The organism is Ignavibacteriota bacterium (assembly GCA_016707525.1).
Lineage (GTDB): Bacteria > Bacteroidota > Ignavibacteria > UBA10030 > UBA6906 > JAGDMK01.
In genome coordinates, this window is record JADJHP010000009.1 from 57,672 (window position 1) to 115,342 (window position 57,671).

At 60.9% G+C, this 57,671-nt stretch carries 55 protein-coding genes (2 of these 55 cut by a window edge); 24 read left to right on the plus strand and 31 right to left on the minus strand.

What is annotated here, in order from left to right; all coding sequences use genetic code 11:
- From IPI01_14790 to IPI01_14885, 20 genes are all read right to left on the minus strand, one after another.
- Window positions 1-188, minus strand: partial view of a 3-methyl-2-oxobutanoate dehydrogenase subunit VorB gene (locus tag IPI01_14790; protein MBK7259033.1) — the 5' end (the start) only. The gene continues 883 nt to the left of window position 1, outside the view; only the first 188 of its 1,071 coding nucleotides appear in the window; the start codon lies at window positions 186-188; the stop codon falls past the left edge of the window.
- Window positions 189-208: 20 nt separating this feature from the next.
- Window positions 209-499, minus strand: a complete 291-nt coding sequence (locus tag IPI01_14795) for a ferredoxin family protein (protein ID MBK7259034.1) — start codon at window positions 497-499, stop codon at window positions 209-211.
- 50 nt (window positions 500-549) lie between these two features.
- The gene (locus IPI01_14800) at window positions 550-1,878 is read right to left on the minus strand and encodes an aminotransferase class I/II-fold pyridoxal phosphate-dependent enzyme (protein ID MBK7259035.1); all 1,329 of its coding nucleotides are present in this window, start codon (window positions 1,876-1,878) and stop codon (window positions 550-552) included.
- Window positions 1,879-1,938: 60 nt separating this feature from the next.
- Window positions 1,939-2,196, minus strand: coding sequence for a ferredoxin (locus IPI01_14805; GenBank protein MBK7259036.1), 258 nt, complete (start codon window positions 2,194-2,196; stop codon window positions 1,939-1,941).
- A gap of 2 nt (window positions 2,197-2,198) precedes the next feature.
- The gene (gene ccsA, locus IPI01_14810) at window positions 2,199-4,424 is read right to left on the minus strand and encodes a cytochrome c biogenesis protein CcsA (GenBank protein ID MBK7259037.1); all 2,226 of its coding nucleotides are present in this window, start codon (window positions 4,422-4,424) and stop codon (window positions 2,199-2,201) included.
- A gap of 285 nt (window positions 4,425-4,709) precedes the next feature.
- The gene (locus tag IPI01_14815) at window positions 4,710-6,131 is read right to left on the minus strand and encodes a hypothetical protein (GenBank protein ID MBK7259038.1); all 1,422 of its coding nucleotides are present in this window, start codon (window positions 6,129-6,131) and stop codon (window positions 4,710-4,712) included.
- Window positions 6,124-7,326: a cytochrome c3 family protein gene (locus IPI01_14820; protein MBK7259039.1), complete on the minus strand. Its 1,203-nt coding sequence runs from the start codon at window positions 7,324-7,326 to the stop codon at window positions 6,124-6,126. The genes IPI01_14815 and IPI01_14820 overlap by 8 nt, the downstream gene beginning before the upstream one ends.
- Window positions 7,323-8,630: a hypothetical protein gene (locus IPI01_14825; GenBank protein MBK7259040.1), complete on the minus strand. Its 1,308-nt coding sequence runs from the start codon at window positions 8,628-8,630 to the stop codon at window positions 7,323-7,325. The genes IPI01_14820 and IPI01_14825 overlap by 4 nt, the downstream gene beginning before the upstream one ends.
- Window positions 8,631-8,672: 42 nt before the next feature.
- On the minus strand, window positions 8,673-10,172 hold the full coding sequence (locus tag IPI01_14830; GenBank protein MBK7259041.1) for a NapC/NirT family cytochrome c: 1,500 nt from the start codon (window positions 10,170-10,172) through the stop codon (window positions 8,673-8,675).
- Window positions 10,173-10,244: 72 nt separating this feature from the next.
- On the minus strand, window positions 10,245-10,763 hold the full coding sequence (locus IPI01_14835) for a cytochrome c family protein (protein MBK7259042.1): 519 nt from the start codon (window positions 10,761-10,763) through the stop codon (window positions 10,245-10,247).
- Between the two features lie 71 nt (window positions 10,764-10,834).
- Complete coding sequence (locus IPI01_14840) at window positions 10,835-11,686, minus strand: cytochrome b/b6 domain-containing protein (GenBank protein MBK7259043.1); 852 nt, start codon at window positions 11,684-11,686, stop codon at window positions 10,835-10,837.
- Window positions 11,667-13,709 carry a hypothetical protein gene (locus IPI01_14845; GenBank protein MBK7259044.1) on the minus strand — a complete coding sequence of 681 codons (2,043 nt, stop codon included), beginning with the start codon at window positions 13,707-13,709 and terminating at the stop codon, window positions 11,667-11,669. Before IPI01_14845 ends, IPI01_14840 begins: the two co-directional genes overlap by 20 nt.
- On the minus strand, window positions 13,702-15,834 hold the full coding sequence (locus tag IPI01_14850) for a cytochrome c3 family protein (protein MBK7259045.1): 2,133 nt from the start codon (window positions 15,832-15,834) through the stop codon (window positions 13,702-13,704). Before IPI01_14850 ends, IPI01_14845 begins: the two co-directional genes overlap by 8 nt.
- 190 nt (window positions 15,835-16,024) lie before the next feature.
- Window positions 16,025-16,450: a hypothetical protein gene (locus IPI01_14855; GenBank protein MBK7259046.1), complete on the minus strand. Its 426-nt coding sequence runs from the start codon at window positions 16,448-16,450 to the stop codon at window positions 16,025-16,027.
- Window positions 16,451-16,462: 12 nt separating this feature from the next.
- Window positions 16,463-16,942 (minus strand): universal stress protein, encoded by a 480-nt coding sequence (locus tag IPI01_14860; protein ID MBK7259047.1) that lies wholly within the window; start codon window positions 16,940-16,942, stop codon window positions 16,463-16,465.
- A gap of 159 nt (window positions 16,943-17,101) precedes the next feature.
- Entirely contained in the window at window positions 17,102-18,466 is a 1,365-nt protein-coding gene (locus IPI01_14865; GenBank protein ID MBK7259048.1) for a sigma-54-dependent Fis family transcriptional regulator, read from the minus strand.
- Window positions 18,459-19,898: a PAS domain S-box protein gene (locus IPI01_14870; protein MBK7259049.1), complete on the minus strand. Its 1,440-nt coding sequence runs from the start codon at window positions 19,896-19,898 to the stop codon at window positions 18,459-18,461. The genes IPI01_14865 and IPI01_14870 overlap by 8 nt, the downstream gene beginning before the upstream one ends.
- Before the next feature lie 142 nt (window positions 19,899-20,040).
- Window positions 20,041-21,321 carry an adenosylhomocysteinase gene (locus IPI01_14875; protein MBK7259050.1) on the minus strand — a complete coding sequence of 427 codons (1,281 nt, stop codon included), beginning with the start codon at window positions 21,319-21,321 and terminating at the stop codon, window positions 20,041-20,043.
- Between the two features lie 45 nt (window positions 21,322-21,366).
- On the minus strand, window positions 21,367-22,509 hold the full coding sequence (locus IPI01_14880) for a methionine adenosyltransferase (protein ID MBK7259051.1): 1,143 nt from the start codon (window positions 22,507-22,509) through the stop codon (window positions 21,367-21,369).
- Between the two features lie 36 nt (window positions 22,510-22,545).
- Entirely contained in the window at window positions 22,546-23,523 is a 978-nt protein-coding gene (locus tag IPI01_14885; GenBank protein MBK7259052.1) for an NTP transferase domain-containing protein, read from the minus strand.
- A gap of 155 nt (window positions 23,524-23,678) precedes the next feature.
- On the opposite strand from IPI01_14885, the gene IPI01_14890 reads away from it, so the two are divergent.
- The 24 genes from IPI01_14890 (at window position 23,679) to IPI01_15005 (ending at window position 48,120) form a co-directional block, all read left to right on the plus strand.
- Window positions 23,679-24,734, plus strand: a complete 1,056-nt coding sequence (locus IPI01_14890; protein MBK7259053.1) for a type 2 isopentenyl-diphosphate Delta-isomerase — start codon at window positions 23,679-23,681, stop codon at window positions 24,732-24,734.
- A complete protein-coding gene (locus IPI01_14895; GenBank protein MBK7259054.1) occupies window positions 24,731-25,747 on the plus strand; it encodes a polyprenyl synthetase family protein in 1,017 nt (338 codons plus the stop codon). Before IPI01_14890 ends, IPI01_14895 begins: the two co-directional genes overlap by 4 nt.
- 7 nt (window positions 25,748-25,754) lie before the next feature.
- Complete coding sequence (locus IPI01_14900; GenBank protein ID MBK7259055.1) at window positions 25,755-26,021, plus strand: HPr family phosphocarrier protein; 267 nt, start codon at window positions 25,755-25,757, stop codon at window positions 26,019-26,021.
- Window position 26,022: 1 nt separating this feature from the next.
- Window positions 26,023-27,789: a phosphoenolpyruvate--protein phosphotransferase gene (gene ptsP, locus IPI01_14905; GenBank protein ID MBK7259056.1), complete on the plus strand. Its 1,767-nt coding sequence runs from the start codon at window positions 26,023-26,025 to the stop codon at window positions 27,787-27,789.
- A 51-nt stretch (window positions 27,790-27,840) separates the two neighbouring features.
- On the plus strand, window positions 27,841-28,893 hold the full coding sequence (locus IPI01_14910) for a bifunctional phosphoglucose/phosphomannose isomerase (GenBank protein MBK7259057.1): 1,053 nt from the start codon (window positions 27,841-27,843) through the stop codon (window positions 28,891-28,893).
- A gap of 325 nt (window positions 28,894-29,218) precedes the next feature.
- Window positions 29,219-32,047 (plus strand): PD40 domain-containing protein, encoded by a 2,829-nt coding sequence (locus tag IPI01_14915; protein MBK7259058.1) that lies wholly within the window; start codon window positions 29,219-29,221, stop codon window positions 32,045-32,047.
- On the plus strand, window positions 32,047-33,186 hold the full coding sequence (locus IPI01_14920) for a PQQ-binding-like beta-propeller repeat protein (GenBank protein MBK7259059.1): 1,140 nt from the start codon (window positions 32,047-32,049) through the stop codon (window positions 33,184-33,186). Before IPI01_14915 ends, IPI01_14920 begins: the two co-directional genes overlap by 1 nt.
- On the plus strand, window positions 33,183-33,989 hold the full coding sequence (locus IPI01_14925) for a PEGA domain-containing protein (GenBank protein MBK7259060.1): 807 nt from the start codon (window positions 33,183-33,185) through the stop codon (window positions 33,987-33,989). Before IPI01_14920 ends, IPI01_14925 begins: the two co-directional genes overlap by 4 nt.
- 111 nt (window positions 33,990-34,100) lie before the next feature.
- Window positions 34,101-34,784: a Crp/Fnr family transcriptional regulator gene (locus IPI01_14930; GenBank protein MBK7259061.1), complete on the plus strand. Its 684-nt coding sequence runs from the start codon at window positions 34,101-34,103 to the stop codon at window positions 34,782-34,784.
- 265 nt (window positions 34,785-35,049) lie between these two features.
- The gene (locus tag IPI01_14935) at window positions 35,050-35,529 is read left to right on the plus strand and encodes a 6,7-dimethyl-8-ribityllumazine synthase (GenBank protein MBK7259062.1); all 480 of its coding nucleotides are present in this window, start codon (window positions 35,050-35,052) and stop codon (window positions 35,527-35,529) included.
- Window positions 35,530-35,548: 19 nt separating this feature from the next.
- Complete coding sequence (locus tag IPI01_14940; GenBank protein ID MBK7259063.1) at window positions 35,549-37,816, plus strand: hypothetical protein; 2,268 nt, start codon at window positions 35,549-35,551, stop codon at window positions 37,814-37,816.
- Window positions 37,817-37,885: 69 nt separating this feature from the next.
- The gene (locus IPI01_14945) at window positions 37,886-38,152 is read left to right on the plus strand and encodes a DUF3276 family protein (GenBank protein MBK7259064.1); all 267 of its coding nucleotides are present in this window, start codon (window positions 37,886-37,888) and stop codon (window positions 38,150-38,152) included.
- Window positions 38,153-38,514: 362 nt separating this feature from the next.
- A complete protein-coding gene (locus IPI01_14950; protein ID MBK7259065.1) occupies window positions 38,515-39,018 on the plus strand; it encodes a DUF177 domain-containing protein in 504 nt (167 codons plus the stop codon).
- Between the two features lie 33 nt (window positions 39,019-39,051).
- A complete protein-coding gene (rpmF, locus tag IPI01_14955) occupies window positions 39,052-39,234 on the plus strand; it encodes a 50S ribosomal protein L32 (GenBank protein MBK7259066.1) in 183 nt (60 codons plus the stop codon).
- An 85-nt stretch (window positions 39,235-39,319) separates the two neighbouring features.
- The gene (gene plsX / locus IPI01_14960) at window positions 39,320-40,327 is read left to right on the plus strand and encodes a phosphate acyltransferase PlsX (protein ID MBK7259067.1); all 1,008 of its coding nucleotides are present in this window, start codon (window positions 39,320-39,322) and stop codon (window positions 40,325-40,327) included.
- Window positions 40,314-41,318, plus strand: coding sequence for a ketoacyl-ACP synthase III (locus IPI01_14965; GenBank protein ID MBK7259068.1), 1,005 nt, complete (start codon window positions 40,314-40,316; stop codon window positions 41,316-41,318). The genes plsX and IPI01_14965 overlap by 14 nt, the downstream gene beginning before the upstream one ends.
- Window positions 41,319-41,332: 14 nt before the next feature.
- A complete protein-coding gene (gene fabD, locus IPI01_14970) occupies window positions 41,333-42,256 on the plus strand; it encodes an ACP S-malonyltransferase (protein ID MBK7259069.1) in 924 nt (307 codons plus the stop codon).
- Window positions 42,256-42,861: a DUF3109 family protein gene (locus tag IPI01_14975; GenBank protein MBK7259070.1), complete on the plus strand. Its 606-nt coding sequence runs from the start codon at window positions 42,256-42,258 to the stop codon at window positions 42,859-42,861. The genes fabD and IPI01_14975 overlap by 1 nt, the downstream gene beginning before the upstream one ends.
- 33 nt (window positions 42,862-42,894) lie before the next feature.
- Window positions 42,895-43,641 (plus strand): 3-oxoacyl-[acyl-carrier-protein] reductase, encoded by a 747-nt coding sequence (gene fabG, locus IPI01_14980; protein ID MBK7259071.1) that lies wholly within the window; start codon window positions 42,895-42,897, stop codon window positions 43,639-43,641.
- A 64-nt stretch (window positions 43,642-43,705) separates the two neighbouring features.
- Window positions 43,706-43,942 (plus strand): acyl carrier protein, encoded by a 237-nt coding sequence (locus tag IPI01_14985; GenBank protein ID MBK7259072.1) that lies wholly within the window; start codon window positions 43,706-43,708, stop codon window positions 43,940-43,942.
- A gap of 66 nt (window positions 43,943-44,008) precedes the next feature.
- A complete protein-coding gene (gene fabF / locus IPI01_14990; protein MBK7259073.1) occupies window positions 44,009-45,250 on the plus strand; it encodes a beta-ketoacyl-ACP synthase II in 1,242 nt (413 codons plus the stop codon).
- Window positions 45,251-45,331: 81 nt separating this feature from the next.
- Window positions 45,332-46,042 carry a ribonuclease III gene (gene rnc / locus IPI01_14995; protein ID MBK7259074.1) on the plus strand — a complete coding sequence of 237 codons (711 nt, stop codon included), beginning with the start codon at window positions 45,332-45,334 and terminating at the stop codon, window positions 46,040-46,042.
- Window positions 46,026-47,402, plus strand: coding sequence for a BamA/TamA family outer membrane protein (locus tag IPI01_15000; GenBank protein ID MBK7259075.1), 1,377 nt, complete (start codon window positions 46,026-46,028; stop codon window positions 47,400-47,402). The genes rnc and IPI01_15000 overlap by 17 nt, the downstream gene beginning before the upstream one ends.
- Window positions 47,380-48,120 carry a 16S rRNA (uracil(1498)-N(3))-methyltransferase gene (locus IPI01_15005; GenBank protein MBK7259076.1) on the plus strand — a complete coding sequence of 247 codons (741 nt, stop codon included), beginning with the start codon at window positions 47,380-47,382 and terminating at the stop codon, window positions 48,118-48,120. Before IPI01_15000 ends, IPI01_15005 begins: the two co-directional genes overlap by 23 nt.
- Here IPI01_15005 and IPI01_15010 read toward each other — a convergent pair whose 3' ends face one another.
- The 11 genes from IPI01_15010 to sixA all read right to left on the minus strand — a co-directional run.
- Window positions 48,121-48,753: a cyclodeaminase/cyclohydrolase family protein gene (locus tag IPI01_15010; GenBank protein ID MBK7259077.1), complete on the minus strand. Its 633-nt coding sequence runs from the start codon at window positions 48,751-48,753 to the stop codon at window positions 48,121-48,123.
- 14 nt (window positions 48,754-48,767) lie between these two features.
- Entirely contained in the window at window positions 48,768-49,790 is a 1,023-nt protein-coding gene (ftcD, locus tag IPI01_15015; protein MBK7259078.1) for a glutamate formimidoyltransferase, read from the minus strand.
- Between the two features lie 11 nt (window positions 49,791-49,801).
- Window positions 49,802-51,049 carry an imidazolonepropionase gene (locus tag IPI01_15020; GenBank protein ID MBK7259079.1) on the minus strand — a complete coding sequence of 416 codons (1,248 nt, stop codon included), beginning with the start codon at window positions 51,047-51,049 and terminating at the stop codon, window positions 49,802-49,804.
- Between the two features lie 52 nt (window positions 51,050-51,101).
- On the minus strand, window positions 51,102-52,223 hold the full coding sequence (locus IPI01_15025; GenBank protein ID MBK7259080.1) for a hypothetical protein: 1,122 nt from the start codon (window positions 52,221-52,223) through the stop codon (window positions 51,102-51,104).
- A 13-nt stretch (window positions 52,224-52,236) separates the two neighbouring features.
- Window positions 52,237-53,445 (minus strand): serine/threonine-protein phosphatase, encoded by a 1,209-nt coding sequence (locus IPI01_15030; GenBank protein MBK7259081.1) that lies wholly within the window; start codon window positions 53,443-53,445, stop codon window positions 52,237-52,239.
- Between the two features lie 256 nt (window positions 53,446-53,701).
- A complete protein-coding gene (locus tag IPI01_15035) occupies window positions 53,702-54,067 on the minus strand; it encodes a hypothetical protein (GenBank protein MBK7259082.1) in 366 nt (121 codons plus the stop codon).
- Between the two features lie 59 nt (window positions 54,068-54,126).
- Complete coding sequence (hutU, locus tag IPI01_15040; GenBank protein ID MBK7259083.1) at window positions 54,127-55,776, minus strand: urocanate hydratase; 1,650 nt, start codon at window positions 55,774-55,776, stop codon at window positions 54,127-54,129.
- Between the two features lie 89 nt (window positions 55,777-55,865).
- A complete protein-coding gene (locus tag IPI01_15045; GenBank protein ID MBK7259084.1) occupies window positions 55,866-56,363 on the minus strand; it encodes a hypothetical protein in 498 nt (165 codons plus the stop codon).
- The gene (locus IPI01_15050; protein MBK7259085.1) at window positions 56,360-56,734 is read right to left on the minus strand and encodes a hypothetical protein; all 375 of its coding nucleotides are present in this window, start codon (window positions 56,732-56,734) and stop codon (window positions 56,360-56,362) included. The genes IPI01_15045 and IPI01_15050 overlap by 4 nt, the downstream gene beginning before the upstream one ends.
- Before the next feature lie 43 nt (window positions 56,735-56,777).
- On the minus strand, window positions 56,778-57,260 hold the full coding sequence (locus IPI01_15055; GenBank protein ID MBK7259086.1) for an adenosine-specific kinase: 483 nt from the start codon (window positions 57,258-57,260) through the stop codon (window positions 56,778-56,780).
- A gap of 11 nt (window positions 57,261-57,271) precedes the next feature.
- A protein-coding gene (gene sixA / locus IPI01_15060) for a phosphohistidine phosphatase SixA (protein ID MBK7259087.1) crosses the window boundary here: on the minus strand, window positions 57,272-57,671 show its 3' portion. It continues 104 nt past the right edge of the window; only the last 400 of its 504 coding nucleotides appear in the window; the start codon falls outside the window, past its right edge; the stop codon is at window positions 57,272-57,274.

A 57,671-nucleotide genomic window follows, 5' to 3' on the forward strand; every position in this document is an offset into this window, starting at 1 on the left:
CCGGCTGCGCCGTACACCATATTGATGGACGCAACTTCACTCTCCGCCTGGAGCACGATCATGCCGCGCGTCCGTCCTTCACCGGCGAGATACTCGAGGACCTCAGACTGGGGAGTGATGGGATAGCCGAAGTACGCCTGGCATCCGGCGCGGATCGCGGCTTCTGCCAGCGCTTCGTTTCCTTTCATCAACCGTACGTCGCCCACGGCTATTTCCTTTCGTCGGTCAGGGTCACGGTGATATTCTCCGTCACGTTCGTGATCTTTGCCACGGGCACCCGCGTCTTCTTCGTCTCGCGGTACACGGTGATGACGGCATCAGGGCATACCAGCGCGCAATTCGTGCACCCGGTGCAGTTGTCCTGCACCAGCACCGCGTAGTGATATCCCTGGGAATTGATGTTATCGGAGAGTTTGACGCTGCCCTGCGGGCACGCCTCGATACAGAGCTCGCACCCTTTGCAGGTCTCGATGTCGAACTTCACGCTGCCCTTTGCCATCGCTCCACTCCTTGCGTTCTGTGTTCAGTCCATACGGGCTTCCGGCCCGCTCACGACATGGCGTCCAGGGACGCCGCAAGATCTCTGATGACGTCGTCAGGCTTCTCCAGCCCCAACGCGAGCCGCACGCCCCCGGGATCGAGGCCTTTTGCGACCTGCTCGTCCGCAGGGAAGGCCGAGTGGGTCATGGATCCCGGATGCTCGATGAGCGTACGGATGTTCCCGAGGCTCACGGCGAGGGTGATGCAATAGGCCGACTGGGCGACATGGTTGATGAAACGTTCCGCGCGCTTGAGTGATTCGTGTGCGTTGGCACCCTTCATCACGAAATACACCATGGACCCGGGAGCGAAGTTGCCGTCGAAGTCCACCATCTGCCGCCGCGCCAACTCCAACTGGGGAAACGAGGCCAGACCGGGATACAGGACACGTTCGATCTCAGGCCGCGTCTCCAGAAACTCCGCTACCTTCTGCGCCGTCGCCTGCATCTGGCGCATGCGCACCGAAAGCGACGGCAGACCCACCACCAGGACAGGCCATGCGGCCTTGGACGACAGGACGCCGCCGAAATCCTTGCGGTACAGCATGAGCATGTCGTGGCTCCACCGCGGACCGACCACCACGCCACCGATATCGGTGCCGAATCCGCCGATCGCCTTGGTCAACGAGTGTACCACGAAATCGATACCATGCGCGATCGGGCGCTGGCAGAACGGCGACGCGAATGTACTATCGACGACCGTGCATACCCTGTCCTCCACTACCCGCCCGATATTCGCTTCCCGCGCGATCTTCGCGATCGCCTGCAGGTCAACGAGCCGCATCGTGGGGTTCACCGGAGATTCCATATACAGCACACGCGTGTGCTTGGTGATCGCTGCCGCGACTTCGGCGGGGTTGCTGAAGTCGACGAACTTCACGCCGATCTTGAGGCGTGGATACCAGTTCGTCAGAAGCGAATAGGTACACCCGTACAGGACCTTGTGCGCCACGATCTCGCTGCCGGAGCCCGTCAGCATCCCGAGCACGCCGGCGATCGCTGCCATGCCGCTGGCGAACGTTATCGCCATATCCCCGCCCTCGGCGTATGCGAGGTTCTGCTCGAGCATGTCCTTGTTCGGTTCACCCAGACGGTCATAGATGTAGATCGGGGCTTTGCTCTTGACCTGCACCTCATCCGTGGTGTGCGCGAATTCCATGAAGCCCTGCGCACCGCGCTGGGCGCTATCCAGCCGGAAGGTAGCGGAGGACGTGATCGGAGGCAGAAGATGATGGCTGTAATCCCACAACGGGTCGTCCATCCGGCCGTAGATCAGATGGGCCTCCACGGAATGCGGCCTGTCACCCTGAGTAGGAACCTTGTCGGTCGTGTTCTCCATAGCATTCATCCTTGCATCGCAAACCGTGAATGATGGTGTGGTCACCCCCCCGAAACGTGTTCAGGCAACCCCGCGCAATGCCTGATCGTCAATGATGCAGATGGCGTCCACCGGGCAGTCCTCCGCCGCCTCTCTCATATATTCCTCTTCTTCCGAGGAACGGGGCTGGCGGGCCACAAAATAGGTGTTGCTCTCTTTTTCGAAATCGAAGTTCTCGGGAGCAATGGAAGCGCAGTACGCGCACCCATCACACTCTTCCGTCGTGTAGAATTTCCCCGAAACATTGTTCGGCAGCCGACGCGTCGTCGCTGTGTCCATCCCTAGTCCCTCCATCGTTTCACTATGGCCAATGCAAATCCGATCATCATCAGGACGGTCCCCGTCCACACAAGGCTGATGAACGGCTTGATGCTCGCTTCACCGATCAGCACTTCGGGCTTCGACGCGTGCTCTCCGGCACGGGCGACACCGATCGTGATCGTGGATGGGCCTTCGCCCATGCTGATATTCATCGCCAGAAGCTGCACATCGCCTCCCAGCAATCTGGACGGGACCCCGGGATGGTGCGGCCCCTCTGCTGCCGGGATCAACCGCGGACTGATCGCCTCCGTCTGGTCGCCCTTCTGAATGAGCAGGCTGGCTCCCACACCGGCTTCCGCCTCCTTCTGCGACATCCCCTCGCCCATATGTCCGCCCATCACGAAACCGGCAAAGGTCACCGCAACACCATCCACCTCACGCATCTGTCCCTTCTGAAGATCGAACTCGAGCGGCGCAGCACCTTCCTCGGGCGGCTCAAGGCTCATCGGCGAAAGATAGAAATCCGACGTCAGGTGAGAGACGATATCCGGATTGCGCATGATGCCCTGCTGGCCGGCATCGAACATGACGGGGTGCAGCATGAACGATGTGCCGGCGCGTTCCGCGCGGACATCGAGAACATATTTCTGGTCCGGTGTCACATTGAAACCGGTGTAGGTCAACGTGTGGCCGAGTGCTTGCACGGGCGTGCCGCGCGGCATGACGACCTGTTCCTTCGAGCTGTACGTGCCGCTGCCGACGACGCCGAGGAAGAAGACCGCCAGCCCGATGTGAGCGATCTTGCCGCCAAGGAACAGCGGGTCACCGGTGATGATCTTCGCTCCATGCTCGATGTTCACGAACAGCGCGAAGAAGGAGGTGAGGACAAGGGCCCCGGTAGCGACATCATCCATCCCCATGCCCACACAAACGGCCGACGCGAGCACCGCGGCCAGGAGCGCGAGCCACATCCGGCGCACCGTGAACCCGATGCTCTGTTCTTCCCACTGGGTGGAAAGGCTGATACCGATGAGCAGTGCCATGAGGATCGCGACCGGCAGGTTCGTGCTGTCATAGAACGCGGGCTCGACACGGGTGGTCGAGAAGATCGGCAGGCTTGTCCCGAACAGAACGACCGCCGCACTGAGCACCAGAGCGATAGCCCCGGCGGCCAGCATTGCTTCACGCGTAAGCCACCCCGGATGCCCCGGTTCGCCTTTCAGGTCGCCCAGACGCCACACGACGAAGAACACGCCGGCACCGGCAACGAGGACCAGAATGGACAGGAGAAGCCAGTAGACGGTCGCCCCGGGATCCGTGAACGCATGCACCGAAGCATCGCCGAGGATGCCGCTGCGGGTCAGGAAAGTGCTGTAGATGACAAAAAGGAACGAGGCGATCGCCAGGGCAAGATTGGTCTTGAGATACTTGCCGGTGCGGCGCTGCGCAACAAGCGTGTGGATCATCGCGGTCGCGGTGAGCCACGGCACGAGCGAAGAATTCTCGACAGGATCCCATCCCCAGTACCCGCCCCAACCGAGCACGCCGTAGGCCCAGTAGGCACCAAGCATGATCCCGAGGCCGAGCACACTCACCGCAAGAATTGTCCAACTCAACCCCTGTTCACTCAACAACAACGGCCTGCGCTTCCACAGTCCGCCAATAGCCTGGCTGAACGGCACACCCATGAGCGCAAACCCGATGAAGAGGATCGGGGGATGAATGGCCATCCAGAAGTTCTGCAGGAGCGGGTTCAATCCGTGGCCATCTTCCGGCAGCTGTCCGATCGGAAGCTCCGGATGCATGGACCAGATGGTGTAGAATGGCGATTTGAAGATCGCGAGGATGATGAGCAAAGCCTGCACGAGCAGGAAGACGGACATCACTTCGGCTTCCGTCTCCCGCTTGCGGCTGTACGACGACAACGTCACGGCGATCAATGACGAGCACAGGATCCAGAAGAGGAAACTCCCTTCCTGCCCCGCGTAGAATGTGGACAGAAGGAAATGCAATGGCAGAGAACGGTCGCTGTAACCGTACACATAGCCATTGGAGAAATCGTGTGAGAGGATGAGTGCTGTGAGGATCGCTGATGCGAGGACCACGAAGGTGGTGCTGACCGCCATCAACATGCGGGGGAGGGTGAGAGAACCGGGACGGTCGGGTGAGACGCGTGCGTACCCGATGGCGGCCCCCAGCGACATCACTCCGGCGCTGATCAGTGCAACTTGTCCAAGAACGGTCATTCCAACTCCAATAGTACGTGGTGACCCCTTTTATAGGTCAACATGCGTGCCATCGGGAAGCGGTTCCGGACCCCCGTTTAAATGATTTAAACCCAAATTCAGGTGAACGGGGCCTGAAAACGGCGGTTTGGATTCCAATTCGTGGGAATGCGTTTGCAGAAGAAAGAAAAAGGAAGGGGAAGGAGATGGTGGAAAAGAGGTGCAATGGCGGACAGGGCACGCACAGGACCATACATAGAAAGAGCGAGGGATCGCCTCGCTCTTTCCTTCATCCCTCTTCCCCGGTTAGAAGGGGCGCTGCGTGCCGAAGACGTCGATCTTCCCGTTGATGTGCTTCGTCTTGTCGATGATCACGCCGGAACCGTTGACCACACCGGTATGGCAGTTCGCGCAGATCTGCAGCGTGGCGGCCAAATGCCCCTTCGGGGGGAGGCCATGGCATGTGCCACAGGCCGCCTCGGCCGAACCACCACTCCAGACCGGAGCGTAGTTCGCACCTTCGATGACACTGTCAGCATAGGCGAACAGATACTCCGTCGGAGCGGTCGATTTCACCGCTTTCCAGTTGCCGTGGCAGTAGGTGTTGTTGCACTTGTACGTCGCTGCGACGTACGCAGGCAACGGGTGATGCCCACCGTTGGCCGTCGTGAGCTTCGCAAGAGTATCGTTGAACACCACTTCCGCCGGCAGCTGCGTGTCGATGTGGCCGGACGCGAATGCCGTCGCGGGCACGGTGTGGCATTCAACACATTTCACGTCTCTGCCAAGGGCACCGGATACCAGATGCTTCTGATGTGCACCAACGCTGTGTTGCGAGGAAAGCGAATCACCCAGCACACTCTTCGGCGGCGCAGCGGTCGGAATGTCCGACGCCAGCGCACGGAACTGTCCGTGGCACGTGTTGCATGCTTCAGGCGCCTTCTTCACACCACCGGCATCCACGTGGCAGCCGGACGTCATGCAGGACCTCGAAACGACCGCGCCACCATCATAGGTAGCACCGTGACAGGTCTTGCATTGTGCAACAGGATAGCCGGCGGTGTAGAGCCATGCCGCGTGGCCACCGGCACCGGTGAAGGCCGAGTGTGGATAGGACGAGTGGCAGGTGAAGCACGACTTCCCGCTGCTCCCGCCTTTGAAATCAGCACCATGGCATCCTGCACACTCCGTCAGGTTCCAGTTCTTCCCCTGCAGATAGCCGCCGTGCGATGTCGCCGGCACGGTGCCCGTCCAACCGACCTTGTGCGGATACGACCCGTGACACGTGAAGCAGGATCTCCCGCTTGTCCCACCGGAGAAGTTCGCTCCGTGGCACGTCGCACAGTCCGTCAGCGTCCCCATGCCCAGGCGGAGGAACTTGCCATGGAACTGGGTGGCAGACGTGTCGGTCCATCCGATCTTGTGCGGATAGGATGTGTGGCAGGTATAGCAGGAGGTCTTGCTGGTGCCTCCGTTCAACGCCTTTGCATGACACGTGACGCAGGCATCGAAGTCGTAGGAGCCGGCCTTCAGGACCTTTCCATGGAACGCACTGGCCGCGGGGTCGTCCCAACCGACCTCATGCACGCCCTTCTCCGCGCCGGGAGCCGGAAGATCCGTTTTCAGTTCACTGCAGGCGCCTAGCAATAACGCAGAGCCCGCAAGTGTCACGGCCGCAACGGTGCGGCGGAGCAGAGTGTTCATCATCGCATCGTCCTTCTTAGCCATGGCAGTACCCGCAGAAATTCCGTCCCTTTGTGCCGTCCGGCCTGGCGTTCAGATCAGTATGACAGTTGAAGCAGGTCGATCCCGCGTTCTCATGCCACGGGCCGTGTTCGCCCTTCATATATCCCGCGGTGTGCGTACGTGGATCGGTGCCGCGGATGCCGTCGGCGTCCACATGGCATGTGATGCACACCGGATCGCCTCCCTGCGCATCATGGCAGGCCACACAGCTCTCGATGTCGCGGCGCGCAAGCTGAGCATGCCGCCCGCCACCCGAACCCACACCGAGCGTCGTAAAGCCGGCACCCAGATGCCAGGCCGGCTTCGCGCCGTGCGCCGTGATGTTATCGCCCGTTTCGTGGCATTCCGAACAGAACTCCTGTGCAGAATGGCAGGTATAGCATTCCGAGCTCTTGCTCTTCGCATCGATGCCGTGCGTGAAGCGATAGTTCAGATCGTGCACCATCTGGATCGTCTGGGTCCCCGATCTGTTGCCCGGGAACACCCGCGGCGTGGGATCGGCCATCCATGCGCCCTTGCCGAACCGCATCAGCGCCGCACCGTCATGGCACTCCGCACAGAACGATTGCGTGTGGCATGTGGAGCAATTCGTTTCGAGAGCACCAAGGCGTGTCAGCTCGCGATGGCTCTTCTTGAAGCCTGCTTCGAGATGGTCGGGGGGAACGAGCGCGTGCAGATTCGTGTGGCATGCTTCGCACTGGTTCGTTGCCTGACGTTCGTTGTGACACGTTGCGCAGGTCTCCATGGACGGCATATTGGCCGCCGAAGCGAACTCCACGCCATCCAGCCCCTTGTGACACGTCGTGCATTCGACGTTCTTCATGGCCAGATGGGCTTTGTGCGAGAACACCAGTTCACGCTCCACGACCGGTGCTGCCTGGATGTTCTCCGGATCCACGTGGCAGAACCCGCACTCGCCGCCGAGCTGTTCCTCATGACACGAGGTGCAGTTGTCGTGCGTCGGACGCAGCGCATCGGATGTCTTGGTGCTGTTCGCGGCGGGATGGCAGTTCTCGCATGCCACCGATGCACCCTCGATATGAAGCTTGTGAGAGAATTTCAGATGCTTGCTGTCATTGTTCTCGGGCCATTCCGTCCGCTCCAGCGGACGATAGGCAACTGCGGTCACCAGGGCCGCCACGACGACGGCAAAGAAGATGAGATATCTGCGGATCATTGCCGTCCCTCCACATTCGTCCGTGAGAACCGATGGGCAAACCAGTAACTGAATCGCGCCTGAACACGGAGGTCACGCTGCATCAGCTTGTTGGTCAACCACTGCCCCTGCACATCAAAAGAGATCGCGCTCGTGGGGCGGACCGCCGCACCGAGGATCACGCCGATGGCGTTGTCCTTGGTGCTTTCTTTGCTCAACCGGTACGACGCATAGGAGAAACCGGCTGTGGGAATGATCACTTTACCAAAGAGAGGATATGAGGCCTGGGCACTGAGCGAGGTCAGCTCCCCGGCATACCCGTCGCTCCCGGCATACGCAATGGTGGCATAGCCGGTATTCAGCCCGACCGTCCACCGCGTGCTCTTTTCGTCCGTATACGAAACCGCTGCAACGCGGCCGAAGGCGCGCACCATCGGGGTGAAGCCATACTCCACGCCGCCTTCCAGCTCGTCCACCGCGTTGGAGACGAAGGCAGAGAAGATCGAATTGTACATCACGCGGGGCAGGCGGTGAATGTAGTCCGCGCTCACAGCGATCCGCTCGGTGATCTGCACACGGGCACCGCCCTGGGCACGCGCCGTGCGCTCGTTGAGCATGTCATGGTCGTACCGACCGTACACCGAAAGCCGCTCTCCGTAGTTGTAACGTGCATCCGCGCTCGCGAGCTCTTCTGCATCCGCCGAAGGCTCGATATAGAGCGGCACCGGGCTGAAGGAGGTGTCCCGTGCCCGGATCGTCCAGTAGGGATCGCGTTCTTCCTGACGCTTCATGTAGCTCAGGCCGATGCGCGCACCGGGGAGCGCCGTGGTGACCACCTGGCCGCCATACATGGCGTTATCGGCGAACTTGGAAGGCATCGTGAATTCGGGGCCGACGACCGCGCCACCGTACCCGGTAATGGTCAGCGTGTTGTTGAGGAGCCGCGCACGTGCCACAAGGCCATCAAGGGAGCCAACGCCGACGCCGGCATAGACGCTCTGGCGGCCAAGATGGACCTCTGCCACCTTACCGATATTCAGCCAGCTGAGGTAGAGATTATAGAAACGCACCCGGCCCGCATCCCCGAACGAACCCGCGAGGTTCGTCGATCCCTGCAGGAAGGTCGTGAGCGAAAAATCCCCTTGCGACACCGTCAGCTGGGCCGTTTGGTAGGCCCGGACGCGTTGCTGTGACACTCCTACCGTATCGAATTGCTCCCATCCATAGACCGCGGTGGAGACACGTCCCGAGACATATTGCGCCCCGGACGTCGCCACACACGCTGTCAGCAACACGACAAGCGGGAGAAGACGTGATCCGTTCATGCGATGTTCCTTTCGTTGCCGCCTACCAAGACGCGCCATCCGTTACCGGCCGGAATGGCATTCCACACAGTTCATTTCGTTCCACCCGTCGCCGATATCTTCCGGGTGCTGGAACGGAAGTCCGCCGACCGCCAACGTCTGCGGTACAATATCCGTTCCCTGGTACAGAATGGTATGACAGGTATTGCAATCCTTGGAGATCACGCGGCCGTCGGCGCTTGCATGGTTCCCATCGTGGCAACGGAAACAGCCGAGGTCGGTCATGTGACCGATATTATTGGGATACGCACTCCAGCGCACCCGCATCTTCGGAAAGAAATTCATTTTGTACTGCCGCTGGGTCTCCTGCACCGCCGCATCGATGGACGCCCGCTGATCCGCACCCAACGACGGGTATTCTGTCGCGTAGAATTCCTTGAGCTGAAGCGCGATACTGTCCATCGCCACCTCGGTCGAGGTGTATTCCTGCTTCAAGGCCTCAATGGCCTTTTCGCGGATATGGGGAAGCGCCAGACTGATCCGGCCGCGCGCAAGGCTCTGGTCCACGATCCGTGCCGGCGGACGATAGATATGCGACGGCCGGTTGTGGCAATCGATGCAGCTCATCGGGGCAGCGAGCTTCTCGCGGAACTCGGCCATCCGGGAGGCCTCTTCGGGAACGACATACTCGGTCACGCTCCCGGTCTTCAGATCCTTCACGCGGACATACGGGATGACCTGCCGCTGGGAGTCGGAGGTCGCGAACTGGATCTCATTCGTGGGACTGATATGCCAGTGAATGCCGCCGGCAGGACCGTGCTCGTCGCTGCCGCCGCCGATCTTCATCAACAACCCGATGGTCCAGCGTGTATTGGCGGAATCCGACTTGAAATACGTGTTCACATACTTCTTTTCCGCGGAGAAGTGCGACGGCCAGTGGCACTGCTCACACGTCTCCCGGGCCGGGCGGAGGTTCGCGATCGGGGTCGGGATCGGCGTCGGATAGACGTTCGCGATGACCGCATACACTTGATAGGCACCAGAAAGTTTCGACCGCATATACCAGCCGGCTCCGGAACCCACATGGCACTCCACACACTTGACGCGCGCGTGGGGTGAATTCTGATAGGCGGTGAATTCCGGCTCCATCACCGAGTGACACGTCTCGCCGCAGAACGGCACCGATTCCGTCCACTCGAACACACGATAGCTGCCATAGGCAGTGAACAACAGGACGATGAACGTCACACCGGAGAACAATGTCAGCGCAGCACGCTGACGGGGGACGGCAAGATCGACGGTGAACGAGAGCCGGCTTGCCGGCTGCCCTCTTCTCAGTCGCCGGCGCTCACGCCAGGCACCCAGGGGGATCAGAAGGAGCCCCAGGATGAGCGGCAGAGGGAGAACGATGTACGAAATGATGCCAATGTACGCGGGGGCGTTCGGCTGCAACAGCTCCACGGCGGTGAGGAAAACGATCGTAAGCAATGTCACACTGGCGATCGCTGCGCCACCGATCGAGATCGGGTTATAGAAGATGTCGGGAAGACGCCGTCTGGTCATTGCCGCCGCGGGTTTGGGTGTAACACAACAGCGGGGTCCGCGTACGCGGTCCCCGCTGTCAGGATCTCAGAGTTACTTCTTGGGGGTCTTGTGAACGATCTTCGCCCACATCTCGGCCGGCTTGAAACCCTTGAACGTCGGGCTCTCGCTATTGTGGCAGGTCACGCACGTCTTCATCGCTGCATCACCCGTGATCAGGCCTGCTTCCACAGCCTTTGCCTTGTTCTCCGCCTTCGTGTGAAGGGTCTTGTACCCGGATGCTGCACCGTGACACGATTCGCACGTCACGCCTTCCTTCACATCCGCGGCAGCTCCGCCCGTCACATGGCACTTCAGGCACTCAGGAGCCTGATCCGGGGCAACCGTGAGTCCCTTGTCCTTCGCGACCTTCTTCGCCGCATCGGTCTGCAGGGTCTTGAACGCACCCGCATGGGCGCTCTTCTGCCAGATCGGGAATGCTTCGCCCTTGTCCTTTGCCTTGTGGCACATGGCGCAGGTCTTGGTACCGATATTCTTGTTCTCCGCGGCAACCGTGCCTGCAACGAACACGAGCGCGACGACGATTGCGATGGCGGTGATGGCGATCCTCATGGAACCCTCCTTAAGAAAGTTGGTATTGATGCCTGAATGTACGGCAAAGAAAATCAATTTTCCACCTGTGATTACCGGTACGCAAAGACCATGGCATAGATGATCCAGACCACGATACTGAACCCGATCCCCAACGCTATCCAGGCAAAGACACGGATCGCCCTGATGACGATCGGCGGGTAGGGCTCCGCCAATCGCGATTCCAACGTCCCCGCGGCCACTTCCTTCTCATACTCCCCGGGCTTGTCTTCCTTCAACTCGTCCACGTCCATCCGACCGGTGAAGATCACCATATCCATCGGGAATTTCTCCGGACGGAGATGGGTATTGAAGAAATGGACGGTAAAGATGAACCCGGTCGCAAGCAACGCCTCATCACTATGAATGATGGTGGCAACGTTGAGCGCCCACCCCGGAAGCACCAGCGTGAACAGCTCCGGGAACCAGAGCGTCAATCCGGTCGACCCGATCACCACCATGCCCCAGAAGACCGCGAAATAATCGAATTTCTCCCAGTACGTCCACCGGCCATACTGCGGACGGGGACCCATACCCAGGAACCATTTGAACGAGTCGCGGATGTCGTGCAGATCTTTCTTGTTCATCAACATCGTGTCCGGACCGAACAAGAGGGCTTTCCAGCTCCCGTACTCACGCTTCTTCCGCCGGAAGAGATCCACAATATGCGTGATGAAGACCGCGATCATGACCACCGCGGCCAGACGGTGGATGAAGCCGGCGGACTGATAGCCGCCGAACACGCGCGACAGGAATGCCGCCCATCCGGTATAGGAGAACTTCAACGTCATGCCGGTCAGGGCAAGACTGATGAACGACACGATCATACTGGCATGCAGCAGCCGGTTCAACCGCGAGAACCGCACATACTGGCGTTCGTTCCGATCACTCGTTTGCGGGTCCATGCTCACTGTCTGCCGTTGTCGTTGATGCATCATGCTCGTGTGCCTCACGCTCCTGCTCGCGCTTACGGCGCGCCCGCCGCATCTGCAGTGCCCGCGGCAACCAGAGAAGCGTATGAATGCCGCTGACCACGAAGGTCACCACAAGCAGGCCCGTCATTCCCCAGAATGTCCAGAACAACCACGGATACTTGGCCGGGTCGTGATGCGTGGCGTGCGTCAGATACCCCGCAAACCGCCGGTTCGCGCCCGGATGACACTTCTGGCACGTCGCCACGACATTCTCGCGGCTCAGATGCGAACGCGGATCCGCGAGCGCCTGGATGTCGTGAGCACCGTGACAATCATAGCACTTCGCCGTACCGGTATACCCCAACTGCGACACCTTGCCGTGATACGTATCGAAGTAGGTGCGCGCGATGTCCTCGTGACACCGGCCGCACTGCGTCATGATCGTCAACTTGAAACCCGTTTCGTCCGCACGCTGGATCGCGTGCGCACTATGACAATCATCGCACACCGGAAGCTTCTTCCCGCCCGCCTTCGATGAGTCGGCATGAATGCTCTGACGGAACTGCTCTTCAATGCCATGATGGCACTTCCCGCACGTCCCCGGAACATTCGCGGGATTGATGCTCGACGCAGGGTCCTTGCGCGGCAACACACCATGCGCCGTGTGGCAGTTCGTGCACATGGCCGTCACCGTCAGACCGCTCTTCGTCAGGCCCCGGCCATGAATGCTCTCGTTGTAATGCTGGACGATGTTGGTCTGATCGCCGGTGTACCGCATCGCCGCTTTCTCGCCTTCCCGATGGCAGCGCGCACACAGGCCCGGGACGTTCGTGGGAAAGGTCGGCGACTGCGGCTGATACTTGCCGAAGATCCGGTGCGTACCGTGGCATTCTTTGCAGCTCGGCCCATTGGGATCCTGACGCGCGATCAACTGCCCGTGCGTGCTCTTGACGTACTGCTGCGCAACCTCGGCATGGCACGATGCACAATCCACGGGCTGGGTGATGGTCTCACATGGACGCACCTTCGCGACGTTCACGCCGGCGTGACACTGGCTGCACGCCACACGCACATGGCGCGATTCGCCGAGATGCTCCTGAGCGACATATAGCGACCGGCCGTTCTTCGACGACACAAGGTCCTGGCGGCTGTGGCAACGCAGACAGTCCTTGTCGGACATCCCCTGATCGTAGAATACCTTCCGCGCTTTGTGCGGCTGATGGCAGTCCACACACGCAGGAAGCACATGCGCCTCTCGCTCCCACAGTTCACCCTTGATCACCTTCCGGTGGACCGTCTCGATCTGGGCGTGGCATTTGGTGCAGGTCGCCGCAATGTTCTTCCGCGCAATGGACGAGTTGGGGTCCGTGTGCGGCAACTGCATGTGGGCCGTATGGCACGAAGCACACGTGGCGGAAACGATCAGGCCCTTCTTCAGCAGCCCTTCGCCGTGGATGCTCTCCGTGTAATTCTCGATGATGTGGTCCTGGTGGATCGCCCGTTCGCGCTGAACCGGCGAACCTTCTGAATGGCATTTGCCGCACGTAAAAGGGACCTGCAGCGGAGAGGCCGGGGACTTCGGGTCCTTGACCGGCAGGATCGCGTGGGTGCCGTGGCACGTGGGGCAACGGGGGGCAAGGGCATCGCCGCGGGCGGATGCCTGGCCGTGGAGCGATCGCGCCTGCTGCTTCGCAACCTCATCATGGCAGTCGGCGCAGACCGCCGGCTTCACATCCTCCTCATGCGGCAGTTCCTTGCCGGCGAGATCGGCATGGCACGTGACACATGCCAGCGACCCATGCACCGACGTGCCAAATCTCTTTTGGTCGACGAAGACACTGATCGTCTTCCCTTTGCGTGTCCCCGTCAGGTCGCGATCGGAGTGACAGGCCAGACATTCTTCGGCCTCCTGCGCGCGGGCAACGCCGGCGAAAGCGGACATACCAGCAAGAACGAAGACCATCAGCCGGAGCGTCCGTCCGGTCCATCTCCGTATGTCGGTACGCTTATGCATGGTCCGATCCTGCTGCGGATGAATCCATCTCCGCCCGGAGCTTCTCGAGCTCCAACGGATGCTCCTCTTCCATCTCCTCCTCGGTCAGCGTACCCTTCCAGAATGCGAGATTGATCGGATACGTGTCGGGATTAAAGATCACGAAATAGAAGTGCCACACAATGATGGACAGCGTGGCCAGCCACGCCTCATAATAGTGCACGGTGCGCGCGACATCCCACCACAACTTCGTCAGAATGCCGAGGAACACGTTGTCGGCCCACAGGATCACACCCGTAACACCCATGACGAACGTGCCCCAGATCAATGCCCAGTACTCGCTCTTCTCGATGTAGCTGAACCGGCCGAAGCGCGGCTTCTCCGTGGCAAAGCCCAGATTGTAACGCATCACGGCGATCGCATCATCGATGTCCTTGCGCACCGGGAGAAGGTCGCGCAGCAGTTCCTTGCCGCGGGGGACGAAGAACAGGTAGTAGACATGATAGAGGCTCGCGCATACCATCACGACCGCAGCGACACGGTGCAGGATCCCGCGCAGCTCAAAGGCCCACGGGATGTAATTCCGGAATGGCAGCACCCACCACGCATCGGGATACCGCAACGCAAAGCCGGTCAGGACCAGCGTGATGAAACTCACGAGCAGCGACGCGTGCTGGATGCGTTCGGCCAACGTCATGCGCACATACAGCCGGTGCGGCGCATGCTTGCGCGGCAGGTCGCCACGACGGTACATGAGCTGGCGCTTCGATTTCTTGATGAAGTCCAGCAGGTTGTGCACGAGCATACCGCCGATGATCAGGATGATCAGGCTCACATAACCGTTCGCCACAACGTACAGCACGCTGTCCGTGCTCTCGGTCGCGATGACGTGGACAGAACCCTTGGTGAAATTCGCGTTGGCCCCTTTGTGACATTCGCCGCAGGTGCGGGCCAGGTTCACCGGCGCGATACGCGAGGTGGAATCGGTGGACGGCTTGATGTCGTGCACGCCATGGCAGCTCGCACAGTTCGCCACCTCCACATCGCCGGCCCTGTTGGCGAGCCCATGGAAGCTGTCTTCAAAGCTCCGGAACCTGTCCGCGGCAAGCCCGTACTTCTGGGTCAAACGGACAGAGGCATGACAGGGTGAACAGACCTGCGACGAGACATTCGCGGCTGCTACCGGCGACCGTGCGTCCTTCGGCGAAAGGATGTTGTGCTCGCCGTGGCAGTCGGTGCAGGTGGGCGACGCCGAGACGCCGTTCATCAGCGCCATGCCATGGATGCTGACGTCGTACTCTTCCTTCTTGTCGCCATGGCATTGCGCACAGGTCGACGCGATGTTCCTCTTCGCGACGGTGGAACCGGGGTTCGACCCCTTCTTCATGTCGTGCGCCGTGTGACAGTCGGTACAGACGGCAGCGGCATCATTGCCGTGCTTGATCGCCTGTCCGTGCACACTCTCTTCGTAGCTGCGGATGAATCCGGCCGACGGGCCGACACGGGAACGGACCTCCGCTCTGTCGAGATGGCAGCTCTCGCACATGCGCGCCTGGTGCAGTCGGCTCGTGACGGACGTGCTATCCGTGGACGAGTGGACGCCGTGTTCGCCGTGACAATCGATGCAGGTCGGAGCGCCCTTCACACCATTCGCGAGGGCAATGCCATGATCGGACTGCACGTAGCGGACGCTCACCTGTCCATGGCAGCGCGAGCACATCGATTCCGCGAAGGCCTTTTTCTGGAGGGGTTCGAGCGAGGAGACCGGGCGGATCGCGTGGGTCGTGTGACAGTCCACGCACCGCGCGGCATGCGCCCCCTCTTTGTCCGGCGTGCCATGAATGCTGTGCGAATAACTCTTCACGGCATCGCTTTCATGGCAGGAGAAGCAGTTGACGGGCTTGATACGCCTGGCGTGGGGGAGTTCGGTCGGATCGAAACCCTCGTGGCAGGAGACACATCCGATGCCGGCATGGGCCGAAGCCGCGAAGGCTTTCCCGTTCACCGCAAGGGAAACCGTCTTCCCTTTGCGCTCCATGCTCAAGGAAGCATCAGCATGACACCCGAGGCAATCCGCGTCCGACTGCGCCCTGAGAGCAGGAGCCCACATCAGCGCCACACCAAGAACGACGATGAAACGTCTCACGTAACTCATCTCCGGAATCAGGTAGTTTCTACCTGTAATGAGGTCAATGAATATGCCAAATCCGGGCGCCGGGAATGTTGAAAAATGCCACAGATTCGCCCCCCCAGTCCGAAAACATTCCTAAAAATGCGAGAATTTGGGGTCCGATTTGCACAGTTGGGAAACTCCGGGTCCCCCGGGTGGGTACAGTTCAGGGCTGTTCCGCAAGGAGTTCTTCGATGCGCCGGGACACCGGAGCGATCTCGAACGGCTTGTAGAATACGGCATCCACATGTGCCCTGATCGCCTTGTCCAACTCAACGTCCCGCGCGTTGTAGACATAGAGCAGGATCGTGGGGAGCCTCTTGACGAGCTTGCGGAGCGCCCCGAGGCGCTCGATCAGTTTCTCCGACGGAACGGCGTCGACGAGGACAAGGTCCGCCGAATAGTCGGCAACCAGCTTGTCCAACATCCCCGGGTTCGTCGTCGTGATCACATTGTAGCGATCCTGAAACAGCATCGACAGGCTGAAGCAGAAGTTCAGGTCAGGGCTGTACAGCAGGATGGTCTTCTTGGTCTCACCACCCTCGCTCTGGGCCGACTTTGCCGGCGTCGTATGTTCGGTGTGTTGTTGCACGTCGTTCTGTTCTTACCGCAGGTGAAGGTCGCGCTCCACATCTTCGTTCTGGATCATGATCTCACGGAAGGGATGCGGCTTCACGGTCAGCACCGGAACGCTGCACAACCGCACAACGCGCTCGGCAACACTGCCCATGACCATATGCCGTAAACCGGTCCGCCCATGAGAAGCCATCACGATGAGGTCGATGCCTTCCTCCTGAGCGAAGCGTTTGATCTCTTCCACCGGATTCCCCTTCCGCACGACCGCGAAAAGCCGGATCTGCGCTGGAACGTTCATCCGGACGAACTCGTCCAGAGCCGCGCGGGTGTCATCATCATTCTGACCCCCACCGGTGTCCTTCCCGTGGTGACCTTCCTTCCCCTCATGCACATGCAGCAGATAGATCTTTGAAGTGTACAGCATCCCGAAAGATGCCGCGTACTCCAACGCCGCAAGAGAGAATGGGGAAAGATCGGTTGTGACCAGGATCTTCTTCAGGAAGATCATTCGGGACCCTCTCTGTTCCATGGGTGTTTTTCAAGAGTTGTGCCAAGACCTGAGGGGTGGCCGGAGATGGAATCTGCCGAAAACACCCCTCTTTTTGAGTGTTTTCGGCAGGGCCGTGGAAAACGTTTCCGATTTGTGGGAATGCAGGGGAGGAAATTCTTAACCCTGCGAAGGGATATTCAATTCTTCGATCTTCCTGTACAACGACGACAGACTGATCTTGAGGGCCTTTGCGGTCACTTCCTTGTTGTACTGGTTCGTCCGGAGCACGTGCGCGATGTACTGCCGCTCGAAATCATCCACCGCCTCTTTCATCGACCTCCGCGCATCAAACGAGTACACGGCATCGGTGCGCTGGTCAAAGAACGCCGGCAACTCCTTCTTCGAGATCACGCTCCCCTCGGCGAAGATCACCGCACGCTCGATGATGTTCTCCAGCTCACGGATCTCCCCCTTCCACGAATGCCCCACGAGACACTTCATCACTTCATTGTCCACGCCGCGGACATCCTTGTTCATCTCGCGGGCATACTTGGCCACGAAATGCTGCACAAGGAGCGGAATGTCGTCCACACGCTCGGTGAGCGACGGCAGCGTGAGTTCCACGATATTGAGGCGGTAGAACAGGTCCTCACGATACCTCCCCGCCTCCACTTCCTTCGTCAGGTTCTTGTTGGTCGATGCGATGATCCGCACATCCACCGTGATGCTCTGCGAGGTGCCGACCGCGGTGATCTCCTTCAATTCGATCGCGCGCAGGAGCTTCACCTGAAGGTGCAGCGGGATCTCACTCACTTCATCCAGGAACAACGTCCCCCCATCCGCCGCCTTGAAGAACCCCTCCTTGTCCATGGTGGCACCGGTGAACGCTCCGCGCTTATGCCCGAACAGCTCGCTCTCGAACAGGTTCTCCACGATCGCACCGCAATTCACCGAAATGATCGGGCCCGTAGAACGCTTGCTGTTGAAATGGATCGCACGCGCCACCAGCTCTTTGCCTGTTCCGCTCTTCCCGTTGATCAGCACCGTGCCGTCGGTCGTCGCCACCTTCTTGATCGTCTCGAACACCCGCTGCATCGCAGGGCTCTGTCCGATGATCTGATCGAACGTGTATTGCCGGTGCAATTCCCCGCGGAGGAGCTTGTTCTCCATGCTCACCCGCCGGGTCTGCAGCAGCCTGTTCAACTTCACCAGGAGCTCATCGAACTCCACGGGCTTCAGCACGTAGTCCACCGCCCCCTTGCGCAACGCGGCGATGGCCGTGTCGATCGAGCCATAGGCCGTGATGATCACGACGAAGGTCTCCGGACTGAGCAGCGTGATGTGCTCCAGCAGCTCGATGCCCTTCATCTCCGGCATCTCAAGGTCGGTGATGACAAGATCGAAGGAGGACTCACGGATCATGTCCAGCGCGATCCGGCCGTTCGCGGCATCGCGCACGCGATACCCTTCCTTGGCCAGCACGAACGACAATGATTCGCGGATGATCTCTTCGTCATCGACAATGAGGATGGATTCAGCCATGTGCATAGTCCTTTGGATTCAACGGGAGCGAGACACAGAAGGATGTTCCCTTGCCGCGCTCGCTCCACACGGAGACGTCCCCGCGGAAACTCTTGACGATACCGTAACTCACCCACAGGCCAAGGCCGGTCCCCTCTCCCACGCGCTTGGTCGTGAAGAAGGGCTCAAAGATCTTGGGCAGATGTTCGGGTGCGATCCCGGCACCGGTGTCCTCGATGGTCACCCGCACCATGTCGTCGTCCCGCTCGAAGGTCGTCGTGATCGTGCCCCGCTTTCCCTGCAGCGCATCCACGGCGTTCAGCAGGATATTGATGAACACCTGCGCGATCTGGTCCGGCACGAGCGAGAGCAGCGGGACCTGCTGGCGCACATGCGTGTAGAACGTGACCTCCTTGGCCTTCTTCCCCATCTTCACGATCTCGACCGAGTCCGTGAGCACCTTCACCAGGTCCGTGGGCTGCACCTGGTAGTTCGAAGGACGGGAGAAGTCCACCAGATCGCGGATGATCTTCGTGATGCGGTGGACCTGCGACTGCACAAGCCCCAGCTTGTCGCGCGCGAACTCGTCGCTCATCGTCCGCTGCAGGACCTGCACGATGGAGGAGATCGACGCGAGCGGGTTGCCCACTTCGTGCGCGATCCCGGCCGCCAGGGTGCCGATGCTCTCCATCTTCTGGGAGTGCATGAGCTGCTGCTCGAGCGCACGCTGCTCGGTCACGTCGCGGTGCGAACCGAGATATCCCACCACCTTGCCATCGATGTCGATGATCGGGGAGATGAGGAGCTGGGTGTACAGCGGGGCGCCATCCTTCCGCCTGTTCTCGACCTCGCCATTCCAGATCTTCCCGGCGCTGATGGTGATCCAGACCCGTTCCCAGAACTCTGTACTGTACTTCTTGCTGGAGATCAGGGAGGGATTCCGTCCGATCAATTCCTCCTTCGTGAAGCCGGTCGTCCGCTCGAACGCCGGATTCACATAGATCATGCGCCCCGCCGCATCGGTGATCTGGATCGGGTTCACGGTGTAGTGAACGACATTCGCAAAACGCAGAAGGTCCAGCTCACGCTGCTTCGACCCGGAGATGTCGCGCCCGAAGACCATATACCGGTGCGTCCCTCCATCAGACACCCGGTGCACGTAGACCAGAGCATCCATGGCGCGGCGGCCGTCCTGCCGGAACCGCACCTCGGTCTCCGACGAACGGTTGGTGTCATCCAATGCGTCGAACGGCGGACGGGGCGAATCAGGGGTGAGTAACGATCCGAACGGAATGGAGCCGTCCAGCTGCACCGGAAGGCCGGTGACCGCCCGTGCACGCTGGTTGCACTCCTCGATCTTCAACTCCGCGGACATGATGAAACACATGTCCGGGATGATATCGAGAAAGCCGCGGAGTGGTTCTATCGAAGAGGGGAAAGAGCCGTTCATCATTGAAAAATACCAAGAAATGCAGTGAGGTTCAAGCGGGCCAACGACCGGAGACCGCGGCGAGGATCACAACCCCGGGAAATAACGAACGGCGGGCCGCTTACGCAACCCGCCGTTCCTTGTCTCACAGCATATCCCGCAACCGTTAGGTCCCGGCGCTGTAGTCCTCATTGTACTTGATCTGCTCCGGCGTGAGGGTATCGATCTTGATCCCCATCGTGCTGAGCTTCACACGTGCGATCTGCTGATCCTGCTCCACGGGGATATCGTGCACCGTATTCTCGAGGCGCACCCCCTTCTTGTGCAGTTCGGCGATGCGGAGCTGCGACATGAACTGGTTCGCAAAGGACATATCCATCACTTCCGACGGATGGCCTTCTGCCGCAGCCAGGTTCACCAGGCGTCCCTGCGCCAGCAGATACACCCGCTGACCATCCTTCTTCAGGTATTCCTCGTTGTTGTCGCGGATCTCGCGCTTGGTCTTGCTCACCGCAGCGAGGTCGGGGATATTGATCTCGCAATCGTAGTGACCCGTGTTCGAGACGATCGCCCCATCCTTCATCGACTGGAAGTGACGTTTCACGATCACATCCTTCACACCCGTGGCCGTCACGAAGATGTCGCCCACCTTCGCCGCTTCGTCCATTTTCATCACGCGGAACCCTTCCAGCGTCGCCTTCAATGCCGCCGTCGGCTTCACTTCCGTCACGATCACGTTCGCACCGAGGCCCTTGGCCCGCTGGGCAACGCCCTTGCCGCAATGACCGAAACCCGCCACGACGAAGTTCTTGCCCGCGAGCAGGACGCTTGTCGCACGCAGGATGCCGTCCAGCGTCGACTGGCCCGTGCCATACACGTTGTCAAAGTCCCACTTGGTCTCGGCATCGTTCACCGCGATCACCGGGTATTTGAGCGCACCATCGGCCGCCATCGCGCGAAGGCGGTGCACGCCGGTCGTGGTCTCTTCCGTGCCGCCGATGACGAACTTCTCGGCGAATTCCGGATGGTCCTTGTGGATCGTGAAGATGAGGTCGGCACCGTCATCCAGCGTGAGGTTCGGATGGAACTTCAACGTCTGGTCGATGCACCAGTAGAACTCCTTCACATTCATCCCGTGCCATGCGAAGATCGACACGCCCTCGGCAGCGAGCGCTGCCGCGACCGCATCATTGGTGGAGAGCGGGTTGCATCCGCTCCAACTCACCTCGGCGCCAGCGGCCACAAGGGCCTTGATCAGCACCGCCGTCTCCTTCGTTACGTGCAGACAGCCCGCGATCTTGTACCCCTTGAAGGGCTTCGTCTTCTTGTATTTTTCCTGCAGCGCCATCATCACCGGCATGCGCGATTCGGCCCACTCGATGAGCCGTTTCCCTTCCGCCGCCAGCTTGATGTTCTTGACCTTGTATTTGCCTGGTTTCTGATCCATACTCTTCTGTGCCTGGTTGTGATAAGATCGTTACGGGAGGTCCCGTTATTTAATCGCCTTGAGGATCGTGTTGACGAGATCGAGCTTCTCCCACCCGAAATCCTTGTCGTTCCGGCCGAAATGGCCGTACGCCGCGGTCTTGCGGTAGATAGGACGGAGCAGGTTGAGACGCTTGATGATCCCGCGGGGCGTCATATCCACTTCCTTCGTGATCACTTTCTCGAGCTCGATATCCGGAATGCGCCCGGTACCGTACGTGTTCACATGGATCGACACGGGTTCCGCCACACCGATGGCATAGGCCACCTGGATCAGACACTCGTCCGCGAGGCCCGATGCAACGAGGTTCTTCGCAAGATGGCGCGTCGCATATGCTGCGCTGCGGTCCACCTTGGACGGATCCTTGCCGGAGAACGCTCCGCCGCCGTGCGGGGCGCGGCCACCGTAGGTATCCACGATGATCTTGCGCCCGGTCAACCCGGCATCACCATGCGGGCCACCGATCTCGAACCGTCCGGTGGGGTTCACATGGACGATCGTATTCTTATCCAGCATGTCCTGCGGCAGGACCTTGTTGATGACGTGTTTGATCACGTCCTCGCGGATCTTCTTCTGCGACACATCCGGGTCGTGCTGCGTGGAGATCACGACGGTGTGCACGCGTACCGGCTTGCGGCCATGATACTCGATGGTCACCTGCGACTTCGCATCCGGGCGCAGGTACGGCATCAACTTCGCTTCTTTCTTCCGGACGTCCGCGAGCCGTTTCACCAGCTTGTGTGCGAACATGATCGGCATCGGCATGTATTCGGGCGTCTCGTTCGACGCATACCCGAACATCATTCCCTGGTCTCCCGCACCGCCGGTATCGACACCGCGTGCGATATCCGGGGACTGCGAGTGGATCGCCGAGATCACCGAGCAGGACTCCGCATCGAAGCGGTAATCGGCCTTCGTATACCCGATCTCCCGGATGACCTTGCGCACGACATCCTGCACCTCGATGTAGCCGTTGGTCGTGATCTCACCACCCACGAACGCCAGTCCGGTCGTGACAAAACTTTCACACCCTACGCGTGAATGTTTGTCTTGTGCCAGAAGCGCGTCCAGCACTGCATCCGAAATCTGATCACACACCTTGTCGGGGTGCCCTTCGGAAACGGACTCGGACGTGAACAGGTAGGACATAGGATACCTCAATTGTGAACGATACGTGAATGACGATTAGTAAAATTCCAGTTCTGAAGCGTCGCCGACATTGAAGCGCTTGTAACTGCCGCGTACAAATGCGCCGCTGCCGATGATCGAGTTCTCCAGCAACACCTTGCTCACCCGCGAATCCGCCCCGATGATGGAGTTACGGATGATCGACTCGCTGACCTCGGCACCGTCGCCGACGGTGGTATTCGGACCGACGACACAATTGCAGAGCACGGCCGTCGGCGCGATATAGACCGGCTCGGCGATGATCACGCCCTCCATCGGGCGGTAGGTCGACCCCTTTTCCAGCAGGGCCTTGTTCGTGGACAGCAACGTCTCCGGCTTGCCACAGTCGTACCACCCTTCCACGGGGAACGTCTCCATATGCTCCCCACGGTCGATCATCATCTGCAGCACATCCGTAAGCTGGTACTCCCCCTTGGTGCGGATATCCTTCTGGACGACCTCGTCGAGGCATGCCCGGAGGAGAGGGGTGGTGTGTATATGATAGAGACCCACCACCGCCAGGTTGCCCGTGGCGTGCTCGGGCTTCTCAATAAGCCTCGTGATCACGCTGCCGTTCATCTCGGCCACACCGAACCGGCGGGGGTCCTCGACCATTTTTACGCCCAGCGCGGTGACGGGCTTCTTCAACACCGGTCGGAGGTCCACATCAAAGATGGTGTCCCCGAGTATGATCAGGACCGGCTCTTCCTTGAGCGCGTGCCGCGACATATAGATCGCATGCCCCAGGCCCAGCGGCATGTCCTGCTCCACAAAGTCGACCGGAAAGCCAGCGTACACCTTGCGGACGTACGCAATGATCTGCTCGCTCAGGTGCCCGACGATGATGCTTGCTGATGTGACCCCTTCATCGATCAACTTGTCGATGATATGACCCAGGATCGGTTTGCCGGCGACGTTCAACAAGACCTTCGGGTGCGTGAACGTGTGCGGACGGAGACGCGTCCCGATCCCGGCAACAGGTATGAGTGCATGCATAATGGGCCATTCCAGTCGAAAAATCAGTACATGGTACATAACTCTTGCGCCAGAAGCAACATACGGCGATGGACGTGTGATGCGCATCACGAAGAGCACGGGATTGAAATTCGCATGCGAATCATGTATCTTGAAAAAAGCGACAGACCGACCGCATGCCCAGACGATCCCCGCCCCGTGGTACCATAGCGCGCAAGGCCCAGCATGTCGACCTTGTCGTGCGGAAGAACGTCACATTCCGCACGAAGGCGACAGGCCTCGACGAATGGGAGTTCGTCCATAACGCGTTACCGGAGGCCGATCTGGCAGACATCCGGACGTCGGTCACCTTTCTGAACCATGCGTTGACCGCGCCGTTGATGGTCTCCTGCATGACGGGAGGCTACCCGGGAGCACTGAAGATCAACCGCGACCTCGCCATCGCCTGTCAGCACGCAGGCATCGCGCTCGGCGTCGGCAGCCAGCGGCAGGCACTCGAAGACTCGTCATATCATCACACGTTCGCCGTGGCACGGGAAGTGGCGCCGGATATCCCGATCGTCGGCAACATCGGTGCAGCCGAACTCGCGACCATGCGCGACACTTCGGCGGTGCTGCGATTGATCGACCTGATCCGCGCCGATGCGTTCACCGTTCATCTGAATCCCCTGCAGGAACTCCTGCAGCCCGAAGGTACCCCGCGATTCCGCGGCGTTCTCGCAGGGATCGCATTGCTCGTCCGCGAACTTCCCATCCCGGTCATCGTGAAAGAGATCGGCACCGGACTTTCCGCGGACGTCGTGGCACGCCTGCTCGATGCCGGCGTGCGCATCATCGATGTCGCCGGTGCCGGAGGGACGAGCTGGGCCGGGGTGGAACTGCTCCGGGGAGCGGACGGTTATTCCGGCGAGACATTCTGGGATTGGGGCATCCCCACCGCAACCGCGGTGCGCGATGCCGCGGCACTGAGAACACCCGATCGACCGTTCACACTCATTGCATCCGGCGGCATCGCATCGGCCCTGGATGCCGCACGCGCCATAGCGCTCGGCGCCGACCTTGCAGCGTCGGCGAGGCCGATGATCAGAGAACTCACGAAGGGCGGACGGCCGGCACTGGAAAAGATGCTCGCGCGCTGGCAACGGGAACTGCAGGGCATCATGTTCCTGACCGGATCACGGACCATCACCGCATTACAACACGCACCACTCGTAAGGAGATGCCGGGAGTGAAGCAGAACCCGCACGAACGACGCTACGATCTGCTGCGCCAGCGGGTGGACCGTCACCTGGCATCGCTCATCACCCCCGGTTCGCCGCACTCGCTGCGCGATGCATGCGCTTATGTGCTGTCCGGCGGCGGGAAACGCCTCCGCGCCATTCTTGTGCTGCTCGGCGCCGAAGCGGTGGGGGGAACCGCATCACGTGCACTGCATGCCGCAGCGGCGGTGGAGATCATGCATAATTTCACGCTGGTCCACGACGATATCATGGACCACGCGATGACGCGCCGCGGACGGCCGACGGTCCATGTCCGCTGGGACCTCAACACGGCGCTCCTTGCGGGCGACACCCTGCTCGCGATCGCGTACAGAAACCTCATGCGCACGCGCCATACGGACCCGGCCATGCTCGCACAATTGTTCACCGCAAGCGTCATCGGTGTCTGCGAAGGCCAATCCCTCGACCTCGAGTACGAACAGCGGAACAATGTCCGCGTGGCGGATTACTTCGCGATGATCGAGCAGAAGACCGGACGCCTCGTCACCGTTGCCGCGGAATTGGGAGGGAACATCGGCGGTGGGACGCCGCGGCAGATCACCGCGCTCCGGCGGTTCGGGCATCATCTCGGGCGTGCCTTCCAGTTGCAGGATGACCTGCTCGACGTCATCGGAGATGAACGCGAATTCGGCAAGGCGATCGGCGGCGACATCATCGAGGGAAAGCGGACCTATCTGCTGCTGCGCGCACGCGAGCGTGCACGCGGGGCCGACAGAACACTGCTCGACCGGGTGATGCGCAGGAAGACCGCCCCGCCATCGCGGCCGGAAAGCATCGCACACCGGCGCACACTCGTCGCACGCACCCGCGCGGTCTATGAGCGCTATGGCGTCATCGAAGAGACACGGCGGGAGGTCATGGAGAACACGGTCCGCGCGGTCAACGCGCTGCGCATCCTCCCCGCGTCATCCGCACGCTCCACGCTCCACTGGCTTGCCGGAGCTCTCGTCCACAGGTCATCCTGAGCACGGCATGATCGAGCGTACTGTCACTATCGTCAACAAGGCCGGACTCCATACCCGTCCGGCCGCAGCGATCGTCAAGACCGCCTCGCGCTTTCACGCGGAGTTCACGATCCGGAAAGGCATGTTCGAGATCAACGGCAAGAGCATCATCGGCGTCATGACCCTCGCGGCCGAGCAGGGCTCCACCCTGGACCTGATCTTCACCGGCGCAGACGAGGAGGCCGCGGCGCAGGCCGTGGTCGAACTCTTTGAGCAGGGATTCGGGGAGAATTGACATGACCGACACCCCGCAGCACACGGACGAGATCATCCTGAAAGGGGTCGCCGCCGCACCCGGCATCGCCTGCGGCAGCGCCTACCACTATTCCAAACTCATCCCGGAGGTCCGCGCGCGTGCGATCACGGCGGACGAGGTCCCCGCGGAACTCGAACGCCTCCGGACCGCCAACGCCCGCTCCGAAAAGGAACTGCGGAAGGTCCTCGCCTTCGCCGAACAGAAACTCGGCTCCGAAAGTGCGGTCATCTTCGAAGCACAGATCATGATCCTCTCCGATACGATCCTCATGGGCACCATCGAACAACGGATCGCCGGGGAATTGAAGAACGCCGAGCACATCGTCTCCGATGAGATCAGCAAGTACAAGCACCTGATGCTCGCCTCCACCGACGAGTACATGCATGAACGCGCGCATGACGTCGACGATGTGATGAACAGGATCATCCGCAACATCCAGGACCAGAAACTCTTCTCGCGCCTGGAAGGGGCATCGATCATCGTCTCCGAGACCCTCGCACCGGCAGACACGGTCATCTTCAGCAGGAACCAGATCCTCGGGTATGCCACCGACCTCGGCGGCGTCACGTCGCATGCCGCGATCCTCTCACGGTCGCTCAAGATCCCCGCAGTGGTCGGACTCCGGAACGCGACCAGGCTGATCAAGACCGGCGATGCCGTCGCGATCGACGGATACGCCGGACACCTGATCATCAATCCGTCGCCCGCCACCATCGAGCACCTCGAGGCGAAAGCCGCGAAGTTCCGCGCATTCGAAGAACAGCTCACCGACATCGCCGGACTGCCGGCCGTGACCATCGACAAGGCGAAGGTGGAGCTCTCCTCGAACATCGAATTCGCCGAGGAGGTCGAGTTCGCCAGGGTGCAGGGATCGGAAGGGATCGGACTGTTCCGTACCGAAAGCCAGCTCATCGGCCGCGCGGACTATCCGAGCGAAGAGGAGCAGACGGCACTCTACACCCGCGTGGCGGAAGCAATGTACCCCCATCCGGTCCTCTTCCGCACGTTCGACATCGGCGGCGACAAACTCGCACCCGATGCGCACCATGAAGAGAACCCGTTCCTCGGCTGGCGCGGCATCCGCGTCCTCCTGGACCGTCCGGACATCTTCACAGCCCAGCTGCGGGCCCTCCTCCGTGCCAGCGCCCGGAAGAATGTGCGCATCATGTTCCCGATGATCAGTACGATCGAGGAAGTGCACCGCGCCAGGGAGTTCGTGCATCAGGCACAGGCCGAACTGAAAGCGGCCGGCGTCCCCTTCGATCCTAAAATGAAGATCGGGGTGATGATCGAGGTCCCCAGCGCCGCGCTGATGGCAGAACAGATCGCCGAAGAGGTCGACTTCCTGAGCATCGGCACCAACGATCTCACGCAGTACATGATGGCCGTCGACCGCGGAAATGATTCCGTGGCAACGCTCTATCAGCCGTTCAATCCGGCCGTCGTACGGATGATCCACTTTGTGGTCGAGGCCGCACACCGGAAACACAAGTGGGTCGGCATCTGCGGGGAGATGGCCGGCGACCCGGTGGCCACGGTCCTGTTCGTCGGCCTCGGCGTGGACGAGCTCAGCGTCATCCCGCCCGTCCTCCCCGAGATCAAGAAGATCATCCGCTCCATCCGCCAGCGCGACGCGCACCGCGTCGCCGAAAAGGTGCTGATGATGACCGGGGAGCGGGAGATCAGGGAATACCTGTCGTCGATCACCAGGACCCGCGTGCCGGAGATCCCGCTGGAAGAGCAGTGAAGAAGTGAACGTAACGAGAACAGACCACAGCGAAACAGAGAGAAGAAGCGTATGATCAATGAAGCGATTGCACGGATCGACCGGGCGAACATGTTCAAACTCGTCCGCGAGTTCCCCGCCCAGGTGGCGGAAGCACTGGAGATCGGCGCGAAGGCCACCGTCAAGATGAAGGTGACCGGCGTGAAGAACATCGTGGTGTGCGGACTCGGCGGGTCCGCCATCGGCGGTGACCTGCTGCGGTCGTACCTCGGCGGCGAGATCGGCGTACCCATCATCGTCAACCGGCACTACACCCTGCCCGCCTTCGTCGGACCCGATACCCTCGTGATCATCTCGAGCTATTCGGGGAACACCGAAGAGACGAACACGGCGCACCGCGAAGCCATCAAGCGGAAGGCGCGTATCCTGGTCATCTCGTCGAACGGCATCGCCGAGAAACTCGCGCTCAAAATGAAGTCGCCCTTCATCAAGGTCCCCGGCGGCCTCCCGCCCCGCGCCGCCGTCGGCTACTCGTTCTTCCCGCTGCTCCTCGCCCTGATCAAACTCGGCTTCATCAAGAACCGCCCGAAGGATATCAAAGAAACGGTCACCCTTCTCCAGTCGAAGGCGGCGGTCTATACCCTCCCCGATCCCGCGCAGAACCCCGCCCTCGCCCTGGCCCAGGAACTCAAGAACCGCCTCGTGATCACGTACTCCTCCACGGAACGGTTCGACGCGATCAACACCCGCTGGCGCGGACAGATCGCCGAGAACGCGAAATCCCTCGCCTTCGGCCATGTCCTCCCGGAGATGAACCACAATGAGCTCGTCGGCTGGAAGGTGCTGACGGAACCTATGGCGGACATGCACGTGTTGTTCCTGAGAGACAAGCAGGACCACCCCCGCGTGCAGATCCGCATGGGTATCACCAAAGAGATCATCGCACGCCAGACCGAACACTGCACGGACGTGTGGAGCGAAGGAACGAGCCTGCTTGCCCGCATGTTCTCGCTGCTGTACCTGGGCGATTGGGTGAGCTACTATATGGCGATCCTCCACGAGGAAGACCCGACGCCGGTGGCGGTGATCAATCATCTCAAAAATGAGCTGGGGAAGGTGAAATGAGGAAGCAACACTATATCGCTCTGGGCGTGGCCGTATTCACCGTGGCACTCATCTTTGTGGCGACGGTCTTCCGGAGTGGAACCTCTTGGTAGAGGACTTGATTATCCATTATCCATGGATAATGGATAATCGATAATGACGCAAAGCGAAGCCCGGGTTGTTCCCGGGCTTTGCTGTTTCATGAGCGCGTGGCACGGATGCCACAGCGTGGTCCATTTCGTCGCATTCCCACCGACCACTTCGCTCCACGCCTTGCAAGTTCTTCGGAAACTCTCTACAATGGTCACGGTACCCTGAGGAGCCTACGGAAACTGTCGGGCCGGCCATGACGCGTACGTCTGTCAATCTGATCATTCTCCTCGCTCTCCTGATCCTCCCTTCCACCCTCTCCGCCCAGTTCTTCTACTTCGGGCGGAACAAGGTGCAGTACACCGATTTTGCCTGGCATGTGCTCAAGACCGAGCACTTCGATATCTACTACTATCCCGAAATGAAGGACCTCGCGGAACGCGGAGCGTTCTTTGCCGAGGAGGCGTACCGTGATCTGGAAGTGAAGTTCAACCACTCCCTCAACATGCGCGTCCCCCTCATCCTCTACAGCTCACACCTCCACTTTCAGCAAACGAACACCACGGGCGGCTTCATCCCCGAAGGCGTCGGCGGGTTCTTCGAGTTCCTCAAAGGGCGCGTCGTCATACCTTCCGATGGCTCGGTCTACCAGTTCCGGCATGTGATACGCCACGAACTCGTCCATGTCTTCATGCACAGCAAGGTCAGCCGCGTCCTTGTGGACCACCGGAAGACACAGGACCGCTACCCGCCCCTGTGGTTCATCGAAGGCCTTGCAGAGTACTGGTCGACCGCATGGGATGCCCAGGCAGAGATGGTCATGCGCGATGCCGTGCTCAATGATATCGCGGTCGGACTCGAGGATATGGGCCGCATCTATGGCTCGTTCCTGATGTACAAAGAGGGACAGAAGGCGCTGACCTACATTGGCCGGAAGTACGGCGAGGAGAAGATCCTCCTGCTCATGGAGAACTTCTGGAAGGAACCCTCCTTCAGCGACGTCCTGCGCATCACGATCGGCAAGACGTTCAAGGAGTTCGACGAGGAGTGGCTCTATAGCCTCAAGAAGGAATACTATCCGCTCCTCGCATCACACGACCAGCCAAGCCAGGTCACCCACCGCATCGCACGCGATGGATTCAATGCCAAACCCGTGGTGTTCGAACACGACTCGACACGCGACGTCTACTTCATCGGCAACCGCACCGGGTACACAGGGATCTTCCGGAAGAACCTGGACGACCCCAACCCCGAAGCGGATGCCGTCAATGTGATCGAAGGGGAACGATCGGATGAATTCGAGGCATTCCATCCGTTCAAGAGCGGGATCGATGTCTCGGCCCGCGGACTCCTGGCCTTTGCAACGAAGAGCGGCGAGCGCGATGCCCTCCACCTCTACGACGTCCGCGCCAACGAACTCGTCACAAGCTTCCGGTTCGCCGGCCTCGTCAGCATCGGTTCAACCTCATGGTCGGCGGACGGACGGCGCGTCGCCTTTTCGGCCATCGACAAGGGCGGCCAGAACGATCTGTATGTCCTGGATACGGAGTCGCGCTCACTGCGCCGCCTGACCAACGACTACTATGACGACCGCGACCCGGCGTGGTCGCCGCGCGGCGACACCCTCGTGTTCAGTTCCGATCGTACCACGTACGGCGACAGGGGGCGGTACAATCTGTTCCTGTACGATCTCACCAACGGGAACATCTCGTACCTCACATGCGGCCCGTGGAGCGACAGCTCGCCGGCCTGGTCGCGCGACGGTTCCCTTCTGGCATTCACGTCCGACATCGAGGGGACGAGCAATATCTGGATGATGGACATGACGAGACGGTTCTCCGGGGGGATCCGCAGCATGACGCGCGTGTCCGCATTCGTCACCTCGGCATTCGACCCGACCTGGACATCGAATGGCGAGCTGGTATTCACGACGTTCGAGAAATTCAGCTTCCGCATCGCGTCGTTGAAGAATGCCCGGGCGGTCTTCGACACATCCACCACCGTGCGGACCCTTGACCTCATGGACCGCACCCGGCCGTGGGAAGCAACGATGCTCTCGGCCCACTCCGAGGTGCAGCGCCTCAAATACCGCGGCGACTACAGTCTGGATGTGGCGCAGAGCGCGATCTCCACCGACCCGGTCTTCGGGACCGCCGGCGGGGCCTTCGTGGCCCTGAGCGATGTCCTGGGGAACGACCAGTACTACTTCCTTCTCTATAATACTGCACAATCCCAGGACGAACTGCTGTCCAGCTTCAATATTGCGATCTCCCGCGTCTCCCTCAGCCAGCGCACCAGCTTCGCATACGGGATCTACCGGTTCACAGGCCGCCGGTACGATCTCTCGGCCAGGGAAGAGTTCTATTACGAGCGTGTCTTCGGCGGCTATTTCGCGACAAGCTATCCGCTGACGAAGTTCGAGCGGCTCGAGACCGGCCTCAGCCTGAGCAATTCCAACCGCGAGATCGACGGCACGTTCGAAGAACGGAAGGCGTTGCTCCTTTCGAATTCGATCGCCTTCACGCACGACAACTCGCTCTGGGGCCCGAGCGGGCCGCTCGATGGGACCCGCTTCAATCTCACCCTCGCCTATACGTCGGACATCCAGTATTCCAATGTCAACTACTTCTCCGTCATCGCGGACTACAGGCACTATGCACGCCTCTCGCAGCGGAGCGCGTTCGCCTCGCGCTTCTGGCTCTTCTACAACCACGGCAAGGAATCGCGCAGATTCGTGATGGGCGGCAGCTGGGACCTCCGCGGATGGGAACGATGGAGCATACGAGGCGAGAAACTCTGGCTCACCAGCCACGAGCTGCGCTTCCCGTTCATCGATGAACTCTCCGTCCGGTTCCCTTTCTTCGGCCTGAGCTTCTTCTCCTTCCGCGGTGCGCTGTTCTTCGATGCGGGCGGAGCCTGGGACCGGGAGTACGGTCAGACCCTGGGCAGCGCCGGCGGCGGCATCAGGGTGAATCTCGGGGGTGTGCTCGTACTGCGGTATGACATCGGAAAGCGTATCGAGGACAACTTCACGCATTTCCAGGATGGGATATTCCACCAGTTCTTCTTTGGATGGGACTTCTGATGCGCAGGGCACTGGTCATAGGGATCGCGGTCGCGCTGGCAGGATGCGGCGGGCTGAAACTTGCCGGACCGCCACGCCACCCCGAGTCGGGCATCCTCATGCTCGGCGGAAGCCCGTCGCGCAACAACAACCTGAACGATGTTCCTCCTCCTCCTCTTTCACCCGAATGGGATGAGGACGTCACCGCCGGCATTGGCGACGGCGCGCCGTGTCTCGTGGACAGTATCCTGTTCATCGGGAATCTGCGCGGGGAGCTCTACGCCCTCCATGCCGCCACCGGCAAACGTCTCGGCTGGGTCGCCCTCGGCGGCGCGATACAGGGAACGCCGGTGATCGCCGGCTCGAGAGCCATCGTGGCACTTGCCGGAGGACGCGAATCCGTCGTCGCATACGATCTTGTCGAGGGGAGGATCCGCTGGCGGTTCTCCGGGGGCGACGTCCACGGATCTCCCCTCCTGCTGGGAACATCCATCTATGCCGCGAACGTCTACGGGGTCCTCACGTGCCTTTCCCTGGGGACCGGCGAAAAGATGTGGAGCTTTGCTCTTCCGTCGAATACCACGCTGAAGGGGATCCGGTCCTCACCTGCAGGCCAGGACAGTTCCATTGTCTTCGGAGCTGACGACGGATCCCTGTACTGCTGCAATGCGCTGACCGGCACGATGCGCTGGCGCGTCACATCGGGTGGGCCCATCCAGGCGACACCGGTCATTCATGACGGCACCGTCTATGTTGGCACATTGAACGGCGATCTCGTGGCCGTCGACCTGAGGTCCGGCTCTCTCCGATGGTCGGGTAAGCCCGGGTCGTCGATCTATGGTGCCGCGGTCGCCGACTCCGCTGCCGTGATCGTCGGCACCACCGGCGGACATATCGTCGCGATGGACCCTGCCACAGGGGCCACACGCTGGAACACCGACCTCCGGTCCCCCGTTGATGCAGGACTCCTTGGGGCCGGCGATGTCATCTATGCCGGTACACTGAAGAAGGAGCTCATCGCCCTCAAGCGATCGACCGGCGAGATCATCTGGCGCACAACGACCGATGGCCGGATCAAGACGACACCCATCGGAGGGCTCGGCCGCGTCTTCATCGCACAGGACACACGCATCATACGATCGTTCCGGGGTGCACGATGAGATCCGGAAGAAGCACTGCCCTCGCCCTGACAGCTTGTGTCCTCACGCTCGCGTCGAACATTGCGGTGGGGGCTTCCCCCGCCGACTCGGTGCTGACGGCGCGGCTCGCAGTGACTTCTGACCTTGACAGCGCGGCGGTATACCTCGACACGGTGCACGTGGGGAACACGCCCCTCGTTCTCAACGCAGTGCTCCCCGGGATCCACGTCCTCAGGGTCCTGCCTCCACGACCTGAGGAGTGGTCCGTCCAGGCCGCGACCGATACGGTGCACGTGCTGCCGGGCCAGACCCGCACGGTTTCGTACCGGCTCCGGGCCTTCATCCCGCTCCACAGTGATCCTGCAGGAGCGGAGTTCTTCATCAATGATTCGCTGGCAGGTATCACCCCCTTGTTGCTCAAGCCCTCCGATATTCGGGAAGACGCCCGTCTGGAGCTGCGACTGAAGGGATTCGAACCCATGCCGGTTCTGCCTTCCGCCCTGACCGGGGAGACGGCCCTCACCCTGGCGTTGAAGGGAAGTTGGCAGGGGGAGCCCGGCGAAGCCCCCACCGTTCTTCTGCCTGTCCATCCCTGGGATGCGCGCAAAGTTGGTCTCTTCGTGAGCGGCGGGGTCTCGATCCTGGCCGGGATCGGGGCCGCCTATTTCAAGATCTCTGCCGATGAAAAGCAGGAAGCCTATCTGGCAAGCGGAGATCCTGGTCTGGCCTCCGAGCGGAAGCGTTTGGACACCCTGGCGGGGGTATCCCTTGCTTTCGCCCAGGCAGGGATCATCGTTCTCTCCTATCTCCTGATCACGGAATAGTACCCTCCCGTAACCCATTATCATTCTTGACTTTCACTCGTGCACGTTCTATATTGAGGCAATGCGAGCGGTCGTACGCCCGGACATGCAATCACCAATGCCCAGCCCTGAATGAAGGACGACCTGGAATTTCTTAAGAACGTCCCGATCCTAAGCGATCTGCAGCCGATGGATCTCGACACGATCTCTAAGGTCGGCGTTCGGAAGAAGTACAAGAAGGGAAGCATCATCCTTCTTGAGGAAGAAGCCGGCGCGGCGCTCTTCGTGATCGTCTCGGGCAAAGTGAAGATCGTCCGGATGGACGATGACGGGCGCGAGGTCATTCTTTCGATCCTCGGTGAGAGCGATTTCTTCGGCGAGATGGCGATCCTGGACGGTTTGGCCCGCAGCGCCAGCGTTGTGGCCACCACCAAGGCCGAACTCTTCATGATCCACCGCAGAGATTTTCTCAAGTTGCTTCACGATTTCCCTTCCGTTGCCATTGCCCTCCTGAAAGAACTGACGATGCGTCTGCGCAAAGCGGACGCTATGATAAAGAGCTTGTCGTTGAAGGATGCCGCGGGCCGCGTTGCGAACGTGGTACTGCAGCTTGCAGATGATATCGGAAAGATCCGTAAGGGTCGCGTAGAGATCGATGAGCTACCGTTGCAGCAGGACCTTGCCAACATGGCCGGGACATCGCGCGAGACCATTTCACGCATGATCCACTCCTTCATCCGCGAAGGCCATATCGAGATCGAGCGCGGGAAGCTCATCATCAACGACTACGAGAAGTTCAAGAGCAGGTATTTGTAGTCCATTCCTTGTTCTTTCTTGCCCGGACACCGTGATGGGAGGATCGTTTCCCGCCGGAATGTGTTCGGCACTCAGACACAGCACACCGTGACGTCGTGGCAGGGTGGCCCGCACCGGACAACTCTGCTGTGCACGCCCTCTGGTTCCGATTGCTGCTGCCGGACCCGACACCCGCACCCACCACCCGGGTTGACACTTCCCTGTTGCCACAGCCGAGCAGACGGAGGAAGCATGTGATGAAGGCTCACGCTGGAGAAGACACACCATGAAGACGATCGAAGGTCAGATCACTGCTCACGGATGCAGATTCGCACTCGTGGTCAGCAGATTCAATAGCATCATCACCGATCAACTGGTACGCGGCGCCGTCGACTGTCTCGTCCGCCACGGCGGCACCGACGATGCCATCACCGTGATCTACGTACCCGGTGCATTCGAGATCCCGCAGACGGCGGCACAGGTCGCGCGGAGCGGAGCAGCGGACGCCATCATCTGTCTCGGATGCGTGATCCGCGGTGCCACGCCCCATTTCGATTATATCGCCGGTGAGGTGACGCGCGATGCCGGCGCGGTCGCCATGCAATCCGGCGTTCCGCTCACCTTCGGCGTCCTGACCACCGATTCGCTGGAGCAGGCATTGGAACGCGCGGGCGCCAAGGCGGGCAACAAGGGATGGGATGCAGCATTGAGTGCGATGGAACTCCTGCAGGTCCATAAACAACTGCACGGTATCACGAAGAAGTAGGGGAGCTGATCAAAGCCATATGAAGAGCGGGTGGAGCGTCTGTGCGGTTGTTCTCCTGGGCACCATGACTGCATTCGGTGCATCCGGGACCTGGCGAAACTATACATCGATGATGGAGGTCCGGGCTGTTGTCCGCGATGGCGGCGACTACTGGGCCGCGACATCCGGCGGCCTGTTCCGGTGGACACCCGGGAGCAATGACTTCCTGCGGTTGACCAATGCAGAAGGCCTCCGCACCATCGATCTCACTGCCGTCAGCGTGGATACGGCCGGCGATGTCTGGTCCGGCGCCGCCAACGGCACCATCCACTTCTATTCTCCCTCCACCGGCACGTTCCGCCCGGTCCTCGACATAGCCACGGCGAATCAGACCAACAAACGCATCAACGCGATCACCGTGGCAGGCGATACCGTGCTCTTCGCCACGGAATTCGGCCTCAGCCTCTTCCGTATCGGTCGCTTTGAGTTCGGCGATACCTATTCCCGGTTCGGCTCCATCCCCGTCGGTACACGCACATCCGTGACCGCCGCGGTGATCCATGACGGCAAGATCTGGGCATGTATCTCCGATGGCCAGACCGTGAACCGCATCGCGGCAGCTTCGCTCTCCAACCCGAACCTTCTTCCCCCCGAATCCTGGACGCTGCATACCGTCGGGAACGCCTCGATCGTCCCCCGGACCCTCGCGGTCTTTGACGGACGACTGTACACCGGAACGTCGTCGGGACTCTTTTCTTATGCGAGCAATGCCTGGACGGAGGTCCCGGGACTTGCCGGGAGGAATATCGTCGGACTCGCTTCGTCAGCAACTGCCCTGCTCGTGGTCGCTGCCGACCGCACGGTCTTTTCGGTTTCCTCCGCCAACACCGCCACGCCGGTCGGAACCGCCATCAGCGCCACGCCATCGTCCGTCACCGCGACATCCGATGGGAAGCCGGTCGTGGGCACAACGACCCTCGGCCTCCTCACCTACGAGACCGCATGGGCCTCGCACATGCCGAATGGCCCCAATGCGAACCAGTTCCTGAATGTGGTCGTGGATCCCGACGGCATCGTGTGGTGCGGTTCGGGAGACGTGTCGGGTTCGGGGCTGTTCCGGTTCGATGGGACGACATGGACGAGTTTCACCATGGCGAACAGCAAGATCCCCTCCAACGACATTTATCGGATGTCCGTCGGTTGCGACGGGACGGTCTATGCTTCCAGTTACGGGCGCGGTTTGATCGCGATGCCGAAAGGCGCGACGACCATCGACAGCACGCAGATCTATTATAAGAATGTCGGGATCCCCGGCCTGGCGGGCGACCCCAACTATGTCGTGGTCAGCAACGCCGTGTGCGACAGCCGCGGCAACGTGTGGACCAGCATCGTGCTTGCCGGCGACAAGAACCTGTTCGCGGTCCGTTCTTCAGCAGGAAAATGGACATTCTTCCCTGCCATTGTCGGCGGCATCAAGATGTCCACCTTGCAGGACCGCCCCGTGGACCGCTGCCTGGGCGTGGACGCGTTCGACAACGTCTGGGCGATCGTCAGGGATGCGGCGTACCGCGGGGTGATATCGCTTGGCAATGCGGGTTCCATCGACAGCACCGCGGCATTCCATGTCACGACATCCCATGGCCTTCCCAGCAGCGAAGTGAAGACCCTGGTCGTGGACAAGGACAATGACATCTGGATAGGCACGGACCGCGGCATCGCGATCATCCTCGAACCCTCCAATCCGCTCCGCTCCGGTGCCATCGCGGCCTATAAACCTCTGAACGGGCTCGTCATCAATACGATCACCATCGATCCGCTGAACCAGAAATGGGTCGGGACCACCGAAGGGGTGTTCCTCCTTTCCCCCGACGGGACACAGACGCTCGCATCGTACACCGTGGAGAACACGGCCGGCAAGTTGATGGACAACGACGTGAAGTCGATAGCGGTGGACCCCAGGACGGGGATGGTCTATTTCGGGACCATGTCGGGACTGGCGAGTCTCACGACGCCTGCAGCGGCGCCGCGGGAATCATTTGACGGCCTCACGGTCTATCCCAATCCCTTCATTGTACCGGCAACAAGCCAGTTGACCGTGAGTGGACTGGTGGCAAACTCGGAACTGAAGATCGTTGCGATCGACGGAACGCTCGTGCGGACACTGAAGACCCCCGGTGGCCTCGTCGGCACCTGGGACGGACTCGATAGCAACGGCGATCCGGTGGCATCCGGCATCTACATCATCGTTGCCTACGGAGAGAACGGGGGAGCAGTAGCGACAGGCAAAGTGGCAGTGATCCACAAGTAATGCCCTTCCTCCCCCCCACACGGGGAGAACGGGGAATAGGAAACCATATTCTGTAGAAGGAGGGATACATTGGAGAACGATGGCTACAAGGATGAGATCTTCACCAAGCGTGTACGGGCAGGCAAGCGCACCTATTTCTTCGACGTGAAGTCCACCAAATCGGAGAAAGACTATTATATCACCATCACCGAGAGCAAACGGGTCGGTGACGATGAGTACGAAAAGCACAAGATCTTCCTGTACAAGGAGGATTTTGAGAAATTCCGCGAAGCCTTGGCCGAGACGGTCGAGCATGTGCAGACGCAGCTCCTCGAACAGGGCGTCGAAGTCCACTAGTGCCACTCCAACCGATCTTGCCGAACGCAGTGAAGGCAACATTGCGGTTGGCGTGAGTTCCGCTCTTCGAATCCCGCGCGAAGGGGGATCCTGAAAGCGGGACATCCCGCCACGTGGTGTGTGGCGGGATGAAGGAAGTGACCGTTGACGAGCGTTACATCCTCCTAAATTCGCTGTTTTTGCCCCCTTTTCCCCCGGTAACGGACAGAGTTTCCGGGGGTAGAGCACATCCGGAAGCCCTTTCCGCCGCCTGAGAGTCCGTATCTTGACTCTCAGGGGACTTCTCCATATATTGTCATACTTTTTCTGTTCGTATTGCGAATGGGGCTCTGCGGCCCCATTCGAGCGTCTGGCGGAGAGCGATGAAGATCCAGGTCGGCGGTCTTTCTGAGGGTGCCCACGAGTACCGGTTCCGGACGGATGCCGGGGAGATCGTATTGGGCGAGGAGTTTTCCGGCGAAGTGACCGTGGAAGCGGTCATTGACAAGACCGGCCATCGGCTCGCGCTGAAGGCCAGGATCTCGGCCGGGGGGTCGTTCATCTGTGACCGTTGTACCGCACCATTCACCGTGCGGCTGACGCCTGAATACCGGATGGTCTACGTGTCGAATGAGACCGATGCAGAGAGCCTGGATCCTTCCGAGGTACAGGTGCTCCCGATCGGCCTCCCGGTCATCGATCTGACCGATGATGTACGGCAGACCATTCTTTTGTCAGTCCCTTTGAAGCTGCTCTGCAGGCAGGATTGCAGGGGGCTTTGTCCGGACTGTGGCATCGATCTGAACACTGGGACGTGCGATTGCACGTCGGAATCCGCTGACACGCGCTGGGAGCAATTGCGCGGTTTCACGCCCGACAGCAACTGACCGTTCCGCAGCACTTTAACAGGAGCCTGTACCATGCCGAATCCAAAACGACGCCATTCGAAGACCCGCGGACGCAAGCGCCGGACCCACTACAAGGCCACCGCTCCTGCAGCGTCGGAATGCCCGAACTGCCACACGGCGAAGCTTCCGCACCGCGTGTGCCCGAATTGCGGCTTCTACAACGGCCGCTCGATCATCGTTCCGAAGAACGCCTGATCCTGCTCCTCGGACAGGTCTGACAACCGATCGTGTGCCTGTGACTTCCCGGGATACGCATATCATTACTATCGCCGTGGATGCAATGGGTGGAGACTTCGCCCCCGCGAATGTTGTTGCGGGCGCGTGTCTGGCACTGCGCGGAGCGGGTGGCCGCTTCCGCGTGGCACTCGTCGGCCCGGAAGATACGATCCGTGCCTCGCTCGCCGACTTTGCGCGGCAGCCCGGGGGGTTCACGCCTCCTGAAGACCACTACACGATCATTCACGCGCCCGATGTCATCGACATGCATGACTCCGCCACAGCGGCGGTCAAAACGAAGCGGCGCTCCTCCATCAGTGTCGGGTTGTACGAACACAAAGCCGGTACCGTTCACGGGTTCGTGAGCGCCGGCAATACCGGTGCGGTCATGTCGGCCGCAACCCTGATCCTCGGACGTATCCAGGGGATCGGGCGCCCGACCATCGGCGCACTCGTGCCGACACCGAAGACGCCCTGCCTGATGGTGGATGCGGGCGCGAACGTGGACTGCAGGCCCCGGCACCTGCTCGAATTCGGCATCATGGGCTCCATCTATATGTCGGCCATGCTGAACATCCCGAAACCACGGGTGGGATTGCTCAGTATCGGCGAAGAGGATAGCAAAGGGAACGAGACCAGCCTTGCGGCCCTCCAGCTCTTCCGCACGAGCAACCTCAACTTCGTCGGCAACGTCGAAGGGCGCGATATCCTGAGCGGCGATCTCGATGTGGTCGTCTGCGACGGTTTCGTCGGCAACATTATTCTGAAATTCGGTGAGAGCGTTCCGAAATTCTTCAAAGCCAAATTCCAGGGCTTCGCAAAGGCGAACCTCTGGAACACCGCCATCGCACTGGTCGCACGCAAAGGCCTGCGCAGTGTCATGAAAGAACTGGATTACCAGGAACACGGAGGGGTCCCCCTCCTTGGCGTGAACGGTGTCTGTATCATCGGCCACGGCAAATCCACCCCCCGCGCCATCATGAACATGATCTATCGCGCGGAGGACGTGATCCAGAAGTCCGTCAACAGCCATATTCAGGATTCCATTGCACACACCGATGCCCAAGCGTAGAGCAGCGATCACCGCAGTAGGCCATTTCGTTCCGGAAACGATCCTCAGCAACGCCGACCTCGAGAAGATGGTCGACACAACGGACGAGTGGATCCGCACCCGTACCGGGATCAGCGAACGACGCATTCTCAAGGACGGCGCAACATCGGACCTCGGCGCAGCCGCGGTCCGCGACCTCCTGAGCAAACGCGGGATCGGCCCGGATGAGATCGATATGATCATCGTCGCAACCGTCACCCCCGACATGTTCTTCCCCTCCACCGCATGCCTCATTCAGGAGAAGGTCGGAGCGAAGAAAGCCTGGGGATTCGATGTGTCCGCCGCCTGCTCCGGGTTCCTGTTCGCGCTCATGACCGGCGCACAGTTCATCGAGAACGGCTCGTACAAACGTGTGGTCGTGGTCGGCGCGGATAAGATGAGCTCGATCACCGATTATACCGACCGGAACAACTGCATCCTCTTCGGCGATGCCTCTGCCGCGGTGCTGCTGGAGGCGTCGGACGATGAGAACGGCGGGATCATCGATCATATCCTGCGATGCGACGGCTCGGGCGAACGGTATCTGAACATGCGCGGCGGCGGCAGCCTCAATCCGCCCACGCACGAGACCGTCGACAAGCGGATGCATTACCTCTATCAGGACGGCAAATCCGTGTTCAAGGTTGCTGTCAAGGGCATGGCGGACGTCTCCGCCGAGATCGTGGAGCGCAACGGACTGACGGGCGCGCAGGTGGACTGGCTCGTGCCGCATCAGGCGAACCTCCGCATCATCGATGCGACCGCAGAGCGCATGGGCCTCGAACCCTCCAAGGTCATGATCAATATCAATAGGTACGGCAATACCACCGCCGCAACCATTCCCCTCTGCCTGTCGGAATGGTGGATGGATGGGAAACTCCGCAAGGGACAGACCATCGTGCTCGCCGCCTTTGGCGCGGGATACACCTGGGGCTCGGTCCTGATGCGCTGGACGGCCGGGAACAGAGGATAAGGGCCGACCACCACATGGCAACAACGGCATTCGTATTCCCGGGTCAGGGCTCGCAGTACGTCGGCATGGCGAAAGATCTTTTCGAGAACGATCCCGCAAGCCGGGCCCTGATCGAAGAGGCTGACAGCGTCCTCGGCACGTCGCTGAGCAACATTTTGTTCGAAGGCCCGGAAGAGACCCTCCGGCAGACGCAGAACACGCAGCCCGCGATCTTTCTGCACAGCATTGCGGTCGCCCGCTCGCTCGCCCACCTGCAACCCGCTATGGTCGCAGGCCATTCGCTCGGCGAGTACTCCGCGCTCGTGATGGCCGGCGCTCTGAGCTTCGCCGATGGCCTCCGGCTCGTCCGCCTGCGCGGCGAACTGATGCAGCAGGCAGGTATCGCCCGGAAAGGGACCATGGCCGCGGTCGTGGGTCTTGCGCCCGACCTGACCGAGGAACTCTGCCGTGAAGCATCGGCGGCAGGGGTCGTGCAGCCGGCGAACTTCAACTCGCCCGGACAGATCGTCATCTCCGGCTCGGTCGAGGGGGTGCACAAAGCGATGGAACTCGCCCGCACGAAGGGCGCCAAGATGGTCAAGGAACTCGTGGTCAGCGGCGCCTTCCACTCTCCACTCATGGAAAGCGCACGCGAAGGACTCAAGAAAGCACTCGATACAACGACATTCAACGACGCCCGCATTCCGGTCTACGCAAACGTCACGGCGGAACCGGTCACGCATGCCGCAACGATCCGCGACCTTCTCTACCAACAGCTTACCATGCCGGTACGCTGGGAGCAATCCGTGCGCAGCATGACACGCGACGGCGCAACAGACTTCATCGAGGTCGGCCCCGGTAAGGTGCTGCAGGGCCTCATCAAACGTACCGAGGCCGGCGTGCAGACGCGCGGTTTCGACAAATGGCAGGATGTCCAGGCCGCAGGGAGCACCCGGTAATGGAAAAGAAATTGTTCACCGTCGGCGCGCTCTCCATCGCTGATGACCTGTTCCACACCGGTTTCCCCGCCGGGCACAGCCCATGTTCCTGCGTCACGCGGTGCTGCAAAGGCGGCGTGTATGCGGACGTCAAGGAGCGCGATCTCATCCTCGAGCATCGCGAGGCCATCGCGGCGCAGATGGATGAGACGCAGAACCGTGACGTGAATGGCTGGTTCGATCCCGACGAAGTGGAAGACGGCGATTTCCCGTCGGGCCGCTGCATCGGCACGCAGGTGTTCAATGACAAATGCGTGATGCTCGACAAGCACGGCCGCTGCGCGATCCAGCTTGCCGCTGTCCATGCCGGACTCGACCGCTGGGCATGGAAGCCGATGTATTGCATCCTGTTCCCGATCGAGATCTCGGATAGCGTGGTGGGCTTCGACCCGATGCTGCAGGGGGAACAACCCTGTTGCTCCACCTCAACAGCCTTCGAGGTCCCGCTGTTCCGCGCATGCAAGTCGGAATTGGTCCATTTGCTCGGTTCTGAGGGATATGACACCCTCGAACGGCACTACGAAGGACTTGAAAAAGAAAAGGCTTCTCGCAATATTGGTGCGTAATTCCTCTCCACTTCTTTCAGGGCGATCGGACGCATGGATCAACTCAAAGACCAGGTAGCGGTAGTCACGGGCGGCGGCCGGGGCATCGGCCGTGCCATTGCAACGGCACTCGTGGCCGAGGGCGCTCATGTCGCGATCTTCGACCGCGCATTCCCCGATGATTTCGCGGCCTTCACGGCATCGCTGACGGCAGGCGGACGCAAGGTCATTGCGAAGGCCGTGGACATCACGAACACCGCTGCGACAGACAAGGCCTGCGATGAAGTCGCCACGGAACTGGGGCGTCTGGACATCCTCGTGAACAACGCCGGCATCACGCGCGACAAGCTGATGATGCGGATGTCCGACGAGGACTGGGACATCGTCATGGCCGTGAACCTGAAGGGTTCCTTCATCTGCACGCGCGCAGCGAGCCGGATCATGATGCGGCAGCGCCGGGGCAAGATCATCAACGTCAGCTCGGTCGTCGGCCTCATGGGCAACGCCGGACAGGCGAACTATTCGGCATCCAAGGCGGGGCTCATCGGCCTCACAAAGTCCTCGGCCAAGGAATTTGCAAGCCGGAACATCACGGTCAATGCCATCGCACCCGGCTTCGTCGAGACCGAGATGACCGCCGTCCTCAGCGATGAGGTACGGGCGGCATTCCTGAGCGTCATCCCCATGAAGCGGGGATGCAAACCGGAAGAAGTGGCCAGCGTGGTCACCTTCCTGGCGTCGCCTGCGGCCGATTATGTGACCGGCCAGGTGATCGCCATCGATGGCGGCATGACGATGTAAGGCGCCGTCGCACAACGAAATCGTCGTATATTTACAATCCCACAATCACACAGGAGGTTGCATCATGGCTGACGTCGCGGCAAAAGTGAAAGAGATCATCGTCAACAAACTGGGCGTCGATGACGCACAGGTGACCCCGGAAGCGTCCTTCACGAACGATCTGGGTGCAGATTCCCTCGACACGGTCGAACTCGTCATGGAATTCGAGAAGGCCTTCAACCTCCAGATCCCCGACGAAGATGCCGAGAAGATCGGCACCGTCGGCGATGCCATCAAGTACATCTCGGGCAAACAGGCCTGAGCAGCTCGTACCCCGCCCCGGAGCGGCCGGGATGCGTCGGATCGCGAAGAAGCATAGAGAAGACTTATGAACGGTAAACGAAGAGTCGTTGTCACGGGAATTGGTACCCTGACCCCCATCGGGCTCACTGTCGAGGATTTCTGGAAGAACATGATGGCCGGCACCAGCGGTGCCGGACTCATCACGTATTTCGACACCGCCCTCTATGGCACACGCATCGGGTGTGAGCTGAAAGGGTTCAAGGCCACCGACTTCCTGGACCGGAAGGCGTCGCAGCGGATGGATCCGTTCGCGCAATATGCGATCATCGCCTCCGACATGGCCGTTCGCGATTCGGGCCTCACAGCCCAAACGACGGATCCTGACCGCATCGGGGTGGTCTTTGGCTCGGGTATCGGCGGGATGACGACGTACGACGCACAGTTCACCAACTATATGCAGGGTGGGCCGCGCCGTATCAGTCCGTTCTTCATCCCCATGCTGATCCCGGACATCGCCGCGGGGAACATCTCCATCAAACACGGCTTCAAAGGCCCCAACTACGCCACCGTGTCGGCCTGCGCCACGGCTTCCCATGCCATCGGCGATGCCTACCGCATCATCCAGTACGGTGATGCGGATGCCATGGTGTGCGGCGGCTCGGAGGCCCCCATCACGCCGATGGGCCTCGGTGGATTCGACAATATGAAGGCCACCTCCACCCGCAATGACGATCCCCAGCACGCCAGCCGTCCGTTCGACGCGCAGCGCGATGGGTTCGTGATGGGCGAAGGCGGCGGCGCGATCGTACTCGAAGAACTCGAGTTCGCCCTCGCCCGCGGCGCGAAGATCTACGGCGAAATGGTCGGCCTCGGATTCACCGGCGATGCCCACCACATCACCGCCCCCTCGGAGGGCGGCGAAGGTGCGGTCCGCTCCATGCGCCGCGCTATCAAGGATGCCGGCATCACGCCGGAGCAGGTGGACTACGTCAATGCCCATGGCACCTCGACCCCGCTGAACGATGCCAGCGAGACCAATGCCCTCAAGGTGACCTTCGGCGAGCACGCCTATAAGCTCGCGGTCAGCTCCACGAAGTCCATGACCGGCCATCTGCTCGGCGCAGCCGGTGCGATCGAAGCGATCGCCACGATCCTCGCACTGAAGAACGACATGGTGCCGCCGACGATCAATTACGAGAACCCCGATCCGGCCTGCGATCTGAACTACACGCCGAACAAGCCGGTGGCGCGAAAGCTCACCTACGCGCTGAGCAACACCTTCGGATTCGGCGGACACAACGCAACCTTGCTGTTCAAGAAATACTAATGGCGCGATGACCATATGCCGGGGGTAGGACATTTTCTGCGATCAATGTTTTCCCGCTCCCGGCGTCCCGCCCCGGAGCCGGTGGCGGAGCTGCCCGCAGACCTCGACCCTGCGACGCTCCAGCGCCTGGAGCGGACCATTGGCTATCGCATCCGCTGCCGCGAACTGTTCGTCCAGGGTTTGCTCCACCGCTCGTTCCCCCAGAACAGCACACACCCCAACCCCTCCAACGAACGCCTCGAATTCCTCGGCGACTCGGTCCTGAACCTGATCGTTGGCGAATACCTGTACCACAAGTACCCGGAATCGCCCGAAGGCGACCTCACGAAGTTCCGCTCACGCCTCGTGAACCGGAAAGCCCTCGCCGCGTACGCCAACACCCTCGACCTCTCACGGTTCATCCTGATGAGCCCCAGCGCGGCACAGTCGGTGGGCAAAGGGTATGAGACCATCGTCTCCGATACCTTCGAGGCACTCGTTGCTGCGCTGTATCTCGACGGCGGATTCGAAACAGCACGCTCGTTCGTCGAACGTCAGGTCATCGCAGCGATCGAGGCCGGTACCGTCGTTACGGTCGATGAGAATTACAAGAGCCGCCTCCTCGAATATGCCCAGTCGCACGGCTACGGCGTCCCCCGCTACGTGATCGTGAAGCAGGACGGACCCGACCACGACCGCACCTTTACGGTCGAAGTGCACCTGCGTAACGAGAAGTACGGCGCCGGCACCGGGAAGAACAAAAAGGAAGCCGAGCAGGCCGCAGCCGGTGAGGCTCTTGCGAACATTCACTGAGAGCGTGCCTGCCTCCATGCGTCTGACCGCACCCCGGGTCTTCTGGAACCTCCTCCGCACACTCCTCCCCGTCCTCCTCTTCCCCCTGGCTGCCCTGGCCCAGGGATTCATCCCGGCCTCTCCAGAGTACAGCGCACCGATCGATACGATCGTCATCAGCGGGAATACGGGCACGCGTGAGTACGTGATCCTGAATGAAATGTCCCTCAAGCCCGGGATCGTCCCGACCCATGAAGCGATCCAGTATGACCGCGCCCGCATCTACAGCCTCGGACTCTTCACGCGCGTGGATATCCTCCTGGACACCCTCGGCGCCTACCAGGCCCTGCGCGTGATCGTGAACGAACGGTGGCATTACTTCCCCGTTCCTCTCTTCGGGTTTCGCGACGGCGATCCATCCCGCGCCTACTACGGCCTGGGCTTCCGGCATAACAACTTCCGCGGGCGGAACCAGAAACTCTTCGGCTCCGTGGTCTTCGGCTACAACCCCTCCGCCCAGCTCTCGTTCTATGAACCGCTGATCGATACAGCGAACCGTCTCTCCTTCTCGACCGGCGCCTCCTTCAGCCGCGTGCGCAACCGGAGCGAGATCGAAGCAAGCGCGACGGGGGACTTCGAGGAACTGCACTACGATATCGCCGCCGGGATCGGAAAACGGCTTTCCCTCTTCGAACACCTCTCCCTCAGCGTCGCCTACCAGGTGATCGAGATCTCCACGTACCGCCCCGCCCGTACGGTCTCGACCTCGGGCATCGACAGGTTCTTCTCCGTTGGGGCAGGATACTCCTACGACACGCGCGACCTGGCGGAATACGCGTCGCGGGGCAGGTTCATTGGCGTCTCGGTGTCCCGGTACGGCCTGGGCACATCGGATGTCTCCTTCATGCGGTTCGGCGCGGACCTCCGCACCTACATCCCGCTGGGTGCGGCGTTCACTCTGGCGGGACGCGTCACGGGCAGCATCGTCGCCGGCGGTACGGTCCCGACCTACGCACGCCAGTACTTCGGCTACGGCGAGCGCATCCGGGGATACTTCAAGACGATCCTCGAAGGCGAGAATCTCCTCGGCTCGAGCGTCGAGATCCGGTACGCTCTCCTGCCGCTCAGGGTCTTCCGTATGCCGGGCACGTTCCTGCCGGACGAGTTCACGGTGTGGCAGTTCGGGATCAGCCTCGCGGTCTTCGCCGATGCCGGCACGACATGGTTCCGCCATGAACCGCTCACACTCAACGGCGTTCTCTCCGGCTATGGTGCGGGCATCCGCTTCCTGCTCCCCTACGGCGTCATCGCACGCACGGAGTACGCGATCAACAACCAGAGGAAGGGGCAGTTCGTCCTTGACTTCCGCTCACCCTTCTGAGAATGAAGCACACGAGCCCCCGCACGGGCTTGAGTTCTTCTACGCACCACCGCAGGCGATATCCAACGGATTCATACGCATCGACGGCGACGAGTTCGTCCACCTGTCGCACGTCATGCGCCGCACCCCGGGCGATATCATCGGCGTCGCCGATGGTCAGGGAACGGCATACACCGCGGAGGTCGTCACCGTCGAGAAACGGATGGCGGTCTGCAAGGTCCGGACCCACCATCCGATGCTCCACGAATCGCCGGTGCGCGTCATCCTCGCCGCAGCTCTCCTGAAGAACCCGTCCCGCTACGATTTTCTGATCGAGAAGGCGACCGAGATCGGGGTCAGCGCCATCATCCCGCTCATCACGGACCGCACCATTCCCCGTCAGGCCCGGACGGAGCGGTGGCAGAAACTCGCACTCGCCGCGATGAAACAGTCGGGCCGGTGTGTGCTGCCTCCCGTGCATGAGCCCGTGACGTTCCCGGTCCTCATGGAGCGCTCGGCCTCCTTCGCCGCTCAGCGGTGGCTGTTCCATGAGGCAGCAGAGGATTCCGGGATCATTGAGGCCGGATCCCATATGGTGATCATCGGCCCGGAGGGGGGGTTCACCGACGGGGAAGTTGCCCTGGCGGTGAAAAACAACTGCGCCGCGATCCGGCTTGGACCGCGGCGCCTGCGCAGCGAGACAGCAGCGGTTGCCGCTACTGCCCGATTCCTGCTCTGATCATTCCTTCTGCAGCCGCTCGTCCACCACGGACTGGATCTCTTCGAGGACCAGCGCGCTGGTGGAACGGAGAGACTGCACCTCATCCTGCTTCCAGCCGACGAACTCGGGGTCGTTCAGCCCGTTCAGATTGATCCTCACGTTCAGCGCAGCACTCTCCAGCGCCCCGTGCAGCATGTATGCCGCTACGCCGGCATCGCTCACCGAGTTGGCATTCCCATGCGAGGCCACCGCCCGCGCCAGAGCCAGGGCATCGATGCAGTGCTTCATCACTTCCAGCGGCACGAGCGTGGCCTCTTTGGTGGCCTCGCGGATGGCCGCAGACCGGAGCGCCTTCTGGGGATCGGTATCCTTCGGCAGCGCGAACGCCTCCATCACCTTGTTGAAGGCGACCGTGTCGCGATCGATCAGCTCCGTGAACTGCACACGGAGATGCTCCGACTGCTCCAGCACCTTCTTCATCTCGTCCTCGACATCGGCATACTTCTTCTTGCCGACCGTCAGGTTGCACACCATGGAGGTGAGCGCTGCGCCGAGTGCTCCGGCAAGCGCTGCAACACTTCCACCGCCAGGCGCGGGCGATGATGACGCCACTTCATCGAGGAATGCGCGCATCGTCTTACGGATTGCCATAGATCGTCCTTCCCTCAGGAGAGTTGATACTCGATGACCTTCTTGTTCGGATCGAATCGTTCAAGCTGGCTCAGGCCCAACCGCTCTACCGCGGCCGCGACCAGAGTCGCATCGTCACCTGTTCCAGGGGCGTAGAACGCCCCCGCCATACGCAGTGCGTCCAACGGGGTGAGACCCACGATCTCACTGCCGGTGACCTCAACGCCCATCGTCGCCGCCTGCCGTTTCACTTCCTCGAACGCCACGTGCGGCGGCGTCACCGTGTAGTTCACCAGATTGATCGACACCTGGGCGATGTTGTGCGCTTCCAGCAACATTTTCATGGCCTTGACAGCCTTCAACGTCCCCGGGATGTTCACCTTCTGTCCCGATGCATCAAGCACCGGATTCCCCTGCGCATCCTTCTTCAGCCGTCCGCTTTCACGGATCCGCAGCGCGATCTCCTGCGCGACCTTCTGATCGTTGGTCTTGAGATTCACGTTGTATGCAACAAGAAAGAAACGTGCGCCGGTGACCGTCGCACCCGACCGCACATTCATCACCGCCGGGCCGAAGTCCGGAATCCACGCGGGATCCTTCAGCTTCTCGGCCAATCCCTCGTATTCGCCTTTCCGGACGTTCGCCAGATTCCGGCGTTCGGGACGCGATGCCGCCTCTTCATACAGGTAGACCGGGATCTTCAATGCATCGCCGACGCGGCGCCCGTACTGCTTCGCGAGCGCGACACATTCTCCCATCGTCACACCGGACACAGGGACGAACGGGACGACATCCGTCGCTCCGATCCGCGGATGCTCACCGGACTGTTTCTGCATATCGATATGCATGGCCGCGGCCTTCGTTGCCTCATACGCAGCCTCGACCACCGCCTCCGGCGTGCCAACGAACGTCACGACCGTCCGGTTGTAATCCTTGTCCGGCTCCACACTCAACAATGTAGCGCCGGCGATCGCCCGGACGGCATCCCCGATCTTCGCGATCACCTCGCGGTCGCGTCCTTCACTGAAATTGGGTACACATTCAACGATCGCTGCCATCGACGTCCTGTTCACGGGATCTCAAGAATGGTGCCGTTCTTTATGGTATGACGGATATGGTTCGCGCCGAAATGATATGCCAGATACCGGTAGTCCGGAATGTCCGCGACGAGCAGATCGGCCTGCTTGCCGACCTCGATGCTGCCATGCGTGGCAGAGAGGTTCAGCGCGGCAGCACCGTTCAGCGTCGATGCGACCAACGCCTCCGCCGGCGTCATCTTCATGTGCGTGCAGGCAATGGTCATCATCATCGGCATCGAGTGCGACATACACGACCCGGGATTGAAATCCGAGGCGATGGCGACGGCGACACCTGCGTCGATCATGGCCCGGGCAGGCGCATACCCGTGGTTCAGAAAAAAGGACACACCCGGCAGGAGCCCCGCGACCACCCCCCCCTGCCTCAACGCCTCGATGCCCTGAGCGCTGATCTTCTCGAGATGGTCAGCGGACACGGCACCAATGCGGCCTGCGAGTTCGGCACCTCCCTGGTGCGTGAGTTCCTCCGCGTGGATCTTCGGCAACATGCCGTGCGCCTTGCCGGCCAGAAGGATCTCTTCGGTCTGACGCGCGTCAAAGTACCCCCGCTCACAGAACACATCGCAGAACGCTGCCAGCGACCGCTTGCCGGCATACGGGATCATCGTATCGATGATCAGCCGCACGTACGCTTCGGGGTCGGACGTGAATTCCGGCGGCACCGCATGGGCCCCGAGAAATGTGCCGACCACCGTGGCCATCTCCTCTTCACCGAGCTCATGAATGCCCTCGAGCATTCTGACCTCAGCGTCCATGGACAGGCCGTAGCCTGTCTTGATCTCCACGGCCGTGGTGCCGTGTTTCATCATCGCCATGAGATGGCGCGATGTGGAGCGTTTCAATTCTTTCTTCGTCGCGGCGCGGACATGCCGGATCGTGCTGAGGATCCCACCACCCTGTTCGGCGATCTCCTGATACGTCGCCCCCTGTGACCGCATCCCGAATTCCTCCGCACGGTCACCCGCGAACATCATATGCGTGTGCGAATCGACGAACCCGGGCAGCACGACGCGCCCCGTAGCATCGATCTCGGGTACGTCTTCACCCGCCAACCCGGGAAAGGCCGCCATGGGGCCCGCCCATGCGATCTTCCCGTCCCGGCAGAGCACACCGGCATCGACGATCAGCCCGGGGTCGTTCATTGCTGGTCCGGTCAGCGCACGTTTCCCGTGCGCCGCAACGGTCACCAATTGGCGGATATTCCTGATGAAGAGGTCCACAATACTCGAAGATACCAAAACTCCACAGGAACTTCAACCGGACGGGGGGCGGTCACCGGTCCTGACGGGCCAATTCCTGTTGGACGAGAGGGGATAACTGGGGGATACCGCGGTCCTGCTTCATCAGTTGGAGATAGGTCCGGAAGAATGCTCGCGGCCCATTGCGGAGGGTCTCAACAAGGGCCACGCGCCCGAGGGACTGGTCGATCTGGCGGGCAACGATCATGCCGGTGATCGATCCGTAGCTTTCCCAGTAGCCGGAGGTGTTGGCACGCCGGAGGATCTCGGCCGCCCGTCCGGGAGGTGTCCGCTGCGAAAGCAGTTCGGCGCACATGGCATTGAAGGTGTGCATCGATGACTGTGCCCGTTCGAGCCCGTCGGTGGGCAGCCGGCCACCGGTCCGTTGGATCAGGGACAGATAGTACGCGACGCCTTCGTTGTGCGCCAGGTCCAGAAGCTCATCGAACGGTGGGAGGTCGACGGCATAATACGATTGCCAGAACGGTGAGCCACGCTTGTACACCTCGAACGCCGCATGGAACACTTCATGCGCGACAACGCTGAGCAGTCCGACGAAGCACTCATCCACCGATGTCCCGTAGTTCACCGCCCGCGCAAGGTTCACCACGATCACCGGTTCACCTTCATTGTCAGCGGCAGGGTGCGGAACATCTCCTTCCCAGTTGATCCGCACCACGAACGCATCGATGTTCTGATGACCGAACGCCACGAAGTACATCGGGATGCGTGCGTTCACCCGGGCATCCGCAGGGAAGAGCTGCTCTACCGTACTGATGACACGTTGCCCGAAGTTGCGCCGGCGCACGGCATCCAGGAGTTCCCGGATCTGGCGCACCGCCGCACGCGCAGGGCGCATCCGGAAATCGTCGTCGCCGTCACTCTGATTGAACTTCGCCGCTTCGAGGCTTTGTTCAAGGTGCCCTGTGGTGAGATGCTTCTGGGCGAGCATGGCGGTGACCGCAAGAGAGAGCTGGCTCCCGCGGAGCGCCGCGATGTCGGATGGGCGGCCGGACAGTCCTTCGTACAACTCAACGGTCTTTTCCGCCGAGGTATAATTCAGGTCGAGGAAGAGGTTGAACTGCGCATGCGGCTGCGCCCGCAGGATCGGGGCGGCGCAGAGGAGAAGGGCAAGCAGGGTGGTGCGCAACATCATGCGGTTCTGCCTCTCAGAGGACCTTGATGACAACGAGGGTCATATCATCGTGCTGCGCGGCGTTCCCGGCGAATGCCTGGGCCTGGGTGGTAAGGCGCGTCAGGATCTCCGCGGCACTCAGCGCGCCGATGTCATCTGCGGCGGCCGCCTGCTCGACGCGCTCCGGCCCGAATGATTCACGCGCCTCATTCATCGCTTCCGTGAAGCCATCCGTCAGAAGGAACAGGATATCGCCCTGCTGGAGTTCCACGCGGCAAATGTCGTAGATGGTCCCCGCCTGCATCCCCAACGGAAAGTGCGGCCCATTGCCATCGAGCCATTGCACCGTCGCCCCCCTGCGAAGAAGAGGCTTGGTCTGTCCGGCATTCGCGAACGTGAAGATGCGATCATGCGGGGAGAGGCAGCCGGACAGGAACGCCACAAAATGCCCGCGGCGGGAATGATGAAAGACCGCACTGTTCAGGTCGGTGAGGATCTCCGCCGGCGTTGTGTACCGCTTCATTTCGCTGGCAAGCGCACCGCTGGTGAACACCGCCGCCATGGCGGCTTGCATCCCCTTGCCCGAAACGTCCACGACGGACACGCACAGGCCCTCCGTGTGCTCGGGCGACGCAAAATCGAACAGGTCGCCACCCACTTCCTGTGCCGGCAACGACATCCCGGCGATATCATATCCTTCCAGCACCGGCTGCTTCTCGGGCATCAACGAGACCTGAACCTCGTGGGCCAGCCGGAGTTCGGTCTGCAGCGTTTCCTTCCCTTCGCGTTCAAGAGAGACCAGCCACGCCAGAAGGTTGACGCCACCAAGGACCACGACGCCGGAGATCACGAGAGACATGAGTCCGGCCCCGATCTGGACGTAGGCAAGGACCAGTCCGGCCGCGATGAGCGTGTACGCAGCGATGACCATCCGCCGCCGGTCCTCGGGGATCTCGTTCGTGATCTCATCGCTCCAGAGCACGGAGAAGAGCAAAGCATCACGGATACGGAGGTCGGTGCCCGCCCGCTCCACACGCTCACGTGCCAGCGCCTTCCTCTCGCGCAACAGCGCGGTGATCCGGTCCCACGTGATGTACAGAATGCCGGCAATGACAAGGTCGTTCCCGAAACGGCCCCACCCGCCGCCGGACAGGCCAACGAGGAGCGCACCGATCAGTTCGATGATGATCAGGAGCTTGAGGATCTGGATAAGAAGGCGTTTAAAGCGGATCGGGTCTATCATGATGGTACATCAATATACGGAAAAAGATCACGCGGGTTGTCCGTCCGGCCCATGGGATGCTTCAAATCCCGGACATGTCCGCACCGGGAGGCGGGGGTATTTGGGGAAAGCAGGGTCCTGGCGCGATCTCTCGCACCGCACGAAGGCCGAACCGCGGGACGAGGTGGTGATCCGGACGAACGAACAGCGGGTGCACAGGCCGCTCTCGGCCGGCACCCGCTGTTCATGCCCATCACCTGTTCCGGGATCATTCTCCTTACTGGGCATCGCCCTTTGCCGGGGCCTGCCAGAGGGACATGAAGCACCCATCGGGGGTTTCGAACTGTGCCCACCATCCCATACCCGGGATCTCGGTCTTCTTCACGAGCACCTTGCCACGGGCCTTCTTGATCTCCTTCAACTTCGCATCGATGTCCTCGACCTCGATGTACACGTTCACCTGCGCCTTTTTCGGCATCTTCTTGACCATATAGAAGCCGCCGTTCGGTGGCTCCCCCGCGCGAAAGATCACATAGTCCATGTCCGGAATGTCCGTGAACGTCCAACCGAACACTGTGCCGAAGAACTTCTTCGTGCGTTTGAAATTCGTCGACGGTATCTCGATATGACCGAATCCGTGCATTACCACCTCCAGAGCTAGTGTACGTTGGGATGAAAGTGTGAAGGTCCTGTATGATCCCGTCACAAAGACGGCATGGAGATCGCATGCAGCCGGGCATTCTGCCGGGCCTGCTCATAGCCGGCATCAGCGTGGCGGACGATACCCATACCCGGGTCATACGTCAATACACGCTCTAACCGCGCCGCGGCCGCGGAGGTTCCATCGGCCACCACGACCATGCCTGCGTGGATGGAAAGCCCCATGCCGACGCCGCCGCCGTGATGGAGGCTAACCCAGCTCGCTCCGCCCGCCGTGTTCAGGAGGGCATTGAGAATGGGCCAATCCGCAATGGCATCGCTGCCGTCCAGCATTTTCTCCGTCTCCCGGTTCGGCGAGGCCACGGATCCGCAGTCCAGATGGTCGCGGCCGATCACGATCGGCGCCTTGACCTCACCTCGGGCAACCAGGTCATTGAAGATGGCACCCATCTTTGCTCGTTCGCCGTACCCCAGCCAGCAGATACGCGCGGGGAGTCCCTGGAAATGCACCTGCTTGCGCGCCTTCTCGATCCACCGCCGCAGAGCGGCGTTCTCCGGGAAGGCCTCGAGCACCGCACGGTCGGTACGGTAGATGTCCTCCGGGTCGCCCGAGAGCGCAGCCCACCGGAATGGCCCCTTGCCATCGCAGAACAATGGACGTATATACTCCGGGACGAAGCCCGGTATGTCAAACGCGTTGGTGCAGCCCGCCGAGAGCGCTTCACCGCGGATATTGTTGCCGTAATCGAAGGTCACGGCCCCGCGTTTCATCAGCCCCAGCATCGCCTCCACGTGCTCCACGATCGATGCGCGCGCGAGTTCGACGTACCGCGCCGGCCCGGATGCGCGCAGCGCGATCGCTTCTTCATAGCTCATGTGGGCGGGCACGTATCCATGCAGAGTGTCGTGTGCCGAGGTCTGGTCCGTGACGATATCCACCTTGATCCCACGCTGCAGAAGTTCCGGAAGGACCTCGGCAGCATTGCCGTGCAATGCCACCGACCGCGGCTGCTTCAGTTCACGTGCGGTCTGGAGGACCAGCAGCGCTTCGTCGAGGGTCTCCGCCATCTCATCGACGTATCCTGTCGCCAGGCGCCGCTCGATGCGTGACCGGTCCACTTCAACGGCCAGACATGCGGCACCGTTCATTGTTGCTGCCAGCGGCTGGGCACCACCCATGCCGCCAAGCCCCGCGGTCACGAGCAGGCGCCCTGCAAGGGTACCACCGAAGGACCGATCAGCGACGGCAGCAAAGGTCTCATACGTCCCCTGCAGGATCCCCTGCGTGCCGATGTAGATCCAGCTTCCGGCCGTCATCTGGCCGTACATCGTCAGGCCGAGGCCCTCCAGACGTCGGAACTCATCCCATGTTGCCCACTTCGGGACAAGCATCGAATTGGAGATCAGGACACGCGGGGCATTCTCGTGTGTGCGGAACACGGCGACGGGCTTGCCTGACTGGACGAGCAGGGTCTCATCGTTCTCCAGGCTGCGGAGCGAGCGGACGATCGCATGATAGCACTCCCAGTTCCTCGCCGCTTTCCCGACCCCGCCATAGACGATCAGATCCTGCGGGCGTTCAGCGACGTCGGGATCGAGATTGTTCATGAGCATACGCAGGGCGGCTTCCTGTATCCACCCTTTGCAGCTCAGCGTCGTCCCTCTCGGCGCCCTGATCACTTGCGGACCCATAAATGTTGCCTCAGCGCTTTCCTTCTGCCTTACTTCTCATTCTTCACTCTTCACTCACGCTTCACTCTTCACGCTTCACGCTCAACCCTTCACTGCTTCACCGCTATCACACTGATCTCTACGTTCGCATCCTTCGGCAACCTCGCCACTTCTACTGCCACCCGCGCGGGATACTTCCCTTCGGGGAAGAATGTCCCGTAGACGGCGTTCACCCTGGCGTAGTTGTTCATATCCTTCAGGTAGACCGTCGCACTCACCACGTCCGCGGGTTCGCAACCGGCAGAAGCAAGAACGGTCTTCACATTTGCGAGGACCTGACGTGTCTCCGCTTCGATGTCCGTTTGAAGCATCGCGCCGGTTGAGGGGACGAGCGCGATCTGGCCGGAGACAAATACGAGAGGCCCCGCCTTGACGGCCGGACTATAGGGCCCGATCACCGGCGTCGGCGCATGATACGAACGCGCCGCCGCAGAGGTGATCTCTTGATGCACGATCCGGCGAACAGCCTCTTCCGAAGGACCGCACCCGGCGATCAACAGTGCGGTCAGGCCGCAGCACACGATCGTGGTACGCAGGACTGTGCTCATTGGAGTTTGATCTCAAGTTTCGGGGGATTCTCGTCCTGGCTGTCCTCGTCGATCTTCAGGATCCTGATGGAGCGGATCGCCGCGATCGGAAAGATGGTCTCGGTCCCATCCTCATCCACGATGAAGTGGTCCATTTCGACGGCCTTCAGGATGCCGATGGTGGTGTGCTCACCTTTGAACCGTGCAAGGACGTCTTTGATCATGACACCGGACTTGCCCGTGACCTGTGGCGGTGCGGCGGGGCGCTGCGGTTCAGCCGCGGGCGGAGGGGTCACGGCCTTCTTCTTCTGCGCGAGAGCATCCGCAGACCCGAACGCAACGACGAGTGCCACAAGCATGAGCATGATGAGGGGAACGCGTGCGGTCTTCATGGCTTCTCTCCTTGTTCACAGTGTAGTGGTCTGTCTGGATCCTTCACATCTTGTAGCCGATCATCCGGAGGAACGCTCTGCGTTGCGCAATGTCTTCAGGACCTTCGATCCCCTTGCTCTTCTCACCGTCGATCACGCCAAGGATCCCGCGCCCCTGGTCCGTGGAAGCGATGATCACGGAGGTGGGGTTCGCTGTCGCGCAATGAATGCGGCAGACCTCCGGCACATTCTTGATCGCATTCAGGATGTTCACCGGGAAGCCCTGCTCCATGAAGATGATGAAGCTGTGCCCGGCGGCAAGCCGCATGGCATTCTCGCAGGCGATCTTCACCAGACGTTCCTCATTGCCTGCATGGCGCACGAGGCACGGCCCCGATGCTTCACAGAATGCAAGGCCGAATTTCATCGCCGGGTTGGTCTGGACGATCGCCTCATACAGATCTTCCACGGTCTTGATGAAGTGCGAATGGCCGAGGATGAAATTCATCTCGGCGGGTTTCTCGATCTGGACGATGGACAGGTCCATAACGCGTTCCTTCATCCCTTCGTGGGAATGAGTGCCCTGACGAGGTCAGGCGTGAGCAACCACTGCAGCCGCGCCGCCCCGGCCCCCGCACCACGAGGCAGCATGAGCGATGCCATGGCTCCCGGCGGCATGACGATCTCCGTCGCCGCATCCGCGATGAGGAATGCGATCAGGTGCGTCATGTCCGGCTGATGGCCGACGAGAACAACGGAGGATGCACCGGTCGATTGAAGCCGGGACACGACAGCCTTGAACTGCACTCCGGGCGCGAGCTCATCCCACAACTGCGGGGCCGGCAACGTCCCGTACGGCTCCCCCAGCAACAGCGCGGTCATCCTGGCACGCAGCAGCGGACTGGAGATCAATGTCGGCGTCGCCGATTCCATCCGCGCCAGCACCTGCCCCATCAAC

What these genes read in the sequence shown, in the direction of transcription:
- IPI01_14795 (MBK7259034.1), bottom strand. Translation starts at nt 499, where the DNA reads ATGGCAAAGGGCAGCGTGAAGTTCGACATCGAGACCTGCAAAGGGTGC.
- IPI01_14800 (MBK7259035.1), bottom strand. Translation starts at nt 1,878, where the DNA reads ATGGAGAACACGACCGACAAGGTTCCTACTCAGGGTGACAGGCCGCAT.
- IPI01_14805 (MBK7259036.1), bottom strand. Translation starts at nt 2,196, where the DNA reads ATGGACACAGCGACGACGCGTCGGCTGCCGAACAATGTTTCGGGGAAA.
- ccsA (MBK7259037.1), bottom strand. Translation starts at nt 4,424, where the DNA reads ATGACCGTTCTTGGACAAGTTGCACTGATCAGCGCCGGAGTGATGTCG.
- IPI01_14815 (MBK7259038.1), bottom strand. Translation starts at nt 6,131, where the DNA reads ATGGCTAAGAAGGACGATGCGATGATGAACACTCTGCTCCGCCGCACC.
- IPI01_14820 (MBK7259039.1), bottom strand. Translation starts at nt 7,326, where the DNA reads ATGATCCGCAGATATCTCATCTTCTTTGCCGTCGTCGTGGCGGCCCTG.
- IPI01_14825 (MBK7259040.1), bottom strand. Translation starts at nt 8,630, where the DNA reads ATGAACGGATCACGTCTTCTCCCGCTTGTCGTGTTGCTGACAGCGTGT.
- IPI01_14830 (MBK7259041.1), bottom strand. Translation starts at nt 10,172, where the DNA reads ATGACCAGACGGCGTCTTCCCGACATCTTCTATAACCCGATCTCGATC.
- IPI01_14835 (MBK7259042.1), bottom strand. Translation starts at nt 10,763, where the DNA reads ATGAGGATCGCCATCACCGCCATCGCAATCGTCGTCGCGCTCGTGTTC.
- IPI01_14840 (MBK7259043.1), bottom strand. Translation starts at nt 11,686, where the DNA reads ATGGACCCGCAAACGAGTGATCGGAACGAACGCCAGTATGTGCGGTTC.
- IPI01_14845 (MBK7259044.1), bottom strand. Translation starts at nt 13,709, where the DNA reads ATGCATAAGCGTACCGACATACGGAGATGGACCGGACGGACGCTCCGG.
- IPI01_14860 (MBK7259047.1), bottom strand. Translation starts at nt 16,942, where the DNA reads ATGATCTTCCTGAAGAAGATCCTGGTCACAACCGATCTTTCCCCATTC.
- IPI01_14865 (MBK7259048.1), bottom strand. Translation starts at nt 18,466, where the DNA reads ATGGCTGAATCCATCCTCATTGTCGATGACGAAGAGATCATCCGCGAA.
- IPI01_14870 (MBK7259049.1), bottom strand. Translation starts at nt 19,898, where the DNA reads ATGATGAACGGCTCTTTCCCCTCTTCGATAGAACCACTCCGCGGCTTT.
- IPI01_14875 (MBK7259050.1), bottom strand. Translation starts at nt 21,321, where the DNA reads ATGGATCAGAAACCAGGCAAATACAAGGTCAAGAACATCAAGCTGGCG.
- IPI01_14880 (MBK7259051.1), bottom strand. Translation starts at nt 22,509, where the DNA reads ATGTCCTACCTGTTCACGTCCGAGTCCGTTTCCGAAGGGCACCCCGAC.
- IPI01_14885 (MBK7259052.1), bottom strand. Translation starts at nt 23,523, where the DNA reads ATGCATGCACTCATACCTGTTGCCGGGATCGGGACGCGTCTCCGTCCG.
- IPI01_14890 (MBK7259053.1), top strand. Translation starts at nt 23,679, where the DNA reads ATGCCCAGACGATCCCCGCCCCGTGGTACCATAGCGCGCAAGGCCCAG.
- IPI01_14900 (MBK7259055.1), top strand. Translation starts at nt 25,755, where the DNA reads ATGATCGAGCGTACTGTCACTATCGTCAACAAGGCCGGACTCCATACC.
- ptsP (MBK7259056.1), top strand. Translation starts at nt 26,023, where the DNA reads ATGACCGACACCCCGCAGCACACGGACGAGATCATCCTGAAAGGGGTC.
- IPI01_14910 (MBK7259057.1), top strand. Translation starts at nt 27,841, where the DNA reads ATGATCAATGAAGCGATTGCACGGATCGACCGGGCGAACATGTTCAAA.
- IPI01_14915 (MBK7259058.1), top strand. Translation starts at nt 29,219, where the DNA reads ATGACGCGTACGTCTGTCAATCTGATCATTCTCCTCGCTCTCCTGATC.
- IPI01_14920 (MBK7259059.1), top strand. Translation starts at nt 32,047, where the DNA reads ATGCGCAGGGCACTGGTCATAGGGATCGCGGTCGCGCTGGCAGGATGC.
- IPI01_14925 (MBK7259060.1), top strand. Translation starts at nt 33,183, where the DNA reads ATGAGATCCGGAAGAAGCACTGCCCTCGCCCTGACAGCTTGTGTCCTC.
- IPI01_14930 (MBK7259061.1), top strand. Translation starts at nt 34,101, where the DNA reads ATGAAGGACGACCTGGAATTTCTTAAGAACGTCCCGATCCTAAGCGAT.
- IPI01_14935 (MBK7259062.1), top strand. Translation starts at nt 35,050, where the DNA reads ATGAAGACGATCGAAGGTCAGATCACTGCTCACGGATGCAGATTCGCA.
- IPI01_14940 (MBK7259063.1), top strand. Translation starts at nt 35,549, where the DNA reads ATGAAGAGCGGGTGGAGCGTCTGTGCGGTTGTTCTCCTGGGCACCATG.
- IPI01_14950 (MBK7259065.1), top strand. Translation starts at nt 38,515, where the DNA reads ATGAAGATCCAGGTCGGCGGTCTTTCTGAGGGTGCCCACGAGTACCGG.
- rpmF (MBK7259066.1), top strand. Translation starts at nt 39,052, where the DNA reads ATGCCGAATCCAAAACGACGCCATTCGAAGACCCGCGGACGCAAGCGC.
- plsX (MBK7259067.1), top strand. Translation starts at nt 39,320, where the DNA reads ATGGGTGGAGACTTCGCCCCCGCGAATGTTGTTGCGGGCGCGTGTCTG.
- IPI01_14965 (MBK7259068.1), top strand. Translation starts at nt 40,314, where the DNA reads ATGCCCAAGCGTAGAGCAGCGATCACCGCAGTAGGCCATTTCGTTCCG.
- fabD (MBK7259069.1), top strand. Translation starts at nt 41,333, where the DNA reads ATGGCAACAACGGCATTCGTATTCCCGGGTCAGGGCTCGCAGTACGTC.
- IPI01_14975 (MBK7259070.1), top strand. Translation starts at nt 42,256, where the DNA reads ATGGAAAAGAAATTGTTCACCGTCGGCGCGCTCTCCATCGCTGATGAC.
- fabG (MBK7259071.1), top strand. Translation starts at nt 42,895, where the DNA reads ATGGATCAACTCAAAGACCAGGTAGCGGTAGTCACGGGCGGCGGCCGG.
- IPI01_14985 (MBK7259072.1), top strand. Translation starts at nt 43,706, where the DNA reads ATGGCTGACGTCGCGGCAAAAGTGAAAGAGATCATCGTCAACAAACTG.
- fabF (MBK7259073.1), top strand. Translation starts at nt 44,009, where the DNA reads ATGAACGGTAAACGAAGAGTCGTTGTCACGGGAATTGGTACCCTGACC.
- IPI01_15010 (MBK7259077.1), bottom strand. Translation starts at nt 48,753, where the DNA reads ATGGCAATCCGTAAGACGATGCGCGCATTCCTCGATGAAGTGGCGTCA.
- ftcD (MBK7259078.1), bottom strand. Translation starts at nt 49,790, where the DNA reads ATGGCAGCGATCGTTGAATGTGTACCCAATTTCAGTGAAGGACGCGAC.
- IPI01_15025 (MBK7259080.1), bottom strand. Translation starts at nt 52,223, where the DNA reads ATGATGTTGCGCACCACCCTGCTTGCCCTTCTCCTCTGCGCCGCCCCG.
- IPI01_15030 (MBK7259081.1), bottom strand. Translation starts at nt 53,445, where the DNA reads ATGATAGACCCGATCCGCTTTAAACGCCTTCTTATCCAGATCCTCAAG.
- IPI01_15035 (MBK7259082.1), bottom strand. Translation starts at nt 54,067, where the DNA reads ATGCACGGATTCGGTCATATCGAGATACCGTCGACGAATTTCAAACGC.
- hutU (MBK7259083.1), bottom strand. Translation starts at nt 55,776, where the DNA reads ATGGGTCCGCAAGTGATCAGGGCGCCGAGAGGGACGACGCTGAGCTGC.
- IPI01_15045 (MBK7259084.1), bottom strand. Translation starts at nt 56,363, where the DNA reads ATGAGCACAGTCCTGCGTACCACGATCGTGTGCTGCGGCCTGACCGCA.
- IPI01_15050 (MBK7259085.1), bottom strand. Translation starts at nt 56,734, where the DNA reads ATGAAGACCGCACGCGTTCCCCTCATCATGCTCATGCTTGTGGCACTC.
- IPI01_15055 (MBK7259086.1), bottom strand. Translation starts at nt 57,260, where the DNA reads ATGGACCTGTCCATCGTCCAGATCGAGAAACCCGCCGAGATGAATTTC.